53 protein-coding genes are annotated in these 49,860 nt (G+C 51.5%); 32 read left to right on the top strand and 21 right to left on the bottom strand.

Going from position 1 to position 49,860, the window contains the following annotated elements; translation table 11 throughout:
* The first annotated feature begins 129 nt into the window (after positions 1-129).
* The 8 genes from HMPREF2661_RS07280 to HMPREF2661_RS07310 all read left to right on the top strand — a co-directional run bounded on the left by HMPREF2661_RS07280 (position 130) and on the right by HMPREF2661_RS07310 (position 9,466).
* On the top strand, positions 130-858 hold the full coding sequence (locus tag HMPREF2661_RS07280; RefSeq protein ID WP_070822986.1) for a PmeII family type II restriction endonuclease: 729 nt from the start codon (positions 130-132) through the stop codon (positions 856-858).
* Between the two features lie 72 nt (positions 859-930).
* Entirely contained in the window at positions 931-2,190 is a 1,260-nt protein-coding gene (gene dcm, locus HMPREF2661_RS07285; protein ID WP_070822989.1) for a DNA cytosine methyltransferase, read from the top strand.
* A gap of 160 nt (positions 2,191-2,350) precedes the next feature.
* The gene (locus HMPREF2661_RS11835) at positions 2,351-2,575 is read left to right on the top strand and encodes a hypothetical protein (protein ID WP_349267275.1); all 225 of its coding nucleotides are present in this window, start codon (positions 2,351-2,353) and stop codon (positions 2,573-2,575) included.
* A gap of 138 nt (positions 2,576-2,713) precedes the next feature.
* Positions 2,714-4,291: a lipooligosaccharide phosphoethanolamine transferase gene (gene lpt3, locus HMPREF2661_RS07290; RefSeq protein ID WP_107832068.1), complete on the top strand. Its 1,578-nt coding sequence runs from the start codon at positions 2,714-2,716 to the stop codon at positions 4,289-4,291.
* Between the two features lie 65 nt (positions 4,292-4,356).
* Entirely contained in the window at positions 4,357-7,308 is a 2,952-nt protein-coding gene (locus HMPREF2661_RS07295; RefSeq protein ID WP_084824317.1) for a DUF3418 domain-containing protein, read from the top strand.
* Positions 7,309-7,367: 59 nt separating this feature from the next.
* A complete protein-coding gene (locus HMPREF2661_RS07300) occupies positions 7,368-8,510 on the top strand; it encodes a hypothetical protein (RefSeq protein WP_070822992.1) in 1,143 nt (380 codons plus the stop codon).
* 1 nt (position 8,511) lies between these two features.
* Positions 8,512-8,892 (top strand): ASCH domain-containing protein, encoded by a 381-nt coding sequence (locus HMPREF2661_RS07305; RefSeq protein WP_070823085.1) that lies wholly within the window; start codon positions 8,512-8,514, stop codon positions 8,890-8,892.
* Position 8,893: 1 nt separating this feature from the next.
* Positions 8,894-9,466, top strand: coding sequence for a GNAT family N-acetyltransferase (locus HMPREF2661_RS07310; protein WP_070822994.1), 573 nt, complete (start codon positions 8,894-8,896; stop codon positions 9,464-9,466).
* 54 nt (positions 9,467-9,520) lie between these two features.
* Here HMPREF2661_RS07310 and HMPREF2661_RS07315 read toward each other — a convergent pair whose 3' ends face one another.
* The 3 genes from HMPREF2661_RS07315 to HMPREF2661_RS07325 form a co-directional block, all read right to left on the bottom strand.
* Positions 9,521-10,291: a ParA family protein gene (locus HMPREF2661_RS07315; RefSeq protein WP_003681348.1), complete on the bottom strand. Its 771-nt coding sequence runs from the start codon at positions 10,289-10,291 to the stop codon at positions 9,521-9,523.
* A gap of 67 nt (positions 10,292-10,358) precedes the next feature.
* Positions 10,359-10,988, bottom strand: a complete 630-nt coding sequence (rsmG, locus tag HMPREF2661_RS07320; RefSeq protein ID WP_070822997.1) for a 16S rRNA (guanine(527)-N(7))-methyltransferase RsmG — start codon at positions 10,986-10,988, stop codon at positions 10,359-10,361.
* Between the two features lie 82 nt (positions 10,989-11,070).
* Positions 11,071-11,565, bottom strand: a complete 495-nt coding sequence (locus HMPREF2661_RS07325) for a hypothetical protein (RefSeq protein ID WP_003749363.1) — start codon at positions 11,563-11,565, stop codon at positions 11,071-11,073.
* Positions 11,566-11,996: 431 nt separating this feature from the next.
* On the opposite strand from HMPREF2661_RS07325, the gene HMPREF2661_RS07330 reads away from it, so the two are divergent.
* From HMPREF2661_RS07330 to HMPREF2661_RS07340, 3 genes are all read left to right on the top strand, one after another.
* The gene (locus HMPREF2661_RS07330) at positions 11,997-13,469 is read left to right on the top strand and encodes a malate:quinone oxidoreductase (protein WP_070823000.1); all 1,473 of its coding nucleotides are present in this window, start codon (positions 11,997-11,999) and stop codon (positions 13,467-13,469) included.
* Positions 13,470-13,612: 143 nt separating this feature from the next.
* Positions 13,613-14,395, top strand: coding sequence for an indole-3-glycerol phosphate synthase TrpC (gene trpC / locus HMPREF2661_RS07335; protein WP_049322461.1), 783 nt, complete (start codon positions 13,613-13,615; stop codon positions 14,393-14,395).
* Between the two features lie 63 nt (positions 14,396-14,458).
* Positions 14,459-14,830 (top strand): DUF488 domain-containing protein, encoded by a 372-nt coding sequence (locus tag HMPREF2661_RS07340; protein ID WP_070823003.1) that lies wholly within the window; start codon positions 14,459-14,461, stop codon positions 14,828-14,830.
* Between the two features lie 72 nt (positions 14,831-14,902).
* Here the strand turns inward: HMPREF2661_RS07340 and HMPREF2661_RS07345 are convergent, their stop codons facing one another.
* The 5 genes from HMPREF2661_RS07345 to argG form a co-directional block, all read right to left on the bottom strand.
* Complete coding sequence (locus tag HMPREF2661_RS07345; protein ID WP_070823006.1) at positions 14,903-15,535, bottom strand: DUF421 domain-containing protein; 633 nt, start codon at positions 15,533-15,535, stop codon at positions 14,903-14,905.
* A gap of 12 nt (positions 15,536-15,547) precedes the next feature.
* Positions 15,548-15,997, bottom strand: a complete 450-nt coding sequence (locus tag HMPREF2661_RS07350) for a DUF3290 domain-containing protein (protein ID WP_070823009.1) — start codon at positions 15,995-15,997, stop codon at positions 15,548-15,550.
* 129 nt (positions 15,998-16,126) lie between these two features.
* Positions 16,127-16,342, bottom strand: coding sequence for a hypothetical protein (locus HMPREF2661_RS07355; RefSeq protein WP_070823011.1), 216 nt, complete (start codon positions 16,340-16,342; stop codon positions 16,127-16,129).
* Entirely contained in the window at positions 16,335-16,550 is a 216-nt protein-coding gene (locus tag HMPREF2661_RS07360) for a DUF4177 domain-containing protein (RefSeq protein ID WP_036493650.1), read from the bottom strand. The genes HMPREF2661_RS07355 and HMPREF2661_RS07360 overlap by 8 nt, the downstream gene beginning before the upstream one ends.
* A 46-nt stretch (positions 16,551-16,596) precedes the next feature.
* Positions 16,597-17,940 carry an argininosuccinate synthase gene (argG, locus tag HMPREF2661_RS07365; protein WP_070823014.1) on the bottom strand — a complete coding sequence of 448 codons (1,344 nt, stop codon included), beginning with the start codon at positions 17,938-17,940 and terminating at the stop codon, positions 16,597-16,599.
* A 109-nt stretch (positions 17,941-18,049) separates the two neighbouring features.
* Here argG and HMPREF2661_RS07370 point away from each other — a divergent pair, with 109 nt between their 5' ends.
* From HMPREF2661_RS07370 to HMPREF2661_RS07380, 3 genes are read left to right on the top strand one after another with little or no spacing between them, the layout of a single operon-like run.
* Positions 18,050-18,850: a competence/damage-inducible protein A gene (locus tag HMPREF2661_RS07370; RefSeq protein WP_070823017.1), complete on the top strand. Its 801-nt coding sequence runs from the start codon at positions 18,050-18,052 to the stop codon at positions 18,848-18,850.
* Entirely contained in the window at positions 18,850-19,476 is a 627-nt protein-coding gene (locus HMPREF2661_RS07375; protein ID WP_070823019.1) for a phosphatase PAP2 family protein, read from the top strand. Before HMPREF2661_RS07370 ends, HMPREF2661_RS07375 begins: the two co-directional genes overlap by 1 nt.
* Positions 19,477-19,488: 12 nt before the next feature.
* Positions 19,489-20,439 (top strand): YheT family hydrolase, encoded by a 951-nt coding sequence (locus HMPREF2661_RS07380; RefSeq protein WP_070823022.1) that lies wholly within the window; start codon positions 19,489-19,491, stop codon positions 20,437-20,439.
* A gap of 94 nt (positions 20,440-20,533) precedes the next feature.
* On the opposite strand, the gene HMPREF2661_RS07385 is transcribed toward HMPREF2661_RS07380, so the two are convergent.
* The 6 genes from HMPREF2661_RS07385 to HMPREF2661_RS07410 all read right to left on the bottom strand — a co-directional run bounded on the left by HMPREF2661_RS07385 (position 20,534) and on the right by HMPREF2661_RS07410 (position 24,381).
* Positions 20,534-20,830 (bottom strand): helix-turn-helix domain-containing protein, encoded by a 297-nt coding sequence (locus tag HMPREF2661_RS07385; RefSeq protein ID WP_003680641.1) that lies wholly within the window; start codon positions 20,828-20,830, stop codon positions 20,534-20,536.
* Between the two features lie 404 nt (positions 20,831-21,234).
* On the bottom strand, positions 21,235-22,014 hold the full coding sequence (map, locus tag HMPREF2661_RS07390) for a type I methionyl aminopeptidase (protein ID WP_036493672.1): 780 nt from the start codon (positions 22,012-22,014) through the stop codon (positions 21,235-21,237).
* A gap of 63 nt (positions 22,015-22,077) precedes the next feature.
* Complete coding sequence (locus tag HMPREF2661_RS07395; RefSeq protein WP_070823024.1) at positions 22,078-22,683, bottom strand: prolipoprotein diacylglyceryl transferase; 606 nt, start codon at positions 22,681-22,683, stop codon at positions 22,078-22,080.
* A gap of 67 nt (positions 22,684-22,750) precedes the next feature.
* Positions 22,751-23,362 (bottom strand): BON domain-containing protein, encoded by a 612-nt coding sequence (locus tag HMPREF2661_RS07400; protein WP_039862284.1) that lies wholly within the window; start codon positions 23,360-23,362, stop codon positions 22,751-22,753.
* 73 nt (positions 23,363-23,435) lie between these two features.
* Positions 23,436-24,029, bottom strand: a complete 594-nt coding sequence (locus HMPREF2661_RS07405; RefSeq protein ID WP_070503928.1) for a phosphoheptose isomerase — start codon at positions 24,027-24,029, stop codon at positions 23,436-23,438.
* 4 nt (positions 24,030-24,033) lie between these two features.
* On the bottom strand, positions 24,034-24,381 hold the full coding sequence (locus HMPREF2661_RS07410; RefSeq protein WP_070823027.1) for a YraN family protein: 348 nt from the start codon (positions 24,379-24,381) through the stop codon (positions 24,034-24,036).
* Positions 24,382-24,446: 65 nt separating this feature from the next.
* On the opposite strand from HMPREF2661_RS07410, the gene rsmI reads away from it, so the two are divergent.
* Both rsmI and HMPREF2661_RS07420 read left to right on the top strand, forming a co-directional pair.
* Positions 24,447-25,334 carry a 16S rRNA (cytidine(1402)-2'-O)-methyltransferase gene (gene rsmI, locus HMPREF2661_RS07415; protein ID WP_070823029.1) on the top strand — a complete coding sequence of 296 codons (888 nt, stop codon included), beginning with the start codon at positions 24,447-24,449 and terminating at the stop codon, positions 25,332-25,334.
* A gap of 217 nt (positions 25,335-25,551) precedes the next feature.
* Positions 25,552-26,172 carry a DUF1269 domain-containing protein gene (locus HMPREF2661_RS07420; RefSeq protein WP_070823031.1) on the top strand — a complete coding sequence of 207 codons (621 nt, stop codon included), beginning with the start codon at positions 25,552-25,554 and terminating at the stop codon, positions 26,170-26,172.
* 257 nt (positions 26,173-26,429) lie between these two features.
* On the opposite strand, the gene HMPREF2661_RS07425 is transcribed toward HMPREF2661_RS07420, so the two are convergent.
* The 3 genes from HMPREF2661_RS07425 to HMPREF2661_RS07435 all read right to left on the bottom strand — a co-directional run bounded on the left by HMPREF2661_RS07425 (position 26,430) and on the right by HMPREF2661_RS07435 (position 30,739).
* A complete protein-coding gene (locus HMPREF2661_RS07425; RefSeq protein ID WP_070823034.1) occupies positions 26,430-27,239 on the bottom strand; it encodes an alpha/beta hydrolase in 810 nt (269 codons plus the stop codon).
* A gap of 114 nt (positions 27,240-27,353) precedes the next feature.
* Complete coding sequence (locus tag HMPREF2661_RS07430) at positions 27,354-28,343, bottom strand: peptidylprolyl isomerase (protein WP_070823036.1); 990 nt, start codon at positions 28,341-28,343, stop codon at positions 27,354-27,356.
* A complete protein-coding gene (locus tag HMPREF2661_RS07435) occupies positions 28,340-30,739 on the bottom strand; it encodes an LPS-assembly protein LptD (protein WP_349267276.1) in 2,400 nt (799 codons plus the stop codon). The genes HMPREF2661_RS07430 and HMPREF2661_RS07435 overlap by 4 nt, the downstream gene beginning before the upstream one ends.
* 69 nt (positions 30,740-30,808) lie before the next feature.
* On the opposite strand from HMPREF2661_RS07435, the gene amgK reads away from it, so the two are divergent.
* Positions 30,809-31,813: an N-acetylmuramate/N-acetylglucosamine kinase AmgK gene (amgK, locus tag HMPREF2661_RS07440; RefSeq protein WP_070823047.1), complete on the top strand. Its 1,005-nt coding sequence runs from the start codon at positions 30,809-30,811 to the stop codon at positions 31,811-31,813.
* Between the two features lie 83 nt (positions 31,814-31,896).
* Positions 31,897-33,792 carry a tRNA uridine-5-carboxymethylaminomethyl(34) synthesis enzyme MnmG gene (gene mnmG / locus HMPREF2661_RS07445; RefSeq protein WP_070823049.1) on the top strand — a complete coding sequence of 632 codons (1,896 nt, stop codon included), beginning with the start codon at positions 31,897-31,899 and terminating at the stop codon, positions 33,790-33,792.
* 127 nt (positions 33,793-33,919) lie between these two features.
* Here mnmG and HMPREF2661_RS07450 read toward each other — a convergent pair whose 3' ends face one another.
* The 3 genes from HMPREF2661_RS07450 to HMPREF2661_RS07460 all read right to left on the bottom strand — a co-directional run bounded on the left by HMPREF2661_RS07450 (position 33,920) and on the right by HMPREF2661_RS07460 (position 35,982).
* Positions 33,920-35,044 carry a low temperature requirement protein A gene (locus HMPREF2661_RS07450; protein ID WP_070823051.1) on the bottom strand — a complete coding sequence of 375 codons (1,125 nt, stop codon included), beginning with the start codon at positions 35,042-35,044 and terminating at the stop codon, positions 33,920-33,922.
* 74 nt (positions 35,045-35,118) lie between these two features.
* Entirely contained in the window at positions 35,119-35,367 is a 249-nt protein-coding gene (locus tag HMPREF2661_RS07455; protein ID WP_070823054.1) for an aldo/keto reductase, read from the bottom strand.
* Between the two features lie 21 nt (positions 35,368-35,388).
* The gene (locus HMPREF2661_RS07460; protein ID WP_070823057.1) at positions 35,389-35,982 is read right to left on the bottom strand and encodes a 5-formyltetrahydrofolate cyclo-ligase; all 594 of its coding nucleotides are present in this window, start codon (positions 35,980-35,982) and stop codon (positions 35,389-35,391) included.
* 78 nt (positions 35,983-36,060) lie between these two features.
* Here HMPREF2661_RS07460 and HMPREF2661_RS07465 point away from each other — a divergent pair, with 78 nt between their 5' ends.
* The 13 genes from HMPREF2661_RS07465 (at position 36,061) to HMPREF2661_RS07525 (ending at position 47,214) form a co-directional block, all read left to right on the top strand.
* A complete protein-coding gene (locus tag HMPREF2661_RS07465; protein ID WP_049322317.1) occupies positions 36,061-36,303 on the top strand; it encodes a hypothetical protein in 243 nt (80 codons plus the stop codon).
* A 178-nt stretch (positions 36,304-36,481) separates the two neighbouring features.
* Positions 36,482-37,210, top strand: a complete 729-nt coding sequence (gene rpsB, locus HMPREF2661_RS07470) for a 30S ribosomal protein S2 (protein WP_002258397.1) — start codon at positions 36,482-36,484, stop codon at positions 37,208-37,210.
* A gap of 124 nt (positions 37,211-37,334) precedes the next feature.
* Positions 37,335-38,189, top strand: coding sequence for a translation elongation factor Ts (tsf, locus tag HMPREF2661_RS07475; RefSeq protein ID WP_070823064.1), 855 nt, complete (start codon positions 37,335-37,337; stop codon positions 38,187-38,189).
* Between the two features lie 220 nt (positions 38,190-38,409).
* Positions 38,410-39,129, top strand: a complete 720-nt coding sequence (pyrH, locus tag HMPREF2661_RS07480; protein WP_003708812.1) for a UMP kinase — start codon at positions 38,410-38,412, stop codon at positions 39,127-39,129.
* 161 nt (positions 39,130-39,290) lie between these two features.
* On the top strand, positions 39,291-39,761 hold the full coding sequence (gene rlmH, locus HMPREF2661_RS07485) for a 23S rRNA (pseudouridine(1915)-N(3))-methyltransferase RlmH (RefSeq protein ID WP_049322318.1): 471 nt from the start codon (positions 39,291-39,293) through the stop codon (positions 39,759-39,761).
* 170 nt (positions 39,762-39,931) lie between these two features.
* On the top strand, positions 39,932-40,573 hold the full coding sequence (gene pyrE / locus HMPREF2661_RS07490) for an orotate phosphoribosyltransferase (protein WP_003682682.1): 642 nt from the start codon (positions 39,932-39,934) through the stop codon (positions 40,571-40,573).
* Between the two features lie 99 nt (positions 40,574-40,672).
* A complete protein-coding gene (locus tag HMPREF2661_RS07495; RefSeq protein ID WP_070823067.1) occupies positions 40,673-41,068 on the top strand; it encodes an MJ0042-type zinc finger domain-containing protein in 396 nt (131 codons plus the stop codon).
* Positions 41,065-42,378 carry an amino-acid N-acetyltransferase gene (argA, locus tag HMPREF2661_RS07500; protein WP_070823069.1) on the top strand — a complete coding sequence of 438 codons (1,314 nt, stop codon included), beginning with the start codon at positions 41,065-41,067 and terminating at the stop codon, positions 42,376-42,378. Before HMPREF2661_RS07495 ends, argA begins: the two co-directional genes overlap by 4 nt.
* Before the next feature lie 44 nt (positions 42,379-42,422).
* Entirely contained in the window at positions 42,423-43,202 is a 780-nt protein-coding gene (locus HMPREF2661_RS07505) for an exodeoxyribonuclease III (protein ID WP_049322320.1), read from the top strand.
* Entirely contained in the window at positions 43,189-43,533 is a 345-nt protein-coding gene (locus HMPREF2661_RS07510; RefSeq protein ID WP_003749424.1) for a hypothetical protein, read from the top strand. Before HMPREF2661_RS07505 ends, HMPREF2661_RS07510 begins: the two co-directional genes overlap by 14 nt.
* Positions 43,534-43,543: 10 nt before the next feature.
* A complete protein-coding gene (locus HMPREF2661_RS07515; RefSeq protein ID WP_070823072.1) occupies positions 43,544-44,077 on the top strand; it encodes an alpha/beta hydrolase in 534 nt (177 codons plus the stop codon).
* 160 nt (positions 44,078-44,237) lie between these two features.
* On the top strand, positions 44,238-46,349 hold the full coding sequence (locus tag HMPREF2661_RS07520; RefSeq protein WP_070823075.1) for a TonB-dependent receptor: 2,112 nt from the start codon (positions 44,238-44,240) through the stop codon (positions 46,347-46,349).
* Between the two features lie 169 nt (positions 46,350-46,518).
* On the top strand, positions 46,519-47,214 hold the full coding sequence (locus tag HMPREF2661_RS07525) for a thiol:disulfide interchange protein DsbA/DsbL (protein ID WP_049322323.1): 696 nt from the start codon (positions 46,519-46,521) through the stop codon (positions 47,212-47,214).
* A gap of 168 nt (positions 47,215-47,382) precedes the next feature.
* Here HMPREF2661_RS07525 and ffh read toward each other — a convergent pair whose 3' ends face one another.
* On the bottom strand, positions 47,383-48,753 hold the full coding sequence (gene ffh, locus HMPREF2661_RS07530; protein ID WP_004520277.1) for a signal recognition particle protein: 1,371 nt from the start codon (positions 48,751-48,753) through the stop codon (positions 47,383-47,385).
* 179 nt (positions 48,754-48,932) lie between these two features.
* On the opposite strand from ffh, the gene ccsA reads away from it, so the two are divergent.
* Positions 48,933-49,745, top strand: a complete 813-nt coding sequence (gene ccsA, locus HMPREF2661_RS07535) for a cytochrome C assembly family protein (RefSeq protein ID WP_049322325.1) — start codon at positions 48,933-48,935, stop codon at positions 49,743-49,745.
* Positions 49,746-49,860 lie beyond the last annotated feature (115 nt).

Genomic DNA, 49,860 nt, shown 5'->3' on the forward strand with positions numbered 1-49,860 from the left:
GGTATATCAATGACGGTTTTCAGGTATTGCTGGAATTGGGGGCGGTGGAGGCCGTCTGAAAACAGGCGGCCTGACAATAAAAAGCAGTCTGCACAGGCTGTCATTTTCAACTTGATAAAGGAAATACCCATGTCTTTGAACACAGCACAAAAACAAAAAATACTGGATGCTGCCAAACAATGGTTTCGCGACCGTATCGCGCAAAACCACATCAAAAATACCGAAAAACTGACTGACCCGAAACAGTTCAACATCAACCCTTTTTTAACGGTTTATCTTGCCAATTTTCTGACGGGCAATTCCAGCCCAGAAAGTATTGCTAAAGCATTACTGTTCCCACGCGTTTTGGGTACATCCATCAATACGTCGTTCGGGCAGAATATGCAGAGTTTCATTTCCGCTATTCAAAATGCCGTCGGTAGCACCGCCAGCGGTATGGATATCGAATTTACTGACCAAACTGACGGGCGCAAAAAATACTGCCAGCTTAAAGCTGGGCCTAACACCATCAATGCCGACGATGTGGAAACCATTGCCGGGCATTTCAAATCGGTACGCAATCTGTCGCGTACCAACCATCTGAAAATCCCTAACGACGACATGATTGTCGGCGTACTTTACGGCGAACCGGAAGATTTGAGCAGCCATTACCGCCGCATTACCGAGCAATACGACTACGATGTCGTCATCGGCAAAGATTTGTGGCACAGGCTGACGGGCGATGAAGGTTTTTATCACGAACTCATCAACGCCATCGGTTCGGTTGCGGTGGAGGCCGATTTCAGCAAGGATTTCGACCGCATTATCAAAACACTTGCCTCCAGCGAAACCGTGCAAAATTTAAGTAACCATGAATAATGTTTGACGACTCTAGCATTTCAGGTTAGATTATGCTGCGATTAATAACCATAACTAAGGTTTAGACAAATTATGCAAAGTCCCGAACACTACACCATCGCTCAAGTTGCAGATATATTAAGCGTTTCCAAAGAAACCCTGCGCCGTTGGGACAAAAACGGCACGCTTGTCCCGCAACGCCAAACTGACAACAACTACCGCCTGTACAGCCGCGAACAGCTCGAAGTATTTGAGGAAGCACGCCTGCTATTTGACAGCCGCTGGCAGGAAGAAGCCGCCATCCGACCGAACCGCCCGTACAAACTGTTGGAACTGTTTGCGGGCGCGGGCGGTTTGGCAATCGGCATGGAACAGGCAGGTTTCGAGTCCGTATTACTCAACGAAATCGATGCGGCAGCCTGTAAAACCCTGCGGAAAAACCGTCCAAATTGGAATGTTGTAGAAGGCGATATTGCCAAACTGGACTTTACCCCCTACCGCGACCAAATCGACATCCTATCGGGTGGCTTTCCGTGTCAAGCGTTTTCCTATGCAGGTAAAAAATTAGGCTTTGAAGACACGCGCGGCACACTATTTTTCGAGTTTGCCCGTGCCGTGAAAGAAACCAATCCCAAAGTGTTTGTAGCCGAAAACGTGCGCGGACTGCTGGCGCATGACGAAGGGCGCACACTGACGGCCATTACCGATATTATCGGCGAACTCGGCTATGAGCTCGTGCCGCCCCGCGTACTTAAAGCCATGTTTTATAAAGTACCGCAAAAACGTGAAAGACTGTTTTTAATTGGTATCCGTAAAGATTTGGCAGACAAAGTCGAGTTCCACTGGCCATCGCCCTACCACCGCATTCTGACCCTGCAAGATGCACTGAAAGCGGGCGAACTTTACAAAGACGACGTACCGCAATCGCCAGGGCAAAAATACCCACAGCGTAAGGCGGAAATTATGGCGCAAGTACCCGCAGGCGGTTATTGGAAAGACCTTCCCGACGCATTGCAGCGCGAATACATGCAGAAAAGCTATTTTCTCGGCGGCGGCAAAACCGGCATGGCGCGGCGGCTGGCATGGGACGAACCCAGTCTGACATTGACCTGCGCCCCTGCACAAAAACAGACCGAACGCTGCCACCCCGAAGAAACCCGCCCGTTGACTGTGCGCGAATACGCCCGCATCCAAACCTTCCCTGATGAGTGGCAGTTTGAAGGTTCACTTGGTGCGCAATACAAACAAATCGGCAACGCCGTCCCCATCAATCTGGCTTATGCTATCGGACGCTCATTAGTTCGCCTGTTGAACGATATTGAAACAAAACTTATCAAGCAGAAAGCCGCATAAACCGACAATTTTCAGGCAGGCGGGCTTCAGCCTGCCTTTTTAATCAAACCGTTTCAAACGAATAGCACGGGCTACCTGAAAGGTCGTCTGAAAACATAAAAAAGCAGCCTGCACTTTTCAGGCAGCCTGCCAATTGTATAATCACATTTAAAACAATAATATGCAAGAAATCCAACCTCTTTCAGACAGCCTGAAAACCGCCACTTCCAACACCCCCCCGCTACCGCCTGACCCGCCTCGGCGAACAAATGGCGCGCCTGCCCATCGACCCGAAAATCGCACGCATTTTGTTGGTATTATTCCGTTTTTAGAAATGCCCGATTCACGGTATATCAATGACGGTTTTCAGGTATTGCTGGAGTTGGGGGCGGTGGAGGCCGTCTGAAAATAAAATCTTTCTTAATCAAATGGCAGGCCATGTTTCATTTTCAGACGGCCTAAATTATTGAGAAACTAAAAATATTGAAAAGGGAATATTGGGTTTTAAAACCCAATCGGTAAATTTTTTATTGTGAAATTATTAATGATGAAAAAATCTTTCCTCACGCTTGTTTTGTATTCGTCTTTACTTACTGCCAGCGAAATTGCCTATCGTTTTGTATTTGGGATTGAAACCCTGCCGGCGGTAAAAATTGTGGAAACGTTTGCGCTGACATTTGTAATTGCTGCGCTGTATCTGTTTGCGCGTTATAAGGCGACGCGTTTGTTGATTGCGGTGTTTTTCGCGTTCAGCATTATTGCCAATAATGTGCATTACGCGGTTTATCAAAGCTGGATGACGGGCATTAATTATTGGCTGATGCTGAAAGAGGTTACCGAAGTCGGCAGCGCGGGCGCGTCGATGTTGGATAAGTTGTGGCTGCCTGCGTTGTGGGGCGTGTTGGAAGTCGTGTTGTTTTGCAGCCTTGCCAAGTTCCGCCGTAAGACGCACTTTGCCGCCGATATTTTGTTTATTGCGGCGATGTTGCTGATTTTTGGACGCTCATTCAGTACGACGCAGGAACACGGTATTTCTCCCAAACCGACATACAGCCGCATTAAAGCCAATTATTTCAGCTTTGGCTATTTTATCGGGCGCGTGTTGCCGTATCAGTTGTTTGATTTAAGCAAGATTCCTGTGTTCAAACAGCCAGCGCCAAGCAAAATCGGGCAGGGCAGTGTTCAAAATATCGTCCTAATTATGGGCGAAAGCGAAAGCGCGGTGCATTTGAAACTGTTTGGTTATGGGCGCGAGACTTCGCCGTTTTTAACCCAGCTTTCGCAAGCCGACTTTAAGCCGATTGTGAAACAAAGCTATTCTGCCGCTTTGATGACGGCTGTGTCCCTGCCCAGCTTTTTCAATGCGATACCGCATGCCAACGGCTACGAACAAATCAGTAGCGGCGATACCAATATGTTCCGCCTTGCCAAAGAGCAGGGCTATGAAACGTATTTTTACAGCGCGCAGGCGGAAAACGAGATGGCGATTTTGAACTTAATCGGTAAAAAGTGGATTGACCATCTGATTCAGCCGACGCAGCTTGGCTACGGCAACGGCGACAATATGCCTGATGAGAAACTGCTGCCGCTGTTCGACAAAATCAATTTGCAGCAGGGCAAGCATTTTATTGTGTTGCATCAACGCGGTTCGCACGTCCCATACGGCGCATTGTTGCAGCCTCAAGATAAAGTATTCGGCGAAGCCAATATTGTGGATAAGTACGACAACACCATCCACAAAACCGACCAAATGATTCAAACCGTATTCGAGCAGCTGCAAAAGCAGCCTGACGGCAACTGGCTGTTTGCCTATACCTCCGATCATGGCCAGTATGTGCGCCAAGATACCTACAATCAAGGCACGGTGCAGCCCGACAGCTATCTCGTGCCACTGGTGTTGTACAGCCCGGATAAGGCCGTGCAACAGGCTGCCAACCAGGCTTTTGCACCTTGCGAGATTGCCTTCCATCAGCAGCTTTCAACGTTCCTGATTCACACGTTGGGCTACGATATGCCGGTTTCAGGTTGTAGCGAAGGCTCGGTAACGGGCAATCTGATTACAGGCGATGCAGGCAGCTTGAACATTCGCGACGGCAAGGCGGAATATGTTTATCCGCAATAAGTGGCGTGAAAACCAATAAAGACAAATTTAGATGATGTCGGGGAAGATGCCCGACCGACAAGACTATGCAAAATATGAAAAACCAAGTACGCGGATCAGGCATGGATGCCCGATCCAACCCAGTCAATGTTTCAGACGGCCTGCAGAACAGTTCGGGTCATATCGGTACCAACACGCGCTACCGCCTGACCAAGCTCGGCGAACAAATGGCGCGCCTGCCCATCGACCCGAAAATCGCGCGCATTTTGTTGGCGGCGAAGAAACACGACTGCATGGCGGAAATATTGGTGATTGCGTCCGCGCTGTCGATTCAAGACCCGCGCGAGCGGCCGTTGGAAGCGCGCGATGCCGCTGCCAAGGCGCATGAACGCTTTACCGACAAGCAATCCGACTTTCTTGCCTATCTGAACATTTGGGACAGTTTCCAGCGCGAGCGTGATAAAGGCTTGTCCAACAAGCAGTTAGTGCAATGGTGCCGTCAATATTTCCTGTCGCACCTGCGGATGCGCGAATGGCGCGAGCTGCACCACCAGCTTGCCCAAACCGCGATTGAAATGGGCTTGACCACCAAAGAAGCCGCGTTTAGACAACCTCCTTCCCAAGAACAATTAAGGCCGTCTGAAAGCCAAGGCGACCAAGATTTAGCGGCTAAACTCAAGCAAAAACAACTGGACAAGAAACAACACCGCGCCCAAATTCGCGCCGCCAAAGAAGCGGGCTACGAACAAATCCACCGCGCCCTGCTCACCGGCCTTATCGCCAACGTCGGCATGAAATCGCCTGACGGCAACGACTACACCGGCGCGCGCGGCAGCCGCTTCCACCTTTTCCCCGCCTCCGCCCTGTTCAAAGCCAAACCCAAATGGGTGATGGCGGCAGAATTGGTTGAAACCACGCGCCTTTACGCGCGCGACGTCGCCGTTATCCAGCCCGAATGGATAGAGCAGGAAGCGCCGCACCTCGTCCGCTACCATTATTTCGAGCCGCACTGGGAACAAAAACGAGGCGAAGTCGTCGCCAGCGAACGGGTAACGCTTTACGGCCTGACCGTATTGCCGCGCCGCCCCGTGTCTTACGGCAAAGTTGCGCCCGAAGAAGCGCGCGAAATCTTTATCCGCGGCGCATTGGTGGCACAGGAAAGCAATCTTCAGACGGCCTTTTTTGTTCACAATAAAAAGCTGATTAAAGAAATTACCGAACTCGAACACAAATCGCGCAAGCAAGACGTATTGGTCGATGACGAAGCCCTGTTTGCTTTTTATAACGAACGCCTGCCCGAGCTGGTGTGGAAAGACGCGAAAGGCGGCGTTTGGGGAAGCGAAGAGGGCGGACAAACCCAGTCGGACAAGACAGCCGATCAAAACGGACAAGCAAACCAGCGCAACGCAGGGCGCGTGGCGCAAGCCGCGCACGCGGATTCCAAAGATGCGTCCAACCACGAGCGTGAACCGAGTTCACACACCCGACAAAATGTTTCAGACGACCCCAAACCCAAAAAGCAGCCTGCATCTCAAAAAGGCCGTCTGAAACCTTTGCCCCTTGCCGATATCCGCACCTTTGAAGCCTGGCTCAAAACCGCCGAACGCGACAATCCGTGCCTGCTGTTCCTCAGCCGCGACGATCTGATGCAACACGCCGCCGCGCACATTACCGAAGAGCAATTCCCCAAATTCTGGCAAACCGCAGACGGCAAGTTCAAACTTTCCTACCGCTTCGAGCCGCACCATCCGCTCGACGGCGTGACCATGACCGTGCCGCTGACCGTCCTCAACCGCCTGCACGCGCCGTCGCTCGAATGGCTGGTGCCCGGTATGTTGCGCGAAAAAATCCAGCTGCTGATTAAAGCACTGCCGAAGCAAATCCGCCGCATTTGCGTGCCCGTACCCGATTTCATCACCAAATTTCTCGAAAGCAATCCCGACCGCCAAGCGGCCATCATTCCCCAGTTGGCGCACTTTATTGCCAAAAGCGCCGGCGATATGCGGATTCTCGAGCAAATCGACCAAGACGCATGGGCGGCGCAAGAATTGCCCGAACACTGCTATCTGAATCTGCGCATTATCGACGACGGCGGACAAGAGCTTGCCGGCGGCCGCAAACTGCACGAATTGCAACAACAACTCGGCCAAGCCGCCGCCGTCACTTTCCGCGACAACACCCAAGAATTCGAGCGCGACAACGTTACCGCATGGGACATCGGCACACTGCCCGAATCCATCAAGTTCGCACGCGGCAAACAACAGCTCACCGGCTACCTCGGCCTGCAAAAAGAAAAAGACGGCCGCATCGCCCTGCGCCTGTTCGACACCATAGAAGCCGCCGAACAGGCACACCGTCAAGGCGTAATCGAATTGATGAAGCTGCAATTAAAAGAGCAGGTAAAAGATTTGAACAAAGGCATCCAAGGCTTCACCCAAGCCGCCATGCTGCTCAAACACATCAACGCTGACGCCCTGCGCGACGACCTCACCCAAGCCGTCTGCGACCGCGCCTTTATCGGCGAAGACGAGCTGCCGCGCAACGAAAAAGCCTTTAAAGAGCAAATCAAACGTGCCCGCAGCCGCCTGCCCGCCGTCAAAGAAGCCCTCAGCCGCTACCTGCAGGAAACCGCAGCCGCCTACGCCGAACTCAACAGCAAACTCGGCAAACATCCATTGACCCACCTTCTAAGACTACGCCTGCAAACCCTGCTCGCCGCCGGCTTCGCCACCCGCACCCCGTGGGCACAATGGCCGCGCCTCCCCATCTACCTCAAAGCCATGACCCTGCGCCTCGAAAAATACAGCGGCAACCCCGCCCGCGACGCAGCCCGCGAAGCCGATATACAGGAGCTGGAACAAATGTGGCAGGAAAAAACCGACAGTTTGGTAAAACAAGGACAACCCGTTTCAGACGACCTCGCTGCGTTTAAATGGATGATTGAAGAATTGAGGGTGTCACTGTTTGCACAGGAATTGAAGACACCGTATCCGGTGTCGGTGAAGAGGTTGTTGAGGGAATGGGAGAGATTGAAATAAATGTAATTATTTATTATATTATCATTACAACATAGATCTATTTGTGAAATGAGGAAATCGTGACTACACAAAAAATTTCATGTTTGCTTTTTAGGACGCATAAAGAACCTTCTGAAGTCGACTTGGAAGCAAATATTTTTCTAGATGAATTACACCTCAATTTATGGGATTTTGATAATAAATGTACATATCTAGATTTAGGCTTATTAATTGATATAACTTCTCTGGAAAAATTAGATAAAAAAGAATTATTTATTAGTATACCTGGAAAGTATGAGTTTGCAGATTTCCTAGATTTAGGAAAGGAACTATCCTCTAATTTAGATATGGTTACTGCTATTTTTAACGAGCCTACTATATCGACAACAAAAAACCAAACATTTACCGCAATAACAAGAAATAAGAAAAATATTATTATAATTCCATTTTTAATACATAAAACATTTAAATTCTCCTATAGGGAAGATATTCTCTGTACCGAAATTATTATTGATTTAAAAAAAATAGCACAAATCGTTAAAGATAATAATTTAAATTCAATAGAGTCAAAGCATGCCTACATTAGGTTTAGAGTTAAAACAGCATCTAAGACTAACTTTATAAAATCATTTACACCAGAAGATGAAGGAGTTTTAAGCTCGACTATAAAATCTAAAATATTAGATGTAAGGATTAATGAAAGTAGATGGTTGCCATCATTTTTAATGGATAATTGCCATTTAGAATTTGTAAAATTTAAAAAAATTCACTTTTTCTTGATAATTAATCAAGAGTATGAACTTGGGGATCACAGTAAAAACTATAATACTAGCCGCTCTCTAACACAAGAGGATATTTGGCAAAAATATCTTTTTCTGAATAAAGGAGATAACATAGTTCAAAATAGTTTAGGTTATCACTGGAAAATGGATAACGGTGATAAGTCGACAGAAAGTTTTAGTCTTTTAGGTAGGTTTTCTAGAATTGAGACATCTACGCGTAAAATTTTTATGTTCTTGTTATTTATATTACTCATAGGATTAGTTTCAAGTTCTTTGGTAAATTTAATAATTATTTTTTTTACAGAGCATGGTAGCATAATACGTAATCCTAACTTTTATATATTATCTTTCTCCATTATATTAATATGTTTATTAGTTTTTAAAAAAAAATTACTAAATTTGTACACAATTATCTTCAATCACTCCCTCGATGAAATTTAAAATGGATATCCTAATATCAATGCATCCTGAGTTTATTACACAAATTAATTTGGGACTAAAGAAGTTCGAATATAGAAAGACATTACCCAAATTAAGTGTAAATACAGTTTATATTTATGGTACGAGCCCTCTCTCAAGGGTTGTTGCAAAGTTTGAGGTAAAACGAGTAATTTCTGATAATTTAATTTCTTTATGGGAAAAAACCAATTATAATTCAGGTATAACGAAAGAAAGGTTCTTCCAATATTTTGGAGAACACAATAATGGTTATGCTATAGAAATAGTAAACTTTAGATTGCTTCCTCATCCTCTGCAAATAGAAGAATTCTGTGGAAAGAAACATCCTCCACAAAATTTCTACTACCTAAAACAAGGAGTATAAGATGACGTATCACTTTATTTTTGCCCCCAATGCTCTGTCTCCTTACGCTTCCTTACCTTTATTTAATAATGAAAATCAAATTCAGCGCCAAGAGATAGTAGGAACACCTCTTATCGATTCTAATCTTATTATAGAACAAGAGAATATTGCTTTACCTGTAATTAATCATGTATTTGCTAATTTGAACCAGTTGTCTCAGCAATATCCAGATTTTGAGAATTGGTTAGAGCAAAAAGTATTTACTGGTCTCTATAACAAAACTCGCTCAATCTTACTTGAATGGCGTGATGGGAAGATTGCTGGTTTGGCAATTCTAAAAAATGAGATTGAAGAAAAGAAATTATGCTGTTTAAGGATCATGCCTGAATTCCAAAATAAAGGGATTGGTATAAAGTTGTTCCAAAGATCTTTTGCTGAGTTAGGGACGGAGAAGCCTTTACTTTCTGTAAGTGAACAAAAACTTTCTGAATTTGAGAAGATTTTTAATTATTTTGGTTTTGTTCAAACAGAAAAATATTTTGATTTATATAAACAAAATACGATAGAAATATCATATAACGGTTATTTAAAATAAACCAAAGGCCGTCTGAAGTACTTTCAGACGGCCTTTTTATATTCATATTTCTGTTTATTTTTCCAACCGTGCAATCAGTTCATCGGCCAAGTCGAGATAAGCCTGGGTGCCTTTGGCGTGGGCATCGTAGGCGAGGGCGGGGAGGCCGTGGCTGGGGGCTTCGGCGAGGCGGATGTTGCGGGGGATGACGGTATCGAAGAGCAGGTTGCCGAAGTGTTGTTTGAGCTGTTCGCTGACTTCGACGACGAGGCGGCTGCGGCTGTCGTACATGGTGCGGACGATGCCGGTTACGTCGAGGTCGGGGTTGATGGCTTGGCGGATTTTGCGGACGGTAGCCACGAGGTCGGAGATGCCTTCCAGGGCGTAGTATTCGCAAAGCATAGGGACGATGACGCCGTTGGCGGCGACCAGGCCGTTGAGGGTGAGCAGGGTTAGAGAAGGGGGGCAGTCGATGAGGACGTAGTCGTAGTTGTCGGCAACGAGCTGTAGGGCGTTTTTGAGGCGGATTTCGCGTGCGATTTCTTGGACGAGTTCGACTTCTGCGCCGGCCAGTGTGCGGTTGGCGCCCAATACGTCGTAGCCGCCTTCTTTGCTGCGGACGACGGCGTTGGGGATGTCGGTTTCGCCGAGGACAACTTGGTAAACGCCGTTTTCGATGGTGGCTTTGTTGATGCCGCTGCCTGTGGTGGCGTTGCCTTGGGGGTCGAGGTCGACGACGAGGACGCGGCGGCCTTTGGAGGCCAGGGAGGCGGCTAGGTTGACGGTGGTGGTGGTTTTGCCGACTCCGCCTTTTTGGTTGGCGACGGCGAGGATTTGTGCGCTCATGTGCTTTGCTGTCGTGTTAAGTGTGGATGGCTGGATTGTACCGTTATTCGGTATGCTTGGGTTGTTTTCAGACGGCCTTTTTGCGGATGATGACGATATGGCGTTCGGCATTGAGTTGGGGGACGTGCAATGCTTCGACTTTTTCGACGGCGACGCTTTCGGGCAGTTTGTCGATTTCTTCTTGTGGGTATACGCCTTTCATGGCCGCCCAGTAGCCGCCGTCTTTGAGGAGGTGCTCGGTCCAGTTGACGAAGTCGGCGAGTTCGGCAAAGGCGCGGCTGGTGATGACGTCGGCGCGGCAGTCGGCGGCGGCTTCTACGCGGCCGCTGATGATGTGGACGTTTTTAAGGCCGAGTTCGATGACGGCTTGTTGCAGAAAGGCGGTTTTTTTGGTGTTGGCATCGAGGAGGGTGATGTCGAGGTCGGGGCGGCAGATGGCGGTGGGTATGCCGGGCTGTCCGCCGCCGGAGCCGACGTCGAGCATGGTTTGCGCGTGTTCGATATAGGGCAAGAGGGTCAGGCTGTCGAGCAGGTGGTGGCTGACGGTTTGGGCGGGATCGCGCAGGGCGGTCAGGTTGTAGGTTTTGTTCCACTTTTGCAGCAGGGCGGCATAGTCTAGCAGTTTGGCCTGTTTGGCTTCGTCGATGTCCAAACCCAGTGCCTGTATGCCGTCGTGGAGCTGTTGCGCCTGATTCATTTGTTATTCCTTATTGGTTAAAACGCGTTGGATGTAATGGTAACGGAAAGCATGCCGTCTGAAAATGTTTGCGCCTGTTGAATCAACGTTTCATCTTGTGAAAGACGATGGGCTGCTCCGGCGCGCGTGTGAGCTGTTTGGGCAGGGTCAGCATGGCGATGATCCACACGGAGAGGGTGTAGTAGAACACGCCTTGCCCGCGCATACCGGCCAATGCGGCATTTCCTAAGATAGCTTCAAAAATCAAGCCAGCCGCCGCCGAGGCACACGCTGCGACCCCGGCAAGGAAGATGGCGTAACGCGAATGCCGGCGCATCATTTTTTTATACGCCAGCTTGGTCAGTCCGCCGGCAATCGGCAGGTTGAGGAAGGCAAACATGCCGCAGACGAACCATGCGACGGAATCCTGCCAGCCGCTTTGCCATGCCCATGCGCCGTCTTTGACCGTGACCAGCAGGCCTTGGCCGTCTGAAAAGGCGATTTGCACGATATTGTGCAATATCATCGCCAGCGGCAGGGTGAGGAACATCAGTGCGACCAATAGGGGGCGGTAGGGTTTTTCTTGTGTCAGATACATGGCGGTTTGCCTTGTTGTGGGATAAGTTGAAATGATAGCAGATTGGCGGTTGATTCACGTTTGTTAGCGCTGAAATTGCTGACAAAAACGGTCAATTAAAAAAGAAATGAAAAATTCTTTTTTCTTGGCAAACCTTGGCGTATAAAGGGTAAGAAAACGTTTTCAGACGGCCTAATCTCTTATTTTTATATGAACCGAACAGAAAATCTTTGCATTTCTCCGTAAAATCTACTAAATTCTCAATAACATATTATAAAGACCTGAAATCTGGAACCCAAACCGAAACTGCCTCCCGCCCTTTACGCTCGGAAACTCAGCAGGCAAAAAAGTTTCACACACTACAAAAACAAAACAATTCCTATGAAATCAGTTGTTTATAATGATAGATAACCACAAGGCAAACCATGCCTGACTTTAGTAGGAGTAAAACCATGGCTGAAGCAACCGATGTCGTATTAGTAGGCGGCGGCATTATGAGCGCCACTTTGGGCGTATTGCTCAAGGAGCTCGAACCATCTTGGGAAATTACCCTGATCGAACGTTTGGAAGATGTAGCGTTGGAATCATCAAATGCATGGAACAACGCCGGTACGGGACACTCTGCCCTGTGCGAATTGAACTATGCCCCCCTGACTGCCGACGGTACGATCGATCCGACCCGCGCCCTCAATATTGCCGAACAATTCCACATCAGCCGCCAGTTTTGGGCGAGCTTGGTCGAAGAAGGCAAACTGGCCGACCGCACTTTCATCAATTCCGTTCCCCATATGTCGCTGGTGATGAACGCCGACCATTGCAGTTATCTGCAAAAACGTTTCGACGTGTTCAAAAACCAAAAACTCTTCGAAAAAATGGAGTTTTCTACCGACCGCGCCAAAATTGCCGAATGGGCGCCGCTGGTTGTCAACGGCCGTGATGAAAACCAATCCATCGCCGCCAACTATTCCGCCGAAGGCACAGACGTCGATTTCGGCAGCCTGACCCGCCAGATGGTCAAATACTTGAGCGACAAAGGCGTAAAAATCAAATTCAACCGTCATGTCGACGACCTCAACCGCGAATCGGACGGCGCATGGGTGCTGAAAACCAGCAGCACCAAAGACGATGACGACCCGTTGACACTCCGCACCCGTTTCGTCTTCCTCGGCGCAGGCGGCGGCGCACTGACCCTGCTGCAAAAATCCGGTATCCCCGAAGGCAAAGGTTACGGCGGCTTTCCGGTTTCCGGCCTCTTCTTCCGCAACAGCAATCCCGAAACGGCCGCGCAACACAACGCCAAAGTGTACGGCCAAGCCTCCGTCGGCGCTCCCCCTATGTCCGTTCCGCATTTGGATACCCGCAACGTGGACGGCCAACGCCATTTGATGTTCGGCCCGTATGCAGGCTTCCGCCCCAACTTCCTCAAACAAGGCTCGCTCATGGATTTGCCGATGTCCATCCACATGGACAACCTCTACCCCATGCTCCGCGCCGGTTGGGCTAATATGCCGCTGACCAAATACCTCTTGGGCGAATTGCGTAAAACCAAAGAAGAACGCTTCGCCTCGCTGCTCGACTACTATCCGGAAGCTAATCCTGACGATTGGGAACTGATTACCGCCGGTCAACGCGTACAAATCATCAAAAAAGACCCGAAAAAAGGCGGCGTACTCCAATTTGGTACCGAAATCGTCGCTCATGCCGACGGCTCGCTGGCCGCATTGCTGGGTGCGTCCCCAGGTGCATCAACCGCCGTACCTTTGATGATTAAGCTGATCAACCAATGCTTCCCAGATCATGCCGAATCATGGTCTGGCCGTCTGAAAGAATTGGTGCCCGGCTACGGTATCAAGCTGAACGACAATCCGTCTTTGGCGGACGAAATCATCAGCCACAACGCGTCCGTTTTGGGCATTCATCACTAAATTGAAGCAGACACAAAGGCGGGCATTCTTGCCCGCCTTTTTTCAAACCATTAAAATAGCGGCATTCAGGCCGTCTGAAATCTAATCTGCAGCAGCATGTTGCACGACTCAAACCCGAAAATCAGCCCCAATAGAAAAACGCCATGACCGATATTCTCAACAAAATCCTTGCCACCAAAGCAGAAGAAGTGGCCGCCCAAAAAGCCGCCGTTTCCTTGGAAGACATCAAAGCCCAAGCGCAGGCAGCCGCGCCGGTTCGCAGCTTTATCGGCTCAATCCGTGAAAAACACGCGCAGAATCTGCCCGCCATTATTGCCGAAGTCAAAAAAGCCAGCCCAAGCAAAGGCCTGATCCGCCCTGATTTTCATCCTGCCGAAATCGCCGTTGCCTATGAAAAAGCCGGCGCGGCCTGTTTGTCCGTGTTGACGGACGAACCTTATTTCCAAGGCTCACCCGAGTATTTGAAACAGGCGCGTGCGGCTGTGGCGCTGCCGGTCTTGCGTAAAGATTTCATCATTGACGAATACCAAATCTATCAGGCGCGCGCGTGGGGTGCGGATGCGGTTCTTCTGATTGCCGCCGCCTTGGAAGCAGAGCAGCTTGAGCGTTTTGAAGCCGTTGCCCACGAATTGGGCATGACTGTCTTGTTAGAATTGCACGATGCGTCCGAGCTGGAAAAATGCCGCAACATGACCACGCCGCTGTGGGGCGTCAACAACCGCAACCTGCGTACGTTTGAAGTGACCCTGCAACAAACCCTCGATCTCTTGCCTGAATTGAACGGTAAAACCGTTGTAACCGAAAGCGGCATCCGCAACAAAGAAGACGTCGATTTCATGCGCGGCCACGGCGTGCATACTTTCCTGATCGGCGAAACCTTTATGCGTGCCGAAGATATCGAAGCCGAAGTCAAAAAACTGTTCTAAACCTAAAAAATATCAGGCCGTCTGAATTTTCAGACGGCCTGAATCCATTGGAGACGAGAAAAAATGTTTACCGTACAACGCATTTATGCTTATCAGCCGAATCCCGAACAGACCGCCGTCTTTATCGACCGCCTTTATCCGCGCGGCGTCCATAAAGAAGTTTTCGCTACGGCGATTTGGCTCAAAGACATTACGCCCAGTGCAAACCTGCGCCGCTGGTATCATGAAAATCCGGCTGAGAATTTTGACGGTTTTGTCAGCCGTTATCACGAAGAGCTGCAAGGCGATACCGAGCAGGCCGCCATCAAGCAGCTGCTGGATTTGGAGCGGCAACACGGCAATATCCTGTTGCTGACCGCCGTCAAAGACCCCCGACATTCCCACGTTTCTACGCTGGCTCAATTTTTGGGCGCAAGGTTTGAATACCGCGATTAAAACATCAGTGTTTGGGCTGAATGCAAAAAGGCCGTCTGAAATCAGGGTTTCAGACGGCCTGCTATTTTCAAATCAAGAAGGATAACGGTGTGCCACCAATTTTCCGTCTATGTATTCGCCGATATAGACTTGCGAGGCTTCAAGGTGGAGGCGGTCAAGCTCTTGTTGCAGCCACTCTTCATCACGCTGAATGATTTCGAGGATGTCGGGGTCGACTTGGCCGTCTGTAATCAGCGGATAGCGTAGGCTTTCGTCGCCGTACTGAATGACGGTGAGCTGGCCGTTTTGCTCCATGACGGCGCGTTTGACCGAAGAAATTTCGTAGATGCCGGCGGCGCGGAGTTTGAACATGAGGTCATGCGCGCTGATGCCGTTTTTCATACATTCTTCTGCTTGTACTTTGCCGTTGACGATGATCCAAACGGATTTGCCGTCAATCACGGATTTGACCCAGTGGTTGTGGTTTTTGATGAATTTCAGGCTTAAGACCAACAACGTCCACAAAATCAGTACGAGGAAAAATTGCAACAGGCCGACGCTGTCGCTGTAAATCAGGCCGCCGATGATGCCGCCGAGTACAAAGTTTTGTACTTGATCCATGGCGGAGGTCGGTGCGAGGTTGCCTTTGCCTAAGAGATTGATTTGCAAAATTAAACCTAAAAAACCCATCAGCAGTTTGAGGGCGAGCAGAGAGTATGCTTCCATGTGTGTATCCTGTTATTCTTTATCGATGAGTTCGATATTGTTGTTGACCAGATTGATGGGCGTCAGTGTGTAGGCGGAGAAGTCTTGATTGAAATGGACTTCGTAATATTGGCTTTTGATGCCGATAATCATACCGTTGGATAGGCGCGTGCTGTTGACGATGATGTCTTGTTTTTCAACCTTTTGGTTTTCGATTAAGGCATCGAGAAAGCCAACCATGCGCGAAGTGTCGGCGGCGAAGTTTTGACGTTCGCTGTACGAAAGATATTGCGTGCCGCAGATGAGGATGAGCAGCAACAGCGCAATAATGCTCAGATCGCGGTATTTGGTGTCCATACGGTGGCGCAGGTATTGCGATACGGCGAGCAGGAGGATGACGAGGGCGGCGAAAATCAGGACGTATTTCAAGTAGTCGTTGAAATACATATGGTTTTCAAGATAAAAGTGGGAAAAGAATTTCATGGTATTCAGTAGCTTTGAGGAGGGTAATGAGGCAGTCTGAAACATAAATTTCAGACGACCCTGTCTATTGAACAAGGATGTTGCGTCAAGGTTTTGGATAAAGCACACATGGTGCTTTCCGAAGTAGGATCAGTTGATAAATCCGTCGTCTTTCATTTTCTTTTCGGAAAAATACTGGCTGATCACCAGTAAGCTGGCCAGAATGATAATGAAAAGACCTGCCATGGTCAGGGTGATTTTGAGAAACAAATCGGCATCGACGAAGGAAAACCACAGTTGCAAAATCAAGAGCAACACCCAGCTGACGAACAATCCGAGACAGGCATAGACGCCGAATTTAAACACGTTCTTTTTCCAAAATGACGACGTAGGCTTCACGCACGAAAAACAGCAGCATTCGGCGTTGGTCTTTTTCCATGGTAACGACCTTCCAGCCTTGTGAGGCGTGGCTGTTGAGAAAATCGCTGAATTTGACCGGATTGATTTTGGCGCTGCCGAAAATCAAGCTGGAAAGCAGGTTCTCTTGATAAATGACGGCTTTATATTCTTTCATTTTATTCCTTTATAAAATAAGGGGGCCTTAAAGACCCCCCATGATTCTACTCCTTATTATTCAACTGCGGTAATACGGAACCTTCGCCCAAGGACAACAAACCGCTTTGCGAGTAAATACCCAGTTTGGCGCGGGTGTCGGTGATGTCGAGGTTGCGCATAGTGAGCTGGCCGATGCGGTCGAGCGGGGTGAATGCGGCGTCTTCGACTTTTTCCATGCTCAGGCGTTCCGGTTGGTAGGTCAGGTTAGGCGATTCGGTGTTCAGAATCGAGTAGTCGTTGCCGCGGCGCAGTTCGAGGGTTACTTCGCCGGTAATGGCTTTGGCGACCCAGTGTTGGGCGGTTTCGCGCAACATGAGGGCTTGGCTGTCGAACCAGCGGCCTTGGTAGAGCAGGCGGCCGAGGCGCAGGCCGTTGATGCGGTATTGTTCGATGGTGTCTTCGTTGTGGATGCCGGTCACCAAGCGTTCGTAGGCGATGTGGAATAATGCCATGCCTGGGGCTTCGTAGATGCCGCGCGATTTGGCTTCGATGATGCGGTTTTCGATTTGGTCGCTCATGCCCAAACCGTGGCGGCCACCGATGCGGTTGGCTTCGAGGAAGAGTTCGACGGGGTCGGCGTATTCTTTGCCGTTCAGTGCAACGGGCACGCCTTCTTCAAAGCGCACGCTGACTTCTTCGGGTTTGACTTCGACGTTTTCGTCCCAGAAGGCAACGCCCATGATGGGTTTGACGATTTTGATGCCGCTGTTGAGGAATTCCAAGTCTTTCGCTTCGTGGGTGGCACCCAGCATGTTGGAGTCGGTAGAGTAGGCTTTTTCAACCGACATTTTGTAGTTGAAGCCGTTGGCAATCAGAAATTCGCTCATTTCGTGGCGGCCGCCGAGTTCGTCGATAAATTGTTGGTCGAGCCAAGGTTTGTAGATTTTCAGCGCGGGATTGGTCAACAGGCCGTAGCGGTAGAAACGCTCGATGTCGTTGCCTTTGTAGGTGCTGCCGTCGCCCCAAATGTTGACATCGTCTTCTTTCATGGCGGAAACGAGCATGGTGCCAGTAACGGCGCGGCCCAAAGGCGTGGTGTTGAAATAGGCGATGCCGCCGGTGGAAACGTGGAACGCGCCACATTGGATGGCGGCGATGCCTTCGTGTGCCAATTGTGCGCGGCAGTCGATCAGGCGGGCGTTTTCCGCACCGTATTCCATCGCTTTTTTGGGAATGGCGTTGTAGTCGTCTTCGTCGGGCTGGCCGAGGTTGGCAGTATAGGCATAAGGCAGCGCGCCTTTGAGTTTCATCCACAACAGCGCGGCAGAGGTATCGAGGCCACCGGAGAAGGCGATGCCGACTTTTTGGCCAACGGGGAGATTTTGTAAAATGGTATGGTTTTGGCTCATGGGAATTTCTCCAGACTTGAAAAGTTGAAACCATTATCTTATAAATGGAATACATTGTCAGCAATAGGCCGTCTGAATGTTCGGAAGGCCGTATTAAAGAAACCTCATCATGAACGCTTTTAACCTCATCATCATCGGCGATGAAATCCTGCACGGCAGCCGCCAAGACAAGCATTTCGCCTTTTTTAAATCTTTATTGGAATCGCACGGGCTGAAACTCAATCAGGTGCAATATCTGCCTGACGAACCCGAATTGCTGGTCAAACAGCTGCGCCGCAGTTTTTCAGACGGCCTGCCGACTTTCGTTACCGGTGGTATCGGCTCTACGCCTGACGACCACACGCGCCAAGCCGCAGCGGCTGCTTTGGATTTGCCCGTCGTCCGCCATCCTGAAGCCGCCAAGTTTATCGAAGGCGTAACCCTGAAACGCGGCGAGCCGCTCGATTCGCCGGAACACGCCCAGCGTCTGAAAATGGCGGATTTTCCCGAAGGCGCGGAATTGGTGCCCAATCCGTTTAACAACATCGCCGGATTTTCCATCCGCGAGCATTATTTCTTCCCCGGCTTCCCCGTGATGGCGCACCCGATGGCGGAATGGGTATTGGAAACTTATTACGCCGACCGCTTCAACCAAACCGAACGCGGCAGCCGCAGCGTGTATGTGTTCGAGCAACCCGAATCGCGCATTACGCCGATTATGGAACATCTTGAGCGCACCTACGTCGGTATCCGTTCGTACAGCCTGCCCACCGTGGGTCGTACCGATTCAGACGGCCGTTATATTCCGCCGCATATCGAGTTCGGCATCAAAGCGGAAGGCGAGGCCTGCCGCTTGCTGGATGCAGCGTGGGCAGATGCGTTGCAGGGTTTGCAGGCAATTGGCGCGACTTTGAAAGAAACGGTGGAATAATGCACTTATCCCCAGCCCAATCCAGACGCGCATTGACTTTCGCTTCTTTGCTGTTTTTACCACCGACCCTCATCATCGGTATTTGGCTGGCGCAATATGGCGGCTTCGCTTTTGAGCCGCCGCTGATGCACGCCGTCCATGCCCATGCGGGCACATGGTTTGACCCGATTGCCACCGTGTTGCACTATCTGGGCAAAACCGCGATTGCCGTGCCGCTGATCGGCGCGGTTGCCGCCGCCCTGTATTTCGCCGATAAAAAGCGCGAAGCACTGTTTTGCGTGTTGGCGGCATTGGTGCCGACTGTGAACATGCTGATTGTGAAGGTATGGTTTGCCCGCGAACGCCCGCTGCTTTGGCCGCGCCTGATTGAAGAGAGCAATTTCTCCTTCCCCAGCGGCCACAGTACGTTTTCCGCCGCCATTGCCGTCATGCTGATATTGCTTTGCCGCCGCACTCGCTATCGCCGCGCCGCTTGGATAGGCGGTATTTCCTTTGCCCTGTTGACCGGGTTTTCACGCATTTATTTGGGCGTGCATTATCCCACCGACGTTTGGGCAGGCTGGACAAACGGCACGTTGACTGCCTTGCTGGTGTATATGCTTATCTTCAGGCCGTCTGAAAAATAGAAGAAACGAATTATGAATACACGTTCACCCAACACGCCTTATTGGCTCAGAAACGGCCATGCCGATACCCTGTTTGCCAAACTGCTGCAAGGCAAGGCGCCCGACTACCGCCGCGAGCTTTTGCCCGACAGCACCGGCAAAACCCAAGTTGCCTACGATTTTGTCGACAGCGCCGACCCCGATGCGCCGCTGGTGGTTTTGTTCCACGGACTGGAAGGCAGCAGCGAGAGCCATTACGCGGTCGAGTTGATGAAAGCCGTGCAGCAGCGCGGTTGGAACGGCGTGGTTGCCCATTTCCGCAGTTGCGGCGGCATCGCAAACACCGCGCCCGTGTTCTACCATCTCGGCGATACGACTGAAATCGCCTTTATGCTCAACACGCTGGCCCAACGCTATTCAACCATTTACGCCGTCGGCGTTTCTTTGGGGGGCAATGCCCTGGCCAAATATTTGGGCGAGCAGGGCAGCAATGCCGTTCCGCGCGCTTCTGCCGTCGTTTCCGCACCGGTTGATGCCGTAGCGGCAGGTACGCGTTTTGATCAGGGCATGACGCGACTGATTTACACGCGCTATTTTTTGAATTCGCTGCTGCCGAAAGCCCGAGCGATTCCTCAGTTTCAGACGGCCTTGAGCCGGCAAAACTGCAAAACGCTTGGCGATTTTGACGACCGCTTTACCGCGCCGCTTCACGGTTTTGCCGACCGCCACGATTACTACCGCCGCAATTCCTGCAAACCGTTTCTGAAAGGCGTGGATACGCCGTTGCTGCTGCTCAATGCCGTCAACGACCCCTTCCTGCCGCCGGAAGCCCTGCCGACCGGGCGGGACGTGTCCTCGGCCGTTACGCTGCTGCAACCGACATACGGCGGTCATGTCGGCTTCGTCAGCCGCGATCGGGGCCGTCTGAATCTGCAATGGCTGCCGCAAACGGTGTTGGACTATTTCAAGCAGTATCAGCCGTAAAGGAGAAAGGGCATATATGCGACATGCCCTTAGAGTGTAGAAAGTAAAAAGGCCGTCTGAAAACAAGTTTCAGACGGCCTTTTGAATGGCTTGATTATTTGCCTTTGTTGTCGGCTTTGGCTTCTTTTTTCAGAGAAGCGTACAACTCAGGGTCGCGGTTTTTCAGCAAGGACGCAACGGCCAAGTCGTCACGGTTTACTTTAGCCAAATCGACGCGCTCGATGTGTACCAAACGCAGCAATTCGCGTACAGGTTTAGGCATATTGCGGCCGGATTCGTAACGGGAACCACCGGATTGAGTCACACCGATGCGGCTCCAGAAGTCCATTTGGTTCAGGCCGAGTTTTTTACGGATATCGCGGATGTTTTCAATTTTTTCGAACGATTTCATGAATCTTCCTTATTGTGGTATTTGTTGCATGCCTCTAGGCATAAAAATGGGTCTGCAAGAATGCCGGCATCCCTTTTCCTGTAGGCTTTTGGGGTGATATGTGGGCGTATTGCAAATGACTGATCTAGATAATTAGACAGTATATTCGAAAGAAGTTTGCCGCTGTTTGCCATAATTTGTGTAAATATTTCTTAATTCATTATTTCGTATAATTTTTGGCATATAAATCATTAAATTATGCGATTATCTTAAATATGGCGTGGGCAAATTTTTACACAACTAAACAATTCATTATGGGTAAAAACTTAATTTTGAGCTTTTATTCGGTTTGACGGGTCGGGAAAACGGATAAATTTCAGGCCGTCTGAATCTGTATTTTCAGACGACCTGAAAATTTTTCAAGTTTAAGGCTTGCCGGTGGCAGGACTGATGGTGAGGATTTCGTAGCCGGTTTCGGTAACCAAGACTTCGTGTTCCCATTGGGCGGAAAGGGAGCGGTCTTTGGTAACCACTGTCCAACCGTCGTTCAGGATACGCAGGTGGCGTTTGCCTTGGTTGATCATCGGCTCGATGGTAAAAATCATGCCCGGTTTGAGGACGAGGCCCTGACCTTTGCGGCCGTAATGGACCACTTGCGGCGCTTCGTGGAAACCGCGGCCGATGCCGTGGCCGCAGAATTCTTGAACTACGGAGTAGCCGGCATTTTCGGCAACCTGTTGGCAGGCATAGCCGACATCGCCAAGGGTGGCGCCGGGTTTGACCGCTTCGATACCCGCCATCATGGAGGCGTGGGTCACGTCGATCAGGCGCTGGGCAATCGGGGAGACTTTGCCGACGGTAAACATGCGGCTGGAATCGCCGTGGAAGCCGTCTTTTTTGATGGTCAGGTCGATGTTGACGATGTCGCCTTCTTTCAGCGGCTTGTCATCGGGAATGCCGTGGCAGATGACGTGGTTGACGGAGGTGCAGCAGGATTTCGGGTAGGGCGGGTTGCCGTAGTTGAGGGGGGCCGGATAACCGCCTTGAACGTTGACGTGGTAGTCGTAAACGAGTTTGTCGATTTCGTTGGTGGTGACGCCGGGTTTGACGAATTGGCCGATGTAATCGAGGGCTTCGGCGACCAAGCGGCCGAGTTCGCGCATTTTTTCGATTTCTTCGGGGGTTTTGATGATGACTTTGTCCATGAGGTTTCCTTCTTGTTTCAGACGGCATGGGGGCCGTCTGAACGGGACGGGTGTGCCGTCTGTTTAAAACAGGTTGTCGAGATTGTCTTTGTTGCGCGGTTTGGCTTGTGGTTTGGCCTCAGGCTCGGCTTTAGGAGTCGGTTTGGATTCGGGGGCTTTGGCTTTTTCCGGTTTGTTTTCTACTGCTTGTGCGGCAGGTTTATTGCTTGCGGCTTTGTTTTCTACCGGCTGGCTGTCTGCTTGAGGTGTGTTTTGAGCGGCAGGGCTGCTGTTGTCGGATTGTGTTTTTTCTGATTTGTCGGTTTCGGCGCGTTTGTTTTCTGTGCGTTTGCTGCGGTGTGTAGTGGGGCGGTCATTTTTTACACCTTCTTCCGCTTTTTCGCCTTTTTCGTTTTGTGGGACGACAGGATTGCCGGAGGCGGTTTTCGCGTCGCCTTCTTGGGCGGGTTGGACGGTTTCAGGTTCGACAGTACCGTTGGGGCGCCAAACTTCAATGCGTGTGTCGGTTTGTTCGGCAGGGCTTTTTTCGGGTACGTCGGTTTTACCGGAGTTTAGGGTGCTGAATACGCCGGCGACAAGGGTGGCGACGGCGATAAAGCTGACAAGGAATAAAGCGCGGATTAGGTGTTTGGGCTTAAGTTGGAAAGGGGTTTTATTATTCTTGGACATGATGGGGCGGGTAATCGTTGGAGGAATGGCCGTCTGAATGTTCAGACGGCCCCGGGTTGCCTGTGAATCAGTTGGCAACGTAGTTTTGATAGAGGGTCACGACTTTTTGTACGCCGACGGTCGTGCTGACTTTTTGGGTCACGCGGGCTTGTTCGTCAGGCGTGAGGATGCCCATCACATAGGTCACGTTGCCGTAAGTTACGATTTTGACGCGTGCTTGGGTGGCCGGGCTGAGGCCCAACAGGGTGGCGCGGACTTTGGATGTACCCCAAGTATCGTTGGTCACATCACCGAGCGAACGCGCTTGTGAGGCAACGGTGATGTAGTTGTACACGCCTTCTGCGGCTTGTTCGGAACGGGCGATGCGTTCAACAAATTGTTTTTCGCCTTCGGTAGCCACTTGGCCGAGCAGGAGCAGGTGGCGGTTGTAGCCGACAACGTTCAGTTTGGGCTTGTAGCCTTGGACTTGGTTGTTTTGGCGCAGGTAGGAGCGTGCGGTGGTTTCGACGCGCAAGGCCATAACGTTGTCGTCGGTTTGCGCGCCTGTGGTGCGGCGGTCGACGGCGGATTTGGTGCCGACGGCTGCACCGCCGATCAGTGCGCCGACGCAGCCGCTCAGACTCAGGCTCAAGAGGGTCGCGGTCAGAACGGGGAGGGCGTAGCGTTTGATATTCTTCATATCCTTTTCCTTGGGTATGGACGGGTGGGCGTTCAGACGGCCTTTAAGGGATGGGCCGTCTGAAAAGAAAGGGTTACATGCCTTCAAGCAGGACGGAGTCGATGCAGTCGCACATGGCGTGAATCAGCAAAATATGGTTTTCCTGAATGCGGGCAGTGCGCGGATAAGGGACGTTGAGCAAAACGTCGGTATCTTTGAGCATGGCGGCGATTTTTCCGCCGTCGCGGCCGGTCATGGCAATGACGTGCATGTCGCGCTCGTGTGCCGCTTTGATGGCTTCGATGATGTTGGTGGAATTGCCGGAGGTAGAGATGCCGACCAATACGTCGCCGGCACGTCCGAGCGCGCGCACTTGTTTGCTGAATACGTGGTCGAAACCGTAGTCGTTACCGATGGCGGTCAGGGCGGAAGTGTCTGTTGTCAGTGCGACAGCGGCCAATTCCATGCGTTCTTTTTCAAAACGACCGGTCATTTCTGCGGCGAAGTGTTGCGCGTCGGCAGCCGAACCGCCGTTGCCGCAGGCCAGGATTTTGCCGTCGTTCATCAGGCATTGCAGCATCAGCTCGGCAGCCTGTGCAGTCGGCTCGACCAGTACTTTTTCAGCTTCCTGCTTGGCGCGGATGCTCTCGGCAAAATGTGCGGAAACGCGTTCTTGTAATGTTGTCATGAGGTTAACCTGTAATATTTTGAATCCATTCGGGCGGGCCGTCGCCCTCAATCAGTACCGCATCCAGGCGGCAGGGAGCGTGGCTCAACCCGTGCTTTTGCAGATAATACTCTACACTTCGTTGCAATTTCAATAATTTGGACGGCGAGATGCTGTATGCGGCACCACCGAAACCTCGGTTTTTGCGGTATTTTACTTCAACAAACACAATCGTACCGCCGTTTTTGACGATTAAATCGATTTCGCCGTAGGCGCAATGCCAATTCCGCGCCAGCAGCGAGTAGCCTTTGCCCAGCAGGAATGCCAGCGCCGCATCTTCGGCCGCCGCCCCCTGTTTGTGGTTTAAGCGCATGAAAAGTTTACCCGTTATATAATTATTGTTTTTAAAGAGACGCCGTTTCAGACGGCCTTGAATCTATGTACACAAAACACCTGCAAAAAGCCGTCGACAGCATCGAAAAACAGACATTATACGTTGTCGCCACACCCATCGGCAATTTAGCCGACATAACGCTGCGCGCGCTGGCCGTTCTGCAAAAGGCCGACATTATCTGCGCCGAGGATACCCGTGTTACCGCCCAGCTTTTGAGTGCGTACGGCATTCAGGGCAAACTCGTGAGCGTGCGCGAACACAACGAGCAGCAAATGGCCGATAAAATCATCGCCTATCTTTCAGACGGCCTGAGTGTCGCCCAAGTTTCGGATGCGGGTACGCCTGCGGTTTGCGATCCTGGTGCGAAACTTGCCGCCCGCGTGCGTGAAGCCGGATTTAAAGTGGTGCCTGTGGTCGGCGCAAGCGCGGTCATGGGGGCGTTGAGCGTGGCCGGGGTGACGGAATCCGATTTTTACTTCAACGGTTTCCTGCCGCCTAAGGCCGGCGAACGCCAAAAGCTGCTGGCCAAATGGGCGGAAGCCGATTTTCCGATTGTGATGTTTGAAACGCCGCACCGCATCGAGGCAAGCCTTGCGGATATGGCCGCGCAGTTCCCCGAACGCCGTTTGACTTTGGCGCGCGAAATCACCAAAACGTTTGAAACCTTCCTCAGCGGCACGGTTGTCGAAATCCAAGCCGCCCTCAAAGACGACAGCAACCAAACGCGTGGTGAGATGGTGCTGGTGTTGCACCCTGCGGTGAAAGAGAAACACAGCGATTTGCCCGAGGCGGCGCAAAACACGATGAAAATCCTTGCGGCTGAGTTGCCGACCAAACAGGCCGCCGAGCTTGCCGCCAAGATTACCGGCGAAAGCAAAAAAGCCTTGTACGATTTAGCGTTGGAGTGGAAACGGATTTCAGACGACGCTTGAGGTCTTGCAGGCTTATTCCTCTCAACCTGTGGTGTGAACGATGCGACGATTTCCTACAGGCAAGGCTGGGTATTGTTCGTTATCCGTTTGCCGGTTCTACAGGCTTTATATAGGCAAAGTTTTGTTTGCCGCATTGCTTCCCCCCCCCTTGCAATTTATAATGACACTGCATACAACTAGTATGTTCTTAAATCTTTCAATCTACGGGAGTGGACTTATGAAACAAAACATCATCGTTGCCTTATTCAACATCTCCAGCGAAGCTTATCAAGCCTTTTCTGAATTGAAAGCTTACTCGCAGACAACAGATACTTTGGTGGCACAAGCCGTTTTGGTTAAAAAGGAAAATGACCTGATTATCCCAGCAGAAAGCACCGACTTTACCGCCAATACGGTCGAAGGCACATGGACGGGCGGCCTCATTGGTTCACTGGTCGGCATTCTCGGCGGTCCTATCGGTGTTCTGTTGGGTGGAGCTACTGGCGCACTCATCGGCAGTGATGCAGGTACTGCCCAAACATTGGAAGAGGGGGCGTTGCTGGAAAATACAGCCAAAAAACTGGATAACGGCAGTACTGCAATCATTATTTTGGCGCAAGAATCCGACGAAGCTGTATTGGATGCCTTCTTCCACCGTTTCAAAACCGTTATTCTCCGGCAAGATGCAGCCGTTGCCCAACAGGACGTATTGGCAGCAATAGAAGCGCAGGAAGAAGTGGCACGTCAGGCACACGAAGCTTGGAAAAAACAGCGCAAAGCCGAGCGCAAAGAGAAAGTGGAAGCCTTCAAGGCCGACATCAAACAAAAATTCGACAAATTGGCAGCCAAGTTGAAATAACACTGCCACCAACCCAAGGTATGTAACCGCTCAAATTTTCCGTTTCGGATGCATGCCAAACCGGTTTGAGGCTACCTGAAAATCTATTTTTCAGGTAGCCTCTCCCTTTTTCATGCCCCGAGACCTTTGCAAAGGTCTCAACCTATGTTATTGCAAAGGTCTCGGCCTTTTTATAATTGGATTTTAGATCGATCCAATAGGTTCAATACGCTTCTAAGTTTGCGTTTCAGACGGCCTCAATGTTTGACAAACCTGTTTTAACGCTGCCATGCGCTGCGCAAATATTCGATACAGTCGGTCAGGGCGTAAAACGGGGCGTTGCCGTGATTGGCGTTGGGGTAGAGGGTAAAGCGGACATCTGCGCCGAGGTGGTGCAAAGTGCCGGCAAGGATTTTGGCTTGTGCGACCATGCCGCGGCTGGTTTGGTCGGGGCGGTTGTTTCTGCCCTCATGTTCGCCTGCGCTGAGGCGGATGCCGATTCCTTGCGGCAAAGTGTCGGGCAGCCAATCGAGTACGCGGCGGTCTTGCCACCAGATAGACGGCGAAACCAGTAAATAATGGCGGAATCGTTCGGGGCGGGTGAACAGGGAATAGAGGCCGTACAGTGCGCCGAATGAATGGCCGAAGACGGCTTGGTTTTGGGCATCGATGCGGTATTTGCTGTCGAGCAGGGCAGAGAGTTCATCATCGATAAAACGGCTGAAGCGGTCGGCTTGGCCGTATTGTTTGCGTTCGGATTCGGGCGCGTTGCCGGGCAGCGGCGGCGTGTAGTCGAGGGCGCGTTGGCTTAAGTCGCGGATGGTGCCGCCGGTGTAGCCGATACCGACCATCAGACAGGCGGCATGGCTTTTTGTGATGGGGTTGATGAGCAGGGATTGCGCCATATTGAGGATGGCGGGGAAAAAGGCATCTCCGTCAAGAATATACAGTACGGGATAGCCGCCTGCCGGACGCTCGCCGAGTGCCGCGGCTTGAATGCGGTAGGTACGGCCGGTGTGGGTAGAGGTAACGGAGGTTTCTTCGGCTTGCAGCAGGGTGGCGGCTTGCCAGTTGGGACGGATGGGCATGATGGGGTGCTTTAATCAATGGGTTGTTTAAGTAAAAGGAGAAAAGGCCGTCTGAACAATGGATTTCAGACGGCCTTATTGTACGGATTTCTGCCTTTTTAACAATACGCGCGATTAGCGTACGTCAACATAGGAGCTACTGTGCAGTTCGCGCAGGAGGTTGGTGGTCGCCTGTTGCGCTTTTTGTTGGGACAGGTATTGGCGGACGGCGTTTTGTTGGCGCTCTTCAGGCGTACCTGCTTCGCGGACGTCGTTCAGCTTGATGATGTGCCAGCCGAATTGGGTGCGGACAGGGGCGCTGATTTGGCCGGGTTTGAGTTTGTGGACGGCTTCTTCAAATGGGGCAACCATCATGCCGTCGGCAAACCAGCCCAAGTCGCCGCCGTTGCCGGCGCTGCTGTCTTGCGAGTATTGGCGTGCCAAACCGCCGAAATCTGCGCCGCTGCGGGCTTGTGAGTAGATTTTGCGGATGGTGCTTTCTGCGCCGACGGCGGCATTGTCGTTGTCGGCTTTAATGAGGATGTGTTGGGCATGATATTGGCGCACGGGGTCGGCTTCGGGCAGGGTGATGCCTTGTTGTTTGGCCTGCTCGATGTAGCGTGCCACTTCGGAGTCGCTCACACGGCTGTTTTGCATGATGGCCTGTTGGCGCACTTTTTCAACAATAATGCTGTCGGCGATGTCTTGACGGACGGCGGCAGACGGATTTTTGATGTTGGGGTTGTGCGCGATGACGGCTTCGATTTCGCTATCGGTCGCTTGGATGTTGCGGCGTTTGCCGGCTTGGAGGATCAGGGATTGGTTGATCATTTGTGCCAAAACCTGTTGGCGCAGCTCGTTGGCGTCCATTTGTGTGCCTTTCGGCATGGTTTGACGCGCTTGTGCCACGGCTTGTTCTACTTGGCGGTGGGTAATGACTTCGTTGTCGACAACCGCGGCAATGCCGTCTGAAAGATGTACGCCGCTTTGTACGGCAGGCATGGTGGTGGCGCTGACGGCGGCTGCTTTGGCTGCGCGTGCTTTGCCTGCTTTGGCTTTAGGGGCGGCGTGTGCGCCTACTGCGAGAGTGAGTGCGGAGACGAGAATCAGGGGTTTGAAGTTCATTGTTTGACTACCTCGTTGGTTTTGCTGTAACCGGGAATGGCTAAGCGGAGTTTTTCGAATGGGTTGTTGCCGATATTGCTCAAGTCTTTGAGTTGGAGGTTGAAGAATACGGCGTTTTTGTGGCTGTTTTCGCCGGTAACATAGCGTTGGCCGACCAAGCTCGCGCTCCAGCAGCCGCAGTTGCTTTTGTATTCTGCACCGATGAGCATTTCCAGCGGTTTTTTGGCTTCGATTTCGTAGTTGTAACGGGCGACGGCGTATAGGTTTTTGCTCAACGGCCATTGGGCGGCAAGGTCGACTTGGCTGAGTTTGTCGTAGAAATAGTCGCCGTTGGCTTGCAGATAGATGCGCTCGTTGCGTCCGTATTTGTAGCGCGCGCTTAAGACTTTGCCGGGTTCGGGGTTGTAGGCAATCTCTGCGGCGTAGCTTTCGGCACGGCTTTGGTTTTGGTTGTAGTGGATGTCCAAGTCGATGCGGATGCTCGGGGTAATGTTGCCGTGTGCAAAGGCTACCCAGTCGGACTGGCTGCGCGGATAACGGCTGACGCTGCCGTCAGGCAGGACGTTGTCGTTTTTGAAGTAGAACTTCTGGCCGATACCTGCACGGAAGAGTTCCGCACCGGTGTTGGGGTTGAGGATACGGCTTTGTGTGGCCAGCGTCAGGCTGTTGGCCGAATTGATGCGGTCGTTGCCCGAATACAGGTTTTCGCGGAACAGCTGCGAATAGGTAAAGCTGTTTTCGGAGCTGTCGAAATTGGGCAGGTCGTTTTGGGACTTGGTCGGAATGTAGTTGTAAAACAGGCGCGGTTCGAGCGTTTGCAGGTATTCTCCGCCGAATAGACGGGCCCTGCGCTCGAAAGTCAGGCCGCTGTCGACGTTGATGATCGGCAGGACGCGGCTGACATTGCGGCTGCTTTGGCCGTTGAAGCTGTTGAGGCTGTAATAAGTGGCGTGTACGCCGACTTTAGGCCGGATGTAGCCCCATTGGTTGTGGAAGTCCCATTTGACGCTCGGGTAGAGTACCACGCGGCTGCCGTCTTGCTTGGTATCGTGGTCAAAACGGGTAAATTGGCCGAACACGTTGAGTTGCGCTTTGCCGAGATGGCTTTGCCAACGGCCGGTCAGACGGGGCATGATGGCATAAGGTTCGTCTTTATAGCCGTCTTGGTTGGCCAGCGTTTGGTATTTTTGTACGCGCAACGAGCCGTCAAAGCTGCCGCCCAACAATTTGTCGCTGTAATTGAGCCATGCCTGACGGTCGAGGTTGACGTTGCGCGCGATGTCTTCTCGGCCGTAGAAGTCGCGGTAGTAATCATCGTCGGAAACTTGGTTGTAGTTGATGCCGCCGCTGATTTTGCTGTTCAGCTGCTGCTGGTGTTTCCATTTGAACTGGTAGCGGTTGTTGTGGATGCTTTTTTGGTCGTTCGGCATCCAGTCGCCATCGACTTCGCCGCTGTAATTCGGTTGCAGGTAACGGACTTGGCCGCCCAGTTGTACACCGCGTTTACTGATGATGCCCGGGCGGATGGTGGCATCCAAATTCGGCGCAAGGTTGAAGTAGTAGGGCAGGCTCAGCTCAAGGCCGTCTGAACCGGTGGCAATGGTCGGAACGAGCAGGCCGCTTTTGCGGTTGCCGTTGATGGGGAAGTCCGCCCAAGGCGTGTAGAGGACAGGGACGCCGCCGAATACCAGCGAAGCGTGTTTGGCCACGCCGATGCCTGTCGACTCATCGGCTTCAATGCTTTGCGCTTGGATATACCAGCTGGCATCGCCGGGCGAACAGGTGTTGAATTTGGTATTGATGAGTTTGTAGAGGCCTTTGCCTTTGAGTTCGGCTTTTTCGCTGACACTTTGAAGGCGGCGGCCGCCTTGTTCGGTATTGAGGCGCACGGCGGTGCCGGAACCGGTTTGGTCTTTGAGGTTGTAAACCAATTGGTCGCCGGATACGGTCGAACCGTTTTGATACAGGGTAAAGCGGTCGCCGGCGGTAACGGTATCGGCGGCTTGATCGTATTGCGCCCAATCGGCGTTGAGAACATCGGCATTGCGCTCGACAATGACGTCGCCTTCTGCACGGACGCCGACTTGGGTCTGGCCTTCTATTTTATCGGCGTTGACGCGGGTGTAATCGGCAGGCAGGGCAGGCTCGCCGCTGCGTTTGATTTCGGCGGTTTCGGCCGGCTTGGCATCTTCGTGGTCGCAAAACAGGCAAGTGCTGCCCAAAGAAAGCGGATCGGCTTCGCTTTGGCCGGTTTTTGCCGGTTTGGATTCGGCGGTGTGGGCAGGGGTATAGTCTTCCGCCTGCGGAACAGAAGCATCTTCCGCGCGCACGGCTGTTGCGCCAAAGCCCATAATTAAGGCGAGTACCAAGGGTTTGAGTGAAAATAAACGAGCCAAAATCGCCCCTTAAATCGGTTTGCCAGTTAGAATAGCGGTTATTGTAACCTGAAATTCTGCGATACCGCTATGCAACGACAAACCGAATTACAAAACTGGCTGGAGTCTGTTTACCCGAACCAGCCGTTCGAATTGAGCTTTGCGGCAGCCGATGCCGACTTCCGCCGTTATTTCCGCGCGACGTTTTCAGACGGCCAGACTGTCATCTGTATGGACGCGCCTCCTGAGAAGATGAGTGTTGCGCCGTATTTGAAAGTGCAAAAACTGTTTAATATGGTCAATGTGCCGCAAGTGCTTCATGTGGATGAAGCGTTGGGCTTTATGGTGTTGAACGATTTGGGCAACACCACATTCCTGACCGCCATGAATCAGGAAAACAGTGAAACCGCCCACAAAGCCCTGCTGTTCGAAGCCATCGACGAACTGATCGAGCTGCAAAAAGCCAGCCAACCCGGCAAACTGCCGGAATACGACCGCGAAGTCATGCTGCGCGAGATTAATTTGTTCCCCGAATGGTTTGTGGCCAAAGAATTGGGCCGCGAGCTGACCTTCAAGCAACGCCAGTTGTGGCAGCAAACTGCCGATACGCTGTTGCCGCCCCTGTTGGCGCAACCCAAAGTGTATGTCCACCGCGACTTTATCGTCCGCAACCTGATGCTGGCAAAAGGCCGCCCGGGCGTGTTGGACTTCCAAGATGCGCTTTACGGCCCGATTTCCTATGATTTGGTGTCGCTGCTGCGCGATGCGTTTATCGAATGGGAAGAAGAATTTGTATTGGATTTGGTCATCCGTTATTGGGAAAAAGCACGCGCTGCCGAGTTACCTGTGCCTGCCGAGTTTGACGAGTTCTACCGCTGGTTTGAATGGATGGGCGTACAACGCCATTTGAAAGTGGCCGGTATTTTTGCCCGCCTGTACTACCGTGACGGCAAAGACAAATACCGTCCTGAAATTCCGCGCTTCTTGAACTACTTGCGCCGCGTATCCCGCCGTTACAATGATTTGGCGCCGCTCTATGCGTTGCTGGTCGAATTGGTCGGCGATGACGAATTGGAAACAGGCTATACCTTCTAAGCTTGGTTTTTTAAGATTTGATTCCACTTTTCAGACGGCCTGATCAACAAAAGGCCGTCTGAAACCTTTACAGAACACACAACATGACTTACATGATTTACCCCAAAACCTACGACGTGATTGTTGTCGGTGGCGGCCATGCCGGTACCGAAGCCGCGCTTGCCGCCGCACGCATGGGTGCGCAAACCCTGCTGCTCTCACACAACATCGAAACCCTCGGCCAAATGTCGTGCAATCCCTCCATCGGCGGCATCGGCAAAGGCCACCTCGTGCGCGAACTCGATGCATTGGGCGGCGCAATGGCGCTGGCTACCGATAAATCCGGTATCCAGTTCCGCCGCTTGAACGCCAGCAAAGGCGCGGCAGTGCGAGCCACGCGCGCGCAGGCCGACCGTATCCTATATAAAGCTGCCATCCGCGAAATGTTGGAAAATCAAGAAAACCTCGACCTTTTCCAACAAGCCGTCGAAGACGTCACACTTGACGGCGAACGCATCAGCGGCGTGGTTACCGCGATGGGCGTGGAGTTTAAAGCACGCGCCGTTGTGTTGACCGCTGGCACATTTTTGTCCGGCAAAATCCACATTGGTTTGGAAAACTACGAAGGCGGCCGCGCCGGCGACCCCGCCGCCAAATCATTAGGCGGCCGTTTGCGCGAATTGAACCTGCCACAAGGCCGTCTGAAAACCGGCACGCCGCCGCGTATTGACGGACGCACGATTGACTTCTCCCAACTGACCGAACAGCCCGGTGACACACCCGTTCCCGTAATGTCCGTACGCGGCAACGCCGATATGCACCCGCGCCAAGTGTCCTGCTGGATTACGCATACCAACCTGCAAACCCACGACATCATCCGCTCAGGCTTCGACCGCAGCCCCATGTTCACCGGCAAAATCGAAGGCGTCGGACCGCGCTACTGCCCGTCTATCGAAGACAAAATCAATCGCTTCGCCGACAAAGACAGCCACCAGATTTTCCTCGAACCCGAAGGGCTGACCACCAACGAATACTATCCTAACGGTATCTCTACCAGCCTGCCGTTCGACATCCAAATCGCGCTCGTGCGCAGCATGAAAGGCCTCGAAAACGCCCATATCCTGCGCCCCGGCTACGCCATCGAATACGACTATTTCGATCCGCGCAACCTCAAAGCCAGCCTCGAAACCAAAACCATCCAAGGCCTTTTCTTCGCCGGACAAATCAACGGCACGACCGGCTACGAAGAAGCCGCCGCACAAGGCCTGCTCGCAGGAGCGAATGCCGTGCAATACGTCCGCGAACAAGACCCGCTCCTGTTGCGACGCGAACAAGCCTATCTCGGCGTATTGGTGGACGACCTCATCACCAAAGGCGTGAACGAACCCTACCGCATGTTCACCAGCCGCGCCGAATACCGCCTGCAACTCAGGGAAGACAACGCCGACATGCGCCTGACCGAAGACGGCTACAAAATCGGCTTGGTGGGTGAAGAGCAATGGCGCATGTTCAACGAAAAACGCGAAGCCATCGAACGCGAAATCCAACGATTGAAAACAACGTGGTACACACCGCAAAAACTCGCCGAAGAAGAGCAGCTGCGCGTATTCGGCCAAAAACTCAGCCGCGAAGCCAACCTGCACGACCTCCTGCGCCGCCCGAACCTCGACTACGCCGTGCTGATGACCCTGCCCGACGCACAACCAGAGACCATGCTTGCCGACAGCGTGATTGAGCAAGTCGAAATCCAAGTCAAATACCAAGGCTATATCGACCGCCAAAACGAAGAAATCGACAGCCGCCGCGACATCGAAACCTTAAAGCTGCCCGAGGATATTGATTACAGCAAAGTCAAAGGTTTGTCGGCAGAAGTGCAGCAAAAGCTCAACCAGCACAAACCTGAAACCGTCGGCCAAGCCAGCCGTATTTCCGGCGTCACGCCTGCCGCCGTCGCATTGCTGATGGTGCATTTGAAACGCGGGTTTAAAGGAGCGAAGTAGGCTTACCCGCAGATAGGAAAAGGTCGTCTGAAACCGAATATCAGGTTTCAGACGACCTTTTTTAATACCGACACATATTTATGTAGATTAAAATAGAATGCACACTTGCCGTCATGATCATAATAATTCAAGAATCCGACCTACGGTACTGGTTTGTTTGTGAAAGTTGTCGGCTGCGGCGTTCAAAATACACTGTTGCCATGGCAATCGCAGCGGTCATCAATGCCGTTGTGGTTAAGATAACAAGGGGCTGAGGCGGTAAAACGGCGGCCAGCCCTGCGCCGATAACGAATAAGGTCGTCTGAAAAATCCAAAGCCGTTGCGGTCGGCGGTGTTCGGGCTTGTTGTACGGCGTGTTGGCGGCAACCCCGAGATAAAACACGCCCAAACCGAGCCACAGCATTCGGACGGACTCAGCGGTAGCGGTGCTGTTTTGGTGCAGCCAAGCCAGTGCCACCGTTACCAAAGCGATGCCGATCAGTACGGCATAATGGCTGTACGAGGGCAATGCGCCCGAGTTTTGCGCTTTGTGTTCGTCGATAAAATAGGAAAACTGCATCACATAAACCGTAAACATCGCAAACAGAATCACACTCACGGGCAGTGCACCGATTTCAAACTCCGCCACGTGGAAATAAGGGGCGATGTCGATCACGGTTTCGCCGAAAAAAATAATCACCAGCCCGTTTAGGCGTTCGAGTAGATGCGGAAAATTCACCGCAGGTTGCTTGTGGCGGACAAAGGCAGGCAAAATCCAACCCAAGCCGAAACCGCCCAGCGCAACCCACTGCCCGATATTGGCGGGAAATAACAGCGAACCGAGCACCGTCGCCGCCGTCAATCCGCGCAACCCCGCCACCAGCTTGATTCTGCGGCGTTGTTCGGGGGAAGCGTGACGAGCAAGCTGCAACAGATATTGCAGGCAGACATTGCCGACCAGTAGCCCCAGCGCAAGATTAAACGGCACAAAATTCGCCAGCCAGTCGCTGCCCACCGCATTGGACAAAAACAGCAGCAAAAACATATCGGCAAACAAAAACAGCCGATCCCGCCAAGAGTTGTCGCCGAAGCGGTTGATGTAAATGCTCTGGTATAACCAAACGGTAAACAGAATCACCAGCGAAATCAGAAACGTGGCGTAATCGGCTTCGTCGGCGTGGTGCACCAGCTCGGTGGTGCGGAATAAGGCATATACAAACACCAAATCATAAAACAGCTCGGGCAGCCCGACTTTTTTCTCTCCAACAGGCATAAGCCCTCCGGTTGTGATGAATAACTTAGTGAAGAGTAACAGTTTTTATCGACAAATACCATTGACTGGGTGGCTTAAAAATAGCTCTTGTCAATGTCCATTTTGCCCAGTTTTTGGTTAATGGCGTGCAATTCGTCCGCAGCTAGGCGGATTTGCAGTGCGCCGAAGTTTTCCACCAAGCGGTGTTTTTTGGTCGTCCCCGGGATCGGCACTATGAAATCCCGTTGCACCAGTTCCCACACCAACACGATTTGTGCGGCGGTGAACTCATGCAGCTGCACAAAGGCCGTCTGAAAACCATTTTTCAGACGGCCTTTAATCATTTTAATAAACCGATAATTGTCCTATCGATGCCGTCTGAATTTCAATACGCCAAGCTCGGAGGCAAAGCCGTTTAGGGGAATGTCGTGGGGTTCGGTCGGCAGGGTGTCGGTCAGTTGGCAGCCGAAGCCTACGCCTAGGGTTTGGGTTTGCAGGCGGTATTTCATGGCGGAGAGGGTGGCGTCGTAATAGCCGCCGGCTTGTCCGAGGCGGTAGCCGCGTTTGTCGATGCCGACGATGGGGACCAGCAGCAGGCTGAGTTGGTGGACGCGGATTTTTTTGCCGGTGAATTGGGGGACATGCAATTTGGCGCGGCCGCGTTTGCGTTCTTGTTTGGCGTCGTCGGCAGGGTAGGGGGTGAACCACATCCGCCGCGTGTTCGGTTCGATATAGGGTAGGTAGAGTTTTGCGCCGCGCTTTTGTGCGGCACGGACAAAGCCGTCCAATCGCAATTCCTTGCCCATCGGCCAATACACGCCGATTTTCCGTCCTTTTTTGATGTAGGGCTTGAGCAGGCGGTTGATGGTTTCGGTGGCGGCGTTCCGCTCGTCGGCGCTCATTTGGGCGCGTGCGCGGCGGAACTGTTTGCGTAGTGCCGATTTTTCGGGATTCCTCATTTTCAGACGGCCTTTCGGGATTGCGGTAGAATGTTGCGATTATAACGATTTTGTTAACATTCAAACAGGACGCACACGATGTGGCACATTGTCGCCATCGGCTATCTTTTTGTTGCCGTGATGTTTTCCGCCGCGCAGCCGAGTATTGCGCGCGCGTTGATTTATTTGGTTTTTTGGGCAGTGTTGCCCACTGTGTTTACGGTCTTTGTCGTGACCATCCGCCGCCGCAACCGCCTGATGAAACGGCAGGAGCAGGCGGAGTTTGAGGTGGCCCGCCCAAAGGCGGTACAGGCGGATGAAAAACAGGACGGGAAGGTATAAAATCCCTTTTCAGACGGCCTCTTATCCGCTATAATCCGTCAGTTTTCCATTTCGGAAACACGCTTTTATTTTTTTAAAACTTATGCCCACTTTCGCCGAAGGGTGCTTGACAATAGGCGCCGCCTATCAAGTTCTATGCGATTGAATGTGTGCTCTTTAACCCTTTCAAGGAAATAACATGTCTCAAATTACTATGCGTCAGATGATTGAAGCCGGTGTTCACTTCGGTCACCAAACCCGTTTCTGGAACCCGAAAATGGCTCAATACATTTTCGGTGCGCGCAACAAAATCCATATCGTAAACTTGGAAAAAACCCTGCCGATGTTCCAAGAGGCGCAAGAAGCCGTACGCCGTCTGGTTGCCAACAAAGGTACAGTATTGTTCGTAGGTACCAAACGCCAAGCCCGCGACATCATCCGCGAAGAAGCTACCCGTGCCGGTATGCCTTTCGTTGATCACCGTTGGTTGGGCGGTATGCTGACCAACTACAAAACCGTTAAGCAATCCATCAAACGCCTGGAAGAAAAAACTGCCGCCCTGGAAAACGCTGCTGAAGGCGGTTTCAACAAAAAAGAAATTCTGGAAATGCAACGCGACGTTGAAAAACTGGAACGTTCTTTGGGCGGTATCAAAAACATGAAAGGCCTGCCTGACGCGATTTTCGTTATCGATACCGGCTACCAAAAAGGTACTCTGGTTGAGGCTGAAAAACTGGGCATCCCTGTTATCGCCGTAGTCGATACCAACAACAGCCCTGATGGCGTGAAATACGTTATCCCTGGTAACGATGACTCCGCCAAAGCCATCCGCCTGTACTGCCGCGGCATCGCCGACGCAGTTTTGGAAGGCAAAAACCAAGCGCTGCAAGAAACTGTAGCTGCTGCCCAAGAAGCTGCTGCCGAGTAATTCGGTACACAGAAGAGGGGCGTTATGCCCCTTTTCTCAAATCCCGTTCTGAAATCCGTTTCAGACGGCCACTATTTCCAAACACGGCAAATGGCCGTGTTCCCAAAAATCTAGGAGATTCAAAATGGCAGAAATTACTGCAAAAATGGTTGCCGACCTGCGCGCCGCTACCGGCTTGGGCATGATGGAATGCAAAAAAGCCTTGGTTGAAGCCGAAGGCAACTTCGACAAAGCCGAAGAAATCCTGCGTATTAAATCCGGTGCGAAAGCCGGTAAACTGGCCGGCCGTACTGCTGCCGAAGGCGTATTGGCTTATGCGATCAACGGCAATGTCGGCGCATTGGTTGAAGTAAACTGCGAAACCGACTTCGTTGCCAAAGACGCGGGCTTCGTAGAATTTGCCAACTTCGTTGCGAAAACTGCTGCCGAGAAAAAACCGGCTACCGTTGAAGAACTGAGCGAACTGGTTGAAGCAGAACGTAAAGCCATCATCGCGAAATTGGGCGAAAACATGTCTGTTCGCCGCTTCCAAGTGATCGACACTGCCAACCAACTGGTTGCCTACATCCACGGTGCTTTGGCTACCGAAGGCGTATTGGTTGAGTACAAAGGCTATGAAGACGTAGCACGCAAAATCGGTATGCACATCGTTGCCGCCAAACCTCAATGCGTATCTGAAGCCGAAGTGGATGCCGAAACCATCGAAAAAGAACGCCACATCTACACCGAGCAAGCCATTGCTTCCGGCAAACCTGCCGAAATCGCCGCTAAAATGGTTGAAGGCCGTATCCGCAAATTCTTGGCTGAAATCACTCTGAACGGCCAAGCATTCGTGATGAACCCTGACCAAACTGTTGCCCAATTCGCTAAAGAAAACGGCACTGAAGTGATCAGCTTTGTACGCTATAAAGTAGGCGACGGTATCGAGAAAGCCGTTGTTGACTACGCGGCTGAAGTTGCTGCCGCTGCTAAAGTGTAAGGCATTTATGAAAAAGAAAGCACCTGGATTCCAAACGAATCAGGGTGCTTTTTTTTGAGAAAACCGTTTACGGTACCTAATTTAAGACGGCCGAATATTCAGGCCGTCTGAAAACCAAAACAATAATAAACCGACACACCCTATCATTAATATTCCGACCGTTTGAAAATTCAGACGGCCCGCCCCCCGACCGACGACATTCAAGAAAGCAAGGTATCCCATGACACAGCAAATCAAATACAAACGCGTATTACTGAAACTCTCCGGCGAATCCCTGATGGGCTCTGATCCATTCGGCATCAATCACGATACCATCGTTCAAACTGTCGGCGAAATTGCCGAAATCGTGAGAATGGGCGTGCAAGTCGGTATCGTTGTCGGCGGCGGTAACATTTTCCGCGGCGTATCTGCACAAGCAGGCAGCATGGACCGCGCCACTGCCGACTACATGGGCATGATGGCAACTGTGATGAACGCCTTGGCACTCAAAGACGCATTTGAAACCTTGGGCATCAAAGCGCGCGTACAATCCGCACTGTCTATGCAGCAAATCGCTGAAACTTACGCCCGTCCTAAAGCCATTCAATATTTGGAAGAAGGCAAAGTCGTGATTTTCGCTGCCGGTACCGGTAATCCGTTCTTCACAACCGACACTGCCGCCGCATTGCGCGGTGCGGAAATGAACTGCGACGTGATGCTCAAAGCCACCAACGTCGACGGCGTGTACACCGCAGACCCGAAAAAAGATCCATCAGCAACACGCTACGAAACCATTACTTTTGACGAAGCCTTGTTGAAAAACCTCAAAGTGATGGATGCCACCGCCTTCGCCCTCTGCCGCGAACGCAAACTCAATATCGTGGTCTTCGGCATTGCTAAAGAAGGCTCGCTCAAACGCGTGGTAACCGGCGAAAACGAAGGTACGCTGGTTCACTGCTAATCATTGAAAGGCCGTCTGAAACAGCCGAACGGGATACATTCGGCTTTCAGACGGCCTTTTATTTTCAGTCGGTTGTGTGGGCATTGGCTCATGGTTTGAAAAGGTTGAGAACTTGCTTGACCATAATGTCCAACCGACAATTCGATAACAAAGGATACCCCATGAATATCACCGTCTTGGCTGTCGGCACGAAAATGCCGCGTTGGGTCGATGAAGCCGTCGGCGAGTACGCCAAACGCTTCGGGCGCGATGTCAATTATGCGTTGAAAGAAATCAAGCCGGAAAAACGCGGCGCGGGTGTGAATGCGGCTCAGGGCATGGCGGCTGAAGAAAAACGCCTGCTGGAAGCCATACCGCAGGGCGCATTTTGGGTGGTATTGGACGAACGCGGCAAAGCGCCGACTTCGGTCGAATTGGCGCAACATTTGAAAAGTTGGCAGCAAAACGGCGAACACGTTTGCTTTATTATCGGCGGCGCAGACGGCATGACCGACCGTTTGAAACAGCAGGCAAACATGATGATGCGCCTTTCCAGCCTGACCCTGCCGCATGGCATGGTGCGCGTTTTGCTGACCGAGCAGCTTTATCGTGCCGTTTCGATTTTGCACAACCATCCTTATCATCGGGAATAATCCGTTTTGATTACCGGGATAAGACGGTAATGCCGCCTTGTCGGTTTGAAAAGGAATAGGGCAAGTCGGTTAAAAGCGGGGCGAACCCGTTTTTCAGACGGCCTGATTTTTCCGCATGAATCCTTTATAATCGTTTCTTTGATAAATCAACATCTTTCGGGAGAACCCAAATGTCCGATTTCCGTCAAGACTTCCTCAAATTCGCTTTGGCACAAAACGTGTTGAAATTTGGCGAATTTACGACCAAGGCCGGCCGTCAGTCGCCTTATTTTTTCAATGCCGGTTTGTTCAATGACGGCGCATCGACTTTGCAGCTGGCGAAGTTTTACGCCGAGGCCATTATTGCCAGCGGCGTGAAGTTCGATATGCTGTTCGGCCCAGCCTATAAAGGCATTATTTTGGCGGCGGCAACAGCGATGATGTTGGCGGAGAAAGGCGTAAACGTACCGTTTGCCTACAACCGCAAAGAAGCCAAAGACCACGGCGAGGGCGGTGTGTTGGTGGGTGCGCCTTTGAAAGGCCGCGTGCTGATTATCGATGATGTGATTTCCGCCGGTACATCCGTGCGCGAGTCGGTCAAACTGATTGAGGCCGAAGGCGCAACGCCTGCCGCAGTGGCCATTGCGCTCGACCGCATGGAAAAAGGCACGGGAGAATTGTCGGCGGTACAGGAAGTGGAAAAACAATACGGCCTGCCGGTGGTTTCGATTGCCAACTTGAACGACTTGTTCACGCTCTTGCAAAACAATGCCGAATTTGGCGGCTTCTTTGAGCCGGTTAAAGCTTATCGCGAACGTTACGGCGCGGTTTAAACCATAACATCATGCTCAGGTCGTCTGAAACAGTTTTCAGACGGCCTGAAACATTGGCTAAAATATATTTTTGATTCAATACACTTACGGAAAATACTCATGCCTGCTTGTTCTTGTCCTCATTGTAAAACGCCGCATTGGGTGAAAGATGCCCAGTTGAACGTGGCGCAGGGTTTCGTGGTCTGCACGCGTTGTTCGGGGATGTTTAAGGCCAAGGATTATCTGTCGGGCAACCTGCCGGCCGATCCGGCCCATCTGCCTGTGGCGGTAACGGATGTGCGCCTCGTGCATAACATCGGCGCGCAAATCCTCAAGCATTCCAAACTTTCGCGCAAAGAAATTTCCGATTTGCTCAACAGCGCGCTCAAGGAAGAATCCAAAGCGGAAGGCCAGGAGGCGGTCAAAACGCGCAAGGATGGTTTCAACTGGACGTTGGCATCGCTGATTGCGCTGACGGTTTTGATTATGCAACTCTTTTATCTTGCCTTGCTATGAGTAACATCGCCCATTTTGTTGCCAGCTTTCGCGAAGCCGCACCCTATATTCAATATTTGCGCGGCAAAACCATGGTGGTCGGCGTGACCGACAGCTTGTTGGAAGGCGAAACCCTGATCCGTTTGGCCGCAGATTTGAATCTGTTGGCCAGCTTGGGCTTGCGTTTGGTCTTGGTGCACGGTTCGCGGCATTTGCTCGACAAATTGGCTTCGGGTCGGAATTTTGTTCCGAAATACAGTGGCAGCCGACGGATTACCGATGAAGCGACTTTGATGGAAGTGAAGCAGGTGGCGGGGATTATCCGCAGCGATGTGGAAGCCGCCTTGTTCAGCAGCGTATCTGCACAGCAACGGAGCAAGCCGCCGGTTATCGCGTGCGGCAACTTTATTACCGCCCGTCCGTTGGGCGTTATCGACGGCGTGGACATGGGCTATACCGGTACCGTCCGCAAAATCGACGCGGAAGAAATCCGTTTGCGCTTGGATAGTGGCACGGTGGTGCTGATCAGCCCTTTGGGGCATTCGTACAGCGGCAAAACCTTCAATCTGAGTATGTGCGAAACCGCGCAGGAAGTGGCCATGGCTTTGCAGGCGGAGAAGCTGGTTTTCCTGACCGAAGAAGCCGGTATCCGCCGTGCCGACGGCTCGTTGGCCAATACGTTGTCTGTCAGCGAAGTGCAGGAATTGGTGCGCGGCAATCCCGATGTGCCGGTTGATTTGCTCCATGCAGCAGTGTGCGCACTGGAAAACGGCGTATCGCGGGTGCAGATTCTCAACGGCCGCGAAGACGGCAGCCTGTTGCGCGAGCTGTTTACCCGCGAGGGCAGCGGTACGTCTATTGCCCGTGAGCCGTTTGTTTCCATCCGTCAGGCACGCAGCGACGACATTCCGCACATCATCGCCTTAATCCGTCCGTTGGCGGAACAAGGCATCTTATTACACCGCAGCCGCGAGTATTTGGAAAACCATATTTCCAGTTTTTCCGTATTGGAACACGATCAAAACATTTACGGCTGCGTGGCGCTGAAAACCTTTGCCGAGCCGGACTGCGGTGAATTGGCCTGCCTGGTGGTGTCGCCCGAAGCGCGCGACGGCGGCTACGGCGAACTGCTGTTGGAACATTTATTCCAAAAAGCGCGCGCCTTAAATATCAAAACGCTTTTCGCCTTATCCACGCACACGGGCGAATGGTTTGTCGAACGGGGCTTTCAGACGGCCTCAGCCGATGACCTGCCTGCCGAACGCCGGCAGGAATACAATGCCAACGGCCGCAATTCCAAAGTATTTGTTTATGACTTGCAGGCCGTCTGAAAACTTCAATCCTATTATCCGTTTTTAAAAATCACTCAAATCTTATGTTGAAAATCATCTCTGCCAACGTCAACGGCATCCGCTCCGCCTATAAAAAAGGTTTTTACGAATACATCGCCGCATCGGGCGCGGACATTGTCTGCGTGCAGGAACTGAAAGCTCAAGAAGCCGATCTGTCGGACGATATGAAAAATCCGCACGGTATGCACGGCTACTGGCATTGCGCCGAAAAGCGCGGTTACAGCGGCGTGGCGGTGTACAGCAAACGCAAACCCGACAATGTGCAAATCGGCATGGGCATTGAAGAATTTGACAAGGAAGGCCGTTTTGTCCGTTGCGATTTCGGCAAGTTGTCGGTAATTTCGCTGTATCTGCCCAGCGGCAGCAGCGCGGAAGAGCGCCAACAAGTGAAATACCGCTTTTTGGATGCGTTCTATCCCATGCTCGAAGCCATGAAAAACGAAGGGCGCGATATCGTCGTCTGCGGCGACTGGAATATTGCCCACCAAAACATCGACTTGAAAAACTGGAAGGGCAATCAGAAAAATTCGGGTTTCCTGCCTGAAGAGCGCGAATGGATAGGCAAAGTCATCCACAAGCTCGGCTGGACGGATATGTGGCGCACACTTTATCCCGATGTGCCGGGCTATACCTGGTGGAGCAACCGCGGACAAGCGTATGCGAAAGATGTCGGGTGGCGCATCGATTATCAGATGGTTACGCCGGAGCTGGCCGCCAAAGCCGTTTCCGCACATGTTTATAAAGATGAAAAATTCTCGGATCACGCCCCTTTAGTTGTGGAGTATGACTATGTTGCCGAATAAGTTTTTTGGTAAGTACGACTGGAATATAAACAGTAAAACCGGCGTAGGTGCGGTTTGGGTTGTGGCGGCATTTGTGCTGCCTATGCTGGTGTGGGCAATATTCATGCTGGCGCGGATGTCCGGCTGGGTTGCGCCGACCAAGGCCAATCCGACATGGGCGTTGGTGTGGCTGCTGTTTTCACTGCCTTGCCTGCTGATTGCGGCTAAATGCTTTGCTTGGAAGGGCTGGCGGCTGATTGCCAACATCGTACTGTGTCTGGCGACTTGTGCCATCCTCAGCGTGCCAGCCGCCTTGTTGATCGCATTTACACTCAACGACTTGCTCAAATAGGCCGTCTGAAATGCAGAGCTTCGAACTCGAAGAAATGGCACTGTTTCTGATACGCGATGCGGATGAAGCGGAAATGTGGATAGACCGCTGGGCGGTCAGCTATCCGATTGTTCAAACCGCCGAAGCCGATGGTCGGCAAACCGTTTCCGAATGGCAACACGCCATTCAGACGGCATTTGAGCATATTGTCAGCAAAAATATTGCCGTCGTGGCTCATGGTGTTGGTGTGTCCGCATTTTTGGCATGGCTGTACCAAGCCGACATCCTGACGCAAAAACGCCTGACCAATATTATTTTGGTCTCGCCGCGTCCCGAAGCTTTTCCCGAAGACGAAATCCATACGTTCCAACGCGTCCGCTGCCCTTGCCGTACGGCGTTGGTCATCGCCGAAGCAAATGGTACGCCAAGGAATTGGGCGCAAGAACAGGCCGACCGCTGGCAGGCGCGCCTGCTTCAATCGCCGCATTCCGGCCGGTTAAACGGCGCGCTCAGCGGCTGGCAATGGGGCATGAAGCTGATGCAGGAAATGCTGTTGAGTAAGTAGTTTAGAAATGTCTATTAATAAACAAAGGCCGTCTGAAACCGATATGTGTTTCAGACGGCCTTTGTTTACAAATATCATGTTAAATATAATTAAAAGAAACTATTCTCATTTCTTTTATGAAGCAATATAATTCGGTTGTTTCGTTAAATTGAGTATAAAAATGCAAATACCATTTCATTTGGCTTTATTACCCACGCTGATTATCGCTTCCTTCCCTGTTGCTGCCGCCGATACGCAGGATAATGGTGAACATTACACCGCCACGCTGCCTACCGTTTCCGTGGTCGGACAGTCCGACACCAGCGTACTCAAAGGCTACATCAACTACGACGAAGCCGCCGTTACCCGCAACGGACAGCTCATCAAAGAAACGCCACAAACCATCGATACGCTCAACATCCAGAAAAACAAAAACTACGGCACGAACGATTTGAGTTCCATCCTCGAAGGCAACGCCGGCATCGACGCTGCCTACGATATGCGCGGCGAAAGCATTTTCCTGCGCGGTTTTCAAGCCGACGCCTCCGATATTTACCGCGACGGCGTGCGCGAGAGCGGACAGGTCCGCCGCAGTACCGCCAACATCGAGCGCGTAGAAATCCTGAAAGGCCCGTCTTCCGTGCTTTACGGCCGCACCAACGGCGGCGGCGTCATCAATATGGTCAGCAAATACGCCAACTTCAAACAAAGCCGCAACATCGGTGCGGTTTACGGCTCGTGGGCAAACCGCAGCCTGAATATGGACATCAACGAAGTGCTGAATAAAAACGTCGCCATCCGCCTCACCGGCGAAGTCGGGCGCGCCAATTCGTTCCGCAGCGGCATAGACAGCAAAAACGTCATGGTTTCGCCCAGCATTACCATCAAACTCGACAACGGCTTGAAGTGGACGGGACAATACACCTACGACAATGTGGAGCGCACGCCCGACCGCAGTCCGACCAAGTCCGTGTACGACCGCTTCGGACTGCCTTACCGCATGGGTTTCGCCCACCCGAACGATTTTGTCAAAGACAAGCTGCAAGTCTGGCGTTCCGACCTCGAATACGCCTTCAACGACAAATGGCGCGCCCAATGGCAGCTCGCCCACCGCACGGCGGCGCAGGATTTCGACCATTTCTATGCAGGCAGCGAAAACGGCAGCTTAATCAAACGCAATTACGCTTGGCAGCAGACCGACAACAAAACCCTGTCGTCCAATTTCACGCTCAATGGCAACTACAACATCGGCCGTTTTGAAAACCACCTGACCGTAGGCATGGACTACAGCCGCGAACACCGCAACCCGACATTGGGTTACAGCCGCTCCTTCTCCGCCTCCATCGACCCCTACGACCGCGCAAGCTGGCCGGCTTCGGGCAGGCTGCAACCCGTCCTCACCCAAAACCGCCACAAAGCCGACTCCTACGGCATCTTCGTGCAAAATATCTTCTCCGCCACGCCCGACCTCAAATTCGTCCTCGGCGGCCGTTACGATAAGTACACCTTTAATTCCGAAAACAAACTCACCGGCAGCAGCCGCCAATACAGCGGCCATTCGTTCAGCCCCAATATCGGCGCAGTGTGGAACGTAACGCCTGCCCACACGCTCTACGCCTCATATAACAAAGGCTTTGCACCTTATGGTGGACGCAGTGGCTATTTGAGCATCGACACTTCGTCTTCCGCCGTGTTCAACGCCGATCCCGAGTACACCCGCCAATACGAAACCGGCGTGAAAAGCAGTTGGCTGGACGACCGCCTCAGCACTACATTGTCCGCCTACCAAATCGAACGCTTCAATATCCGCTACCGTCCCGACGCGCAAAATGATCCCTACACTTGGGCTGTCGGCGGCAAACACCGTTCGCGCGGCTTGGAACTGTCCGCCATCGGACAAATCATCCCCAAAAAACTCTATCTGCGCGGATCGTTGGGCGTGATGCAGGCAAAAGTGGTTGAAGACAAGGAAAATCCCGACCGAGTGGGCATCCATTTGGACAACACCAGCAACGTTACCGGCAACCTGTTCTTCCGTTACACGCCGACCGAAAACCTCTACGGCGAAATCGGCGTAACCGGTACGGGCAAACGCTACGGCTACGATTCAAGAAACAAAGAAGTCACCACGCTTCCCGGCTTTGCCCGAGTTGATGCCATGCTCGGCTGGAACCATAAAAACGTCAACGTTACCTTTGCCGCAGCCAATCTGCTCAATCAAAAATATTGGCGTTCGGACGCCATGCCGGGTAATCCGCGCGGCTATACCGCCCGGGTAAATTACCGTTTCTGATGAAATCAGGCAAAGGCCGTCTGAAAATAAGGCTATGATCTAAGCCATATTTCAGACGGCCTTTATAAAGGTTGAAATAAAACTAAACACATTTTTTCACTCAAATCGAACACACCTCCAACAAAATGCCATAAAATCCGCCCATTAATTTGAATGTAAAGAGATACCTATGAAACTGAAAACCTTAGCCTTGACTTCATTGACCCTGTTGGCATTGGCCGCTTGCGGCAAACAGGCGGAAACCAGTGTTCCGGCAGACAGCGCCCAAAGCAGCACATCCGCCCCGGCAGCCCCTGCCACATTGACCGAAGGTGTCAATTACACCGTCTTATCCAACCCGATTCCGCAACAGCAGGCCGGCAAAATCGAAGTATTGGAATTCTTCGGCTACTTCTGCCCGCATTGCGCCCATTTGGAGCCGGTTTTGAGCGAGCACATCAAAACGTTTAAAGATGATACCTATATGCGCCGGGAGCATGTTGTGTGGGGTGATGAAATGAAACCTTTGGCACGTTTGGCGGCCGCAGTGGAAATGGCCGGTGAGTCAGATAAAGCCAACAGCCATATTTTCGATGCGATGGTTAACCAAAAAATCAACTTGGCCGATACCGATACCCTGAAAAAATGGTTGTCCGAGCAAACCGCGTTTGACGGCAAAAAAGTATTGGCTGCATTTGAAGCGCCTGAAAGCCAAGCGCGTGCGGCTCAAATGGAAGAATTGACCAATAAATTCCAAATCAGCGGCACACCGACCGTGATCGTCGGCGGCAAATACCAAGTCGAATTTAAAGACTGGCAGTCCGGCATGACCACGATTGACCAACTGGTGGACAAAGTACGCGAAGAGCAGAAAAAACCGCAATAAGTTGAAGGCTGAATAAGTAAAGGCCGTCTGAAAATAGGATTTCAGACGGCCTTTTATATTTAGGATTTATAGAATAGATGGTTGCTTAAAGCCTTCTGGTTTTAAATCTGAATACAAAACCAAAACGCCGTCTGAAACTTTTCAGACGGCGTTTTCTGTCAAATTAGCTTACAAACCCGGGAACATGCCTTTCATTCCCTTCATGCCTTTGGCCAAGCGCATCAGTTTGCCCAAGCCGTTGCCGCTGAACATTTTCATCATTTGTTGCATTTGTTCAAACTGTTTGAGCAATTTGTTCACTTCCTGCACGGTCGTACCCGCACCCATTGCAATACGGCGTTTGCGGCTGGCTTTGAGCAGGGCGGGGTTGGCGCGTTCTTTAGGGGTCATCGAGTTAATGATGGCTTCCACTTTGCCCATCGCTTTTTCGGCTGTGCCTTCGGGGATTTGTTTCGATATTTGACCCAGTTCGCCCGGCATTTTCGACATCAGGTTTTCCAAGCCGCCCATATTGCGCATCTGCTGGATTTGTTCTTTAAAGTCGTTGAGGTCGAAGCCTTTGCCTTTTTGCAGCTTTTTCGCCATTTTGGCAGCGGCTTCTTCATCAATACCTTTTTGAACGTCTTCAATCAGGGTCAATACGTCGCCCATGCCGAGGATACGGCTGGCAAGACGGTCGGGGTGGAAAGGTTCGAGGCCGTTGATTTTCTCGCCGACACCGATAAATTTAATCGGTTTGCCGGTTACATGGCGTACGGACAATGCTGCACCGCCGCGAGAATCGCCGTCCATCTTGGTCAATACGACGCCGGTCAGCGGTAGGGCTTCATTAAATGCCTGAGCAGTGTTCACCGCATCCTGACCCAGCATGGCATCGATGACGAACAAAGTTTCAACCGGGTTGACCGCAGCATGAAGCGCTTTGATTTCGTTCATCATCTCTTCATCGATTGCCAAACGGCCGGCGGTATCGACCATCAATACATCGTAAAAATGTTTTTTGGCGTAATCAACGGCGGCAGTCGCAATCTCAACCGGTTTTTGGTTGGTATCGGACGGGAAAAAGTCCACACCGACCTGTTCGGCCAACAGACGCAGCTGTTCAATCGCGGCAGGGCGGTAAACGTCGGCGGATACCACCAAAACTTTTTTCTTCTGATCGTTTTTCAGCAGGCGGGCGAGTTTGCCGACGGTTGTTGTCTTACCGGCACCCTGCAAACCGGCCATCAAAACGATGGCAGGCGGTGAAACCGACAAATCCAGCGTTTTGTTTTCCTTGCCCATCAGTTCGATCAAGGCTTGGTTAACCACGCCGATAAAGGCTTGGTCAGGCGTCAGGCTGCCGACGACTTCTTGACCGAGGGCCTGTTCTTTGACTGTGTTGACGAATTCTTTAACGACGGGCAATGCAACGTCGGCTTCCAGCAGGGCAAGACGAACCTCGCGCAAGGCTTCTTTAATATTGTCTTCGGTCAGCGTTGATTGGCCGCGAATATTTTTAAGTACCTTGCTGAAGCGGTTGGTCAGGTTGTCTAACATACTTATCCTTGATAATGAGAATAGCTGCCCAATACAGGGCATTCTTTGTTAAAATAAAATTGGGATTATTTTACACGATAGTCCGAAGTTATGCTTCAAGAACACAAACAAGCACAGGCCGTCTGAAACCCTGCCGGCCGTACGTCAAGTGTTCATAGTATCTATTGAGAAAGATATTTATGCCGATAGTCTTAATCTGCCTGATGCTGGTGTATGCCGGATTGGGCGTATTTTCCTGGTTGCAACATAAAAAGCACAATAATAAATCTTACCCGCTGAAAACCGAGCTGCTGATTTTGAGTGGCGCATTATTGGTACATGGCGCAGCATTGATGTTTCCAGTATTGCAGGATAGGGTATTGATTACCGGTTTCGGTTATTCGCTCAGCCTGATAGTCTGGCTGATGCTGATGATGTACTGCTTGGGCAGCTTCTTTTATTGTCTGCGCGGTGTGCAACTCTTATTGTATCCCTGTGCCGCATTGACCTTATTGCTGGGTTTCCTTTTCCCGGGAGATTTCACAGGCCGTCAAATCGTAGACTTATTGCCGCTGTCGCACATTGCATCATCATTGCTCGCATACGGATTGTTTGGCATCGTTACCTTATTTGCTATCCTTATCCTTTTAATCAACCGTAATTTGCACAAACGCCGTTTTTCCGCATTAGTCAGCTTTTTGCCGCCTTTATTGAGTTTGGAGAAACTCATGTTCCAAGGTATTTGGGCAGGTTTCATTTTATTGACCTATTCCGTTATCAGCGGTACGTTTTTTGCAGAAGCCGTTTTCGGCAAACCCATGACCTTCACGCATAAAACCATCTTCAGTATTATGTCGTGGCTGATTTATGGCGCATTATTGTTGAAACACAGCATGACCGCATGGCGAGGTAAAAAAGCCGCAGTTTGGACTATTGTCGGATTTGTCAGTCTGATTTTTGCCTATATAGGCAGTAAATTTGTCTTAGAAATTATCCTGCATCGTATTGGATAAATAGAAACCATACAAAAAGGCCGTCTGAAATATGATTTTCAGACGGCCTTAGTATTGAACTGGGTTGGATTTTGGAAGCGAATAGGGAAGATTTGAGGTGTTTTTAGAAAAATAA

The organism is Neisseria sp. HMSC061B04 (assembly GCF_001836705.1).
Classification (GTDB): Bacteria; Pseudomonadota; Gammaproteobacteria; order Burkholderiales; family Neisseriaceae; genus Neisseria.

What these genes read in the sequence shown, in the direction of transcription:
- ffh (WP_004520277.1), bottom strand. Translation starts at nt 48,753, where the DNA reads ATGTTAGACAACCTGACCAACCGCTTCAGCAAGGTACTTAAAAATATT.
- HMPREF2661_RS07425 (WP_070823034.1), bottom strand. Translation starts at nt 27,239, where the DNA reads ATGCCCATCCGTCCCAACTGGCAAGCCGCCACCCTGCTGCAAGCCGAA.
- trpC (WP_049322461.1), top strand. Translation starts at nt 13,613, where the DNA reads ATGACCGATATTCTCAACAAAATCCTTGCCACCAAAGCAGAAGAAGTG.
- HMPREF2661_RS07505 (WP_049322320.1), top strand. Translation starts at nt 42,423, where the DNA reads ATGTTGAAAATCATCTCTGCCAACGTCAACGGCATCCGCTCCGCCTAT.
- HMPREF2661_RS07510 (WP_003749424.1), top strand. Translation starts at nt 43,189, where the DNA reads ATGTTGCCGAATAAGTTTTTTGGTAAGTACGACTGGAATATAAACAGT.
- HMPREF2661_RS07495 (WP_070823067.1), top strand. Translation starts at nt 40,673, where the DNA reads ATGCCTGCTTGTTCTTGTCCTCATTGTAAAACGCCGCATTGGGTGAAA.
- HMPREF2661_RS11835 (WP_349267275.1), top strand. Translation starts at nt 2,351, where the DNA reads ATGCAAGAAATCCAACCTCTTTCAGACAGCCTGAAAACCGCCACTTCC.
- HMPREF2661_RS07340 (WP_070823003.1), top strand. Translation starts at nt 14,459, where the DNA reads ATGTTTACCGTACAACGCATTTATGCTTATCAGCCGAATCCCGAACAG.
- HMPREF2661_RS07380 (WP_070823022.1), top strand. Translation starts at nt 19,489, where the DNA reads ATGAATACACGTTCACCCAACACGCCTTATTGGCTCAGAAACGGCCAT.
- amgK (WP_070823047.1), top strand. Translation starts at nt 30,809, where the DNA reads ATGCAACGACAAACCGAATTACAAAACTGGCTGGAGTCTGTTTACCCG.
- HMPREF2661_RS07315 (WP_003681348.1), bottom strand. Translation starts at nt 10,291, where the DNA reads ATGAGCGCACAAATCCTCGCCGTCGCCAACCAAAAAGGCGGAGTCGGC.
- HMPREF2661_RS07345 (WP_070823006.1), bottom strand. Translation starts at nt 15,535, where the DNA reads ATGGAAGCATACTCTCTGCTCGCCCTCAAACTGCTGATGGGTTTTTTA.
- HMPREF2661_RS07280 (WP_070822986.1), top strand. Translation starts at nt 130, where the DNA reads ATGTCTTTGAACACAGCACAAAAACAAAAAATACTGGATGCTGCCAAA.
- HMPREF2661_RS07525 (WP_049322323.1), top strand. Translation starts at nt 46,519, where the DNA reads ATGAAACTGAAAACCTTAGCCTTGACTTCATTGACCCTGTTGGCATTG.
- HMPREF2661_RS07360 (WP_036493650.1), bottom strand. Translation starts at nt 16,550, where the DNA reads ATGAAAGAATATAAAGCCGTCATTTATCAAGAGAACCTGCTTTCCAGC.
- pyrH (WP_003708812.1), top strand. Translation starts at nt 38,410, where the DNA reads ATGACACAGCAAATCAAATACAAACGCGTATTACTGAAACTCTCCGGC.
- rsmG (WP_070822997.1), bottom strand. Translation starts at nt 10,988, where the DNA reads ATGAATCAGGCGCAACAGCTCCACGACGGCATACAGGCACTGGGTTTG.
- HMPREF2661_RS07420 (WP_070823031.1), top strand. Translation starts at nt 25,552, where the DNA reads ATGAAACAAAACATCATCGTTGCCTTATTCAACATCTCCAGCGAAGCT.
- HMPREF2661_RS07350 (WP_070823009.1), bottom strand. Translation starts at nt 15,997, where the DNA reads ATGAAATTCTTTTCCCACTTTTATCTTGAAAACCATATGTATTTCAAC.
- pyrE (WP_003682682.1), top strand. Translation starts at nt 39,932, where the DNA reads ATGTCCGATTTCCGTCAAGACTTCCTCAAATTCGCTTTGGCACAAAAC.
- rlmH (WP_049322318.1), top strand. Translation starts at nt 39,291, where the DNA reads ATGAATATCACCGTCTTGGCTGTCGGCACGAAAATGCCGCGTTGGGTC.
- HMPREF2661_RS07400 (WP_039862284.1), bottom strand. Translation starts at nt 23,362, where the DNA reads ATGAAGAATATCAAACGCTACGCCCTCCCCGTTCTGACCGCGACCCTC.
- lpt3 (WP_107832068.1), top strand. Translation starts at nt 2,714, where the DNA reads ATGATGAAAAAATCTTTCCTCACGCTTGTTTTGTATTCGTCTTTACTT.
- map (WP_036493672.1), bottom strand. Translation starts at nt 22,014, where the DNA reads ATGGACAAAGTCATCATCAAAACCCCCGAAGAAATCGAAAAAATGCGC.
- HMPREF2661_RS07465 (WP_049322317.1), top strand. Translation starts at nt 36,061, where the DNA reads ATGTGGCACATTGTCGCCATCGGCTATCTTTTTGTTGCCGTGATGTTT.
- rpsB (WP_002258397.1), top strand. Translation starts at nt 36,482, where the DNA reads ATGTCTCAAATTACTATGCGTCAGATGATTGAAGCCGGTGTTCACTTC.
- ccsA (WP_049322325.1), top strand. Translation starts at nt 48,933, where the DNA reads ATGCCGATAGTCTTAATCTGCCTGATGCTGGTGTATGCCGGATTGGGC.
- HMPREF2661_RS07430 (WP_070823036.1), bottom strand. Translation starts at nt 28,343, where the DNA reads ATGAACTTCAAACCCCTGATTCTCGTCTCCGCACTCACTCTCGCAGTA.
- rsmI (WP_070823029.1), top strand. Translation starts at nt 24,447, where the DNA reads ATGTACACAAAACACCTGCAAAAAGCCGTCGACAGCATCGAAAAACAG.
- HMPREF2661_RS07310 (WP_070822994.1), top strand. Translation starts at nt 8,894, where the DNA reads ATGACGTATCACTTTATTTTTGCCCCCAATGCTCTGTCTCCTTACGCT.
- HMPREF2661_RS07460 (WP_070823057.1), bottom strand. Translation starts at nt 35,982, where the DNA reads ATGAGGAATCCCGAAAAATCGGCACTACGCAAACAGTTCCGCCGCGCA.
- argG (WP_070823014.1), bottom strand. Translation starts at nt 17,940, where the DNA reads ATGAGCCAAAACCATACCATTTTACAAAATCTCCCCGTTGGCCAAAAA.
- HMPREF2661_RS07395 (WP_070823024.1), bottom strand. Translation starts at nt 22,683, where the DNA reads ATGTCCAAGAATAATAAAACCCCTTTCCAACTTAAGCCCAAACACCTA.
- HMPREF2661_RS07295 (WP_084824317.1), top strand. Translation starts at nt 4,357, where the DNA reads ATGCAAAATATGAAAAACCAAGTACGCGGATCAGGCATGGATGCCCGA.
- HMPREF2661_RS07325 (WP_003749363.1), bottom strand. Translation starts at nt 11,565, where the DNA reads ATGTATCTGACACAAGAAAAACCCTACCGCCCCCTATTGGTCGCACTG.
- HMPREF2661_RS07515 (WP_070823072.1), top strand. Translation starts at nt 43,544, where the DNA reads ATGCAGAGCTTCGAACTCGAAGAAATGGCACTGTTTCTGATACGCGAT.
- HMPREF2661_RS07375 (WP_070823019.1), top strand. Translation starts at nt 18,850, where the DNA reads ATGCACTTATCCCCAGCCCAATCCAGACGCGCATTGACTTTCGCTTCT.
- mnmG (WP_070823049.1), top strand. Translation starts at nt 31,897, where the DNA reads ATGACTTACATGATTTACCCCAAAACCTACGACGTGATTGTTGTCGGT.
- argA (WP_070823069.1), top strand. Translation starts at nt 41,065, where the DNA reads ATGAGTAACATCGCCCATTTTGTTGCCAGCTTTCGCGAAGCCGCACCC.
- HMPREF2661_RS07385 (WP_003680641.1), bottom strand. Translation starts at nt 20,830, where the DNA reads ATGAAATCGTTCGAAAAAATTGAAAACATCCGCGATATCCGTAAAAAA.
- dcm (WP_070822989.1), top strand. Translation starts at nt 931, where the DNA reads ATGCAAAGTCCCGAACACTACACCATCGCTCAAGTTGCAGATATATTA.
- HMPREF2661_RS07370 (WP_070823017.1), top strand. Translation starts at nt 18,050, where the DNA reads ATGAACGCTTTTAACCTCATCATCATCGGCGATGAAATCCTGCACGGC.
- HMPREF2661_RS07520 (WP_070823075.1), top strand. Translation starts at nt 44,238, where the DNA reads ATGCAAATACCATTTCATTTGGCTTTATTACCCACGCTGATTATCGCT.
- HMPREF2661_RS07405 (WP_070503928.1), bottom strand. Translation starts at nt 24,029, where the DNA reads ATGACAACATTACAAGAACGCGTTTCCGCACATTTTGCCGAGAGCATC.
- HMPREF2661_RS07330 (WP_070823000.1), top strand. Translation starts at nt 11,997, where the DNA reads ATGGCTGAAGCAACCGATGTCGTATTAGTAGGCGGCGGCATTATGAGC.
- HMPREF2661_RS07305 (WP_070823085.1), top strand. Translation starts at nt 8,512, where the DNA reads ATGGATATCCTAATATCAATGCATCCTGAGTTTATTACACAAATTAAT.
- HMPREF2661_RS07410 (WP_070823027.1), bottom strand. Translation starts at nt 24,381, where the DNA reads ATGCGCTTAAACCACAAACAGGGGGCGGCGGCCGAAGATGCGGCGCTG.
- tsf (WP_070823064.1), top strand. Translation starts at nt 37,335, where the DNA reads ATGGCAGAAATTACTGCAAAAATGGTTGCCGACCTGCGCGCCGCTACC.
- HMPREF2661_RS07450 (WP_070823051.1), bottom strand. Translation starts at nt 35,044, where the DNA reads ATGCCTGTTGGAGAGAAAAAAGTCGGGCTGCCCGAGCTGTTTTATGAT.
- HMPREF2661_RS07455 (WP_070823054.1), bottom strand. Translation starts at nt 35,367, where the DNA reads ATGATTAAAGGCCGTCTGAAAAATGGTTTTCAGACGGCCTTTGTGCAG.